The organism is Mesorhizobium sp. IMUNJ 23033 (assembly GCF_044778005.1).
GTDB classification, from domain to species: domain Bacteria; phylum Pseudomonadota; class Alphaproteobacteria; order Rhizobiales; family Rhizobiaceae; genus Mesorhizobium; species Mesorhizobium amorphae_A.
In genome coordinates this window covers 218,973-274,520 of sequence record NZ_JBJACT010000005.1, presented here as the reverse complement: position 1 = coordinate 274,520, position 55,548 = coordinate 218,973, and the positions used below count along the sequence as shown (strand labels likewise).

Below are 55,548 nucleotides of genomic sequence, written 5' to 3'. Positions count from 1 at the left end.
GAACAGCTTGAAACAGCAATGGCCGGACGGCGCCATTTTTATCTGACATTTGCGGCCGGGGCCTTTTCCGGAATAGGAGAATGTGATTCAACCGGGCAGCGCCGGTAGACCGGATTCACAAGCAGGGGGCACATGGCCAAGGAAACGCGCGGCGATTTCTATCCGGTACCTATCGTCGATCAGAACACGCGTCCGGGCGCCGTCACCCGGCTCATCATCTTCATTGCCGTCCTGACCGGCGCCGCGATCATCTTCGGGCTTTTCCGAGAGCGCCTTGGCGATCCCTTCCTGCTTGGAATGCTGGGCGTGCTGGCAATGATCGGCGTCGGCTTCCTGTTCGCCACCGCAATCGGCTTCGTTCAGGTCGCGCCCCGCTCGACCAGCGACGAGCTGTCGAAAGCCTTCGTCGATTCGATGTCGCAAGGCCTTCTGGTCACCGATACCAAAGGGCGTGTCGTCTACGCCAACCGCGCCTATGCCGACATGACGGGTGCTGCCTCGGCGACCGACCTCAAGACGGTCGAGGGGCTGCTTTCCGACGTTCCTGAGGCCTCGGTGACCATCTATCGTCTGGCATCGGGCCTGCGCGACGGCCAGCCTGGCGACGGCGAATTCCGGCTGGCGCAGTCAATCAAGCCCGGCGCCGAGCCAGGCGCGCGCTGGTACCGCGCCCGTGCCCGCACCTTCGCCGTGCCCGGCCAGCGCTTGCCCATGCTCGCTTGGCAACTCGCCGACATCTCGCAGGAGCGGGCCGAGCAGGAGCGCTTCTTCCTCGACCTGCAAAAGGCGATCGATCACCTCGACCATGCACCGGCCGGCTTCTTTTCGGCCGACCAGGAAGGCCGTGTCACCTATATCAACGCGACGCTCGCGGAATGGCTGGGCATCGACCTTGCCAGTTTCACGCCCGGCGCCGTCTCCCTGCCGGAGATCGTCGCCGGCGACGGCATGGCGCTGGTCCGCTCGGTCAAGGCCGATCCGGGCACCACACGCAACGCCGTCATCGATCTCGATCTGACGACGATGACCGGCGAGGCGCTGCCGGTGCGTTTCATGCACCGTGTTTCGGCGAGCCGCGAAGGCATCGGCAGTCCGACCCGCACCATCGTGCTGAACCGGACGCAAGGCGAGGATGCCTCCGCCGATCTTCGCGCCTCGGAGGTCCGCTTCACCCGGTTTTTCAATTCGACACCAATGGCGATCGCCGGCGTCGACGCCAGCGGCCGCATCCTGCGCACCAATGCGCCGTTCCTGTCGCTGTTTTCCTCCGTTGTCGACCGGGACGCTGTCGACCGCCGCGTGCGGCTCGACACGGTCATCCACGAGCGCGACCGGCCGGCATTTGCCGACGCCTTCGAAAAGGCGCGGCAACGACAGGCCGACATCGAGCCGATCGACACGTTGCTGCCCGGCAATGACGACCGCCACATCCGCTTCTACGTCAATGCGGTCGCCGACGGCACCGGCGGCGAGGGGGCCGAGGAATCGGCCATCGTCTATGCCGTCGAGACCACCGAGCAGAAGGCGCTCGAAGGCCAAATGGCGCAGAGCCAGAAGATGCAGGCAGTCGGCCAGCTCGCCGGCGGCATCGCGCACGACTTCAACAATGTGCTGACCGCCATCATCATGGCCTCCGACCTTCTGCTGACCAATCACCGGCCGTCGGATCCGTCCTTCCCCGACATCATGAACATCAAGCAGAACGCCAACCGCGCGGCGTCGCTGGTGCGGCAGCTTCTGGCCTTCTCGCGCAAGCAGACCTTGCGGCCGGAGGTGCTCAACCTCACCGACGTGCTTGCCGACCTCAGGATGTTGCTTGCCCGCCTGGTCGGCAACGACATCAAGCTGAAGGTCGACCATGGCCGCGACCTGTGGCCGGTCAAGGTCGATATCGGCCAGTTCGAACAGGTGGTGGTGAACCTCGCCGTCAACGCACGCGATGCGATGCCGGCCGGCGGCGACCTCACGGTGCGCACCCGCAACGTCACTGCGGAGGAATGCAAGACCTTCTCCTATCGCGAACTCACCCCGGCCGACTATGTGGTGGTCGAGGTCGAGGACACCGGCAGCGGCATCGCGCCCGATGTGCTGAAGAAGATATTCGAACCCTTCTTCACCACCAAGGAGGTCGGCAAGGGCACCGGTCTCGGCCTGTCGATGGTCTACGGCATTATCAAGCAGACCGGCGGCTTCATCTTCTGCGATTCAGAAGTCGGCAAGGGCTCAGTGTTCCGCATCTTCCTGCCGCGCCATATCGCCGAGGTCAGGACGGCAAGCGAGCCCGGCGAAGCGCCGGCGACCCCCGCCAAGGCGGCGGACACGGCCAAGGACTTGTCGGGTTCGGCCACCGTGCTGCTGGTCGAGGACGAGGATGCCGTGCGCATGGGCGGCATGCGGGCGCTGACGTCGCGCGGCTACACCGTCCACGAGGCCTCTTCGGGCGTCGAGGCGCTGGAGGTGTTCGAGGCGCTCGGCGGCAAGGTCGACATCGTCGTCTCCGACGTGGTGATGCCGGAAATGGACGGACCGACGCTGCTTGGCGAATTGCGCAAGCGCCAGCCGGACATCAAATTCGTCTTCGTCTCCGGCTATGCCGAGGACGCGTTCGCCAAAAACCTGCCGGCCGACGCGCATTTCGGCTTCCTGCCGAAGCCGTTCTCGCTCAAGCAACTGGCCACGATCGTCAAGGACGTGCTGGAATCCTAGAGCAATTCCAGGAAAAGTGCGAAGCGGTTTTCCATCCGGAATTGCGCAAAAAAATAGTCGCGTGCCCGCCCGAATGTGAACAAGCACACAGACGCCCGTTCCATGCCGTTTACAGGTGGCGGCGCCGGAGAACGAGCCGTCCGTTCATAACCAGTGAGGTCCGGCCACTGGAGCTTCGCAATAGGCGCTTGCGCATCGACGCCAGCCTGCCATGATTGCGGTGACAAACGCGGCGGGGAATTGGGGTAGATGCCGTGACGCCGCACAATGAGGCTGGCAGGGGCGATTATGCCGAAACGGTGCTGTTGCCGGGTGACCCGGAGCGCGCCGAATGGATGGCTGAGACTTTTCTGGAAGCGCCGCGCTGCGTCAACCGCCGCAGGGGCGCGCTTGGCTTCACCGGGCTGTTTCGAGGCAAGCCGGTCAGCATCCAGTCGACCGGCATCGGCGTCTCGTCTTTCCTGATCTACGCCCACGAGCTGCTGGATTTCCATGGTGTCAAAACGCTTATCCGCACCGGGACCTGCGGTGGCCTGAGCGAGGACGTGGCGCTGCGCAGCGTCGTCATTTCGAGTGCCGTCCACGCCGAGAGTGAGCGCAGCGGCCAGGTCTTCGAGCTGTACGAACGGGCAGGCCCCGATCCGGCGCTTCATGCGCTGGCGCTGCAAAGGGCCGCCTACCTCGGCATCGTCTGGAGCGCGGGGCTGACGGTCTGCAGCGACATATTCTATCACCCCGACGGGCGCGACCGCTTTGCCGAAGCACAGGCGCTTGGGGCAGTGGCGGTCGATATGGAAACCAGCGCGCTCTACCGCATTTCAGCCCATTTCGGCGCGCGTGCCCTGTCGCTGTTGAATGTGGTCGATCATGTCACCACCGGCGAGCAGACCGACTATTCCGAACGCCAGGCGCTTTTCACCGACATGACGCGGCTGGCGCTCGAGGTGGCGGTCGACAGCTAGGCGGCTTGCCGCTTCGGCGTCATCTGTTCTTCCGGCCGATGGCCTCGCAGATAAAGCGCGCAGGTGGTGCGCAGCTGAAGGACATCGAGACCTCGCCCTTCTTCCAGGCCGTATGCGGTGGCCTCGTCGTCAGCCTCTACAACCAGAAGGAGGTCTGGCCGATCTTCGGCTACGAGGGCGAATCCTATTCCAAGGGCGGCCACATCGCACGCGGTTTCGACGACATCGAGTGGCTCTGAGCCTCGTACGCCAGGCCGACTACATCGCCAACCAGATGTCGGAAAAAAGCATTTAGGCACTCGTCCCAATTGCCTGTTGGCGCGGAACATATCTGGCATGTTCCGCGCCTTTTTTTGACTGAGGCGGCAGGCCAGCGCCAGGCGTCGCCGCTCAGCTCTTGGTGCAGGTCGAAGCGGTGAAGGCGCCGTCGGGCTGCTTCATGATGATGTCGAAGGAAGGGCTGGTCTGGCCATCCAGGGTGGCTTGCGTCATCGAGATCGAATTGCCGCCGGTCGAGTAGCCACCGAGAGGGCCAAGCCAGCTGATCACGCCGTTGGCGTCCATCTGGTAATTGTAGGCTTGCGGCGCGGTCCCGAACGTCACAGGGCCGGTATAGACATTGCCCTTGATGGTGATGTCGCCGAGGTTGAGGAACAGGCCGAGCAGGTAGACCTCGCAATGATAGGTCCCGTCCGGCAGCTTGCCGTCGGTGAAGTCGGCGCGTGCGCTGCCCGAGCTGGCAGACAGAAGCAAGATGCTGAAAATACAAGTAATCCTGGATGCCATGGCGTCGCTCGCTTGAACGCCGACCTTGCCTCATTTCCATGCCGGGCCGCAACCGTCGATGCGCGTCGCCATGATGTCGCAGGCTCAAAATTTAGGCACTGGTCGAATTTGGGCAAAATCTAGGCACGTGTGCGCAATTTCTCCTCATTCGGGGTTTCGGTCGGTGCCATTCATGCTTGGCGTCTAATATAGTAACCGGCTGATAAGGCTGGGATATCCCGGCGTGACCGGCCTCGTTTCACAGTTTGGCATGGTGGTTGCATAGCTCTGTTGCGGTGCAATCAACCAGCTCGGGAGTGTGGAATATGAGGGGAAATTTCTCAAAAATAACAAAAATGTTTTCGGCAAGCGTGGTTGCTGCCGGCCTGTTGGCGTCGGCTCCCGCGAGGGCGGCGGACGACACGATCAAGGTCGGTATCCTGCATTCGCTGTCGGGGACTATGGCGATTTCGGAGACGACGCTGAAGGACGCCATGCTGATGCTCATCGAGGAGCAGAATGCCAAGGGCGGTCTGCTCGGCAAGAAACTCGAAGCGGTCGTCGTCGATCCGGCGTCCAACTGGCCGCTGTTCGCTGAAAAGGCGCGCGAGCTGATCTCCAAGGACAAGGTCGCCGCCGTGTTCGGCTGCTGGACCTCGGTGTCGCGCAAATCGGTCCTGCCGGTCTTCTCTGAACTCGACAACATCCTGTTCTATCCCGTCCAGTATGAGGGGGAGGAAAGCGAGCGCAACGTGTTTTACACGGGTGCCGCGCCCAACCAGCAGGCGATTCCCGCCGTCGACTACCTGATGAGCGAGGACGGCGGTTCGGTGAAGCGCTGGGTACTGGAAGGCACCGACTATGTCTATCCGCGCACCACCAACAAGATCCTCGAAGCCTATCTGAAGGCGAAGGGCGTCGCGGCGGAAGACATCATGGTCAACTACACGCCGTTCGGCTTCTCCGACTGGCAGACCGAGGTTTCGGCGATCAAGAAGTTTGGTTCCGCCGGCAAGAAGACCGCTGTCGTCTCCACCGTCAATGGCGACGCCAACGTGCCGTTCTACAAGGAGCTCGGCAACCAGGGCATCAAGGCCGAGGACATCCCGGTCATGGCCTTCTCGGTCGGCGAGGAAGAGCTTGCCGGTCTCGACACCGCGCCGCTGGTCGGCCATCTCGCCGCCTGGAACTACTTCGAAAGCGTCGACACACCGGAGAACAAGAAGTTCATCGCCGACTGGCACAAGTTCATCAAGAACGACAAGCGCACCACCAACGACCCGATGGAAGCCCACTATATCGGCTTCAACATGTGGGTGAAGGCGGTCGAAAAGGCCGGCACCACCGATCCGGACAAGGTCATCGACGCCATGATCGGCGTCTCCGTGCCGAACCTGACCGGCGGCTATTCGACCATGATGCCGAACCACCACATCACCAAGCCGGTGCTGATCGGCGAGATCCAGGCCGACGGCCAGTTCGAGACGGTGTCGCAGACCCCCGGCCTCGTGATGGGCGACGAATGGTCCGACTATCTGCCTGACTCCAAGGACCTGATCTCCGATTGGCGCGCGCCTTTGTCCTGCGGCAACTTCAACGTCGCCACCGGCAAGTGCGGCGGCAAGGGGACCAACTGATCCTCCCGGGTCTGACCGGTCGCGGATTCTTCCGCGACCCAGGCCGCGAAGCGTCCGGGCGAGCTTTCCTCCAGTCCGCCCGGACGCGTAATTCCAGATCACAGAAGAGTATCTGAACGGATGATCCTGTTGCGCGCTCTCGGTCTCACACTGTTGTTCCTGATGGCAAGCCTGTTGCCATCGAACGCGGCCGAAGCCGATCTGCGCGCCATCATCGCCAAATTCGCCACCGGCACCGGCTTTTCGGCCACCGAGGCAGTGGTGCGTGAGCTTGCAGCCACTGGCGACCCTCTGGTCGAACGCCCACTCGCGGCACTGGCCGAAGGCAATCTCTACATCCGCAAGGCCGATTCCGCGGTCTTCGTCGGCAACGAAAGCGGCGACAGCGTCGAACTGCTCGACCCGCTGAGCGGCCAAAAGTCCGCCGAGGCCGCCAAGGCCGACCTCACCAAGATCAAGGTCAACAACACGCTGCGCCGCGTCATCCGCGACGCGCTGGGCACGCTAACTCTACGCGCCAAGGATCCGGCCGTGCGCATCACCGCCGCCGACACCATGTTCAAGACCCCCGATGCCGCCAACATCGAACCGCTCGATGCGGCCATCGCCGCTGAAACCAACGCCAACGTCAAGGCGCTGTTCGAGCAGGCCCGGGCGGCGTCGGTTCTTGTTTCCGACAGACCCGAGGCCGACAAGCTCGCTGCCGTCGCCCTGATCGGCGCGCGCGGCGACCGCGACGCGCTCTCGCTGCTCACCTCGGTGGAGGCCAATTCGCAAGGCGCGGTCAAGGATGCGGCGACGGCTGAGATCGGGAGCATCAACTCGTCGCTGGCGCTCTGGGATGCCGGCCAGAATATCTGGTACGGCATCTCGCTGGGCTCGGTGCTGCTGCTGGCCGCCATTGGTCTTGCCATCACCTTCGGCGTCATGGGCGTCATCAACATGGCGCATGGCGAGATGGTCATGCTCGGCGCCTACACCACCTTCGTCGTCCAGCAGGTGATCCGCACCTCCTTTCCCGGCCTGTTCGACTGGTCGCTGGTCATCGCCCTGCCACTCGCCTTCCTCGTTGCGGCCCTTGTCGGGCTCATCATCGAGCGCGGTGTCATCCGCTTCCTCTACGGCCGGCCGCTGGAGACGCTTTTAGCGACCTGGGGCGTCTCGCTGATCCTGCAGCAGGCGGTGCGCTCGACTTTCGGGCCGACCAACCAGGAGGTCGGCAACCCGTCCTGGATGTCGGGATCGTTCGATGTCGGTCAGCTTGCAATCACCTGGAACCGGCTGTGGATCCTGGTCTTCGCGCTCGGCGTCTTCGCCGTGCTGCTCTATGTCATGAAGCGCACCCCCTGGGGCCTGCAGATGCGCGCCGTCACCGCCAACCGCCGCATGGCCGCCTCGATGGGCATCAGGACGCCTTGGGTCGACGCGCTGACCTTTGCGCTCGGCTCCGGCATTGCCGGCATTGCCGGCGTCGCGCTCAGCCAGATCGACAATGTTTCGCCCAATCTCGGCCGCGGCTACATCATCGACAGTTTCATGGTCGTCGTCTTCGGCGGCGTCGGCAATCTCTGGGGCACGCTGGTCGGCGCCTTCTCGCTCGGCATCGTCAACAAGTTCCTCGAGCCCTATGCCGGCGCCGTGCTCGGCAAGATCGTCGTTCTCGTCCTTATCATCCTGTTCATCCAGAAACGCCCGCGCGGCCTGTTCGCGCTCAAGGGCAGGGCGGTGGAAGCATGATCACCGGACGCTTCTTCGCCGCCGGTGCGGACCGCCGCATCGCCATCACGATTCTGATCCTGCTGGCGGCCGCGATCATCGTGCCGCTACTCAATCTCGCGGTGTCGCCGGCGAGCGCCTTCTACATCCCGTCCTATATCGTCGCGCTCACCGGCAAATATCTCTGCTACGCGCTGCTTGCTCTGGCGCTCGATCTGGTCTGGGGCTATTGCGGCATCCTCTCGCTCGGCCACGGTGCCTTCTTCGCACTCGGCGGCTATGCGATGGGCATGTATCTGATGCGCCAGATCGGCTCGCGCGGCGTCTACGGCAATCCTCTGTTGCCGGATTTCATGGTGTTCCTGAACTACAAGGAACTGCCTTGGTTCTGGTACGGTTTCGACCATTTCTGGTTCGCGGCGATCATGGTGCTAGCGGTGCCCGGCCTGCTCGCCTTCGTCTTCGGCTGGTTCGCCTTCCGCAGCCGCGTCACCGGCGTCTACCTGTCGATCATCACCCAGGCCATGACCTACGCGCTGCTGCTCGCCTTCTTCCGCAACGACATGGGCTTTGGCGGCAACAACGGCCTGACCGACTTCAAGGATATTCTGGGCTTCAACGTCCAGGCCGACGCGACGCGCTCGGCCCTGTTCGCGGCCAGTGCGATCACGCTTGCACTCGCCGTCTTCATCACCTGGGCGATCGTCGGCTCCAAATACGGCAAGCTCTTGATGGCGGTGCGCGATGCCGAGAGCCGCACGCGCTTCCTCGGCTGGCGGGCCGAGAACGTCAAACTGTTCGCCTTCACCGTGTCGGCGGTGATGGCCGGCATTGCCGGTGCGCTCTACGTACCGCAGGTCGGCATCATCAATCCCGGCGAGTTCGAGCCGTCCAACTCGATCGAGGTGGTGGTCTGGGCCGCCGTGGGCGGCCGCGGCACGATTGTCGGGCCGATCATCGGGGCTCTGCTGGTCAACGCCGGCAAATCCTGGTTCACCGGCGCGCTGCCGGAATTCTGGCTGTTCGCGCTTGGCGGACTGTTCGTCGCCGTCACGCTGTTCCTGCCCAAGGGCATCATCGGCATGTGGGACTCATGGCGCGGCAACGCCAAGGCGCAGCGCGCGGCCTCGCTCGCCGAGGAAGCCGGCACCGATCCCAAAGTTCCGCCGCCGCCGAAGGTCGTTCGCAGCGCGGCGACAAAGCCGGGCGACTGGTCCGCGCCAAGCCCCGAACCGCAGCCGGCGGAGTGAGCGACAATGAGCAAGTCGAACACAATCCTCTATCTCGACGGCGTCTCGGTTTCCTTTGATGGCTTTCGCGCCATCAACAATCTGTCGCTGGTGCTCGACAAGGGCGAGATGCGCGCCATCATCGGCCCCAATGGCGCCGGCAAGACCACGATGATGGACATCGTGACCGGCAAGACGCGGCCCGACGAGGGCGAGGTCTTCTTCGACGGCCAGGTCGATCTCACCAAGCACGACGAGGCCGAGATCGCCATGATGGGCATCGGCCGGAAATTCCAGAAGCCGACCGTCTTCGAGAGCCACAGCATCGAAGAAAATCTGATGCTGGCGCTCAAGGGACCACGCTCGATCTTCCCGGCACTGTTCCATCGCAGATCGTCGGCTGAGGCGCGACGGATCGACGACATCCTCGGCATTATCAGGCTCGGCGACAAGCGAGGCGAACTCGCCGCCAATCTGAGCCACGGGCAGAAGCAGTGGCTGGAGATCGGCATGCTCCTGGCGCAGGACCCGAAACTGCTTCTGGTCGACGAACCTGTCGCCGGCATGACCGACGCCGAGACCGAAGAGACCGCTCGTCTGCTCAAGGATATCGCGCGCGACCATTCGGTCGTCGTCGTTGAGCACGACATGCATTTCGTGCGCGAACTCGGCGTCAAGGTCACCTGCCTGCACGAGGGCTCAGTGTTGTCCGAAGGTACGCTCGACTTCGTCTCGGCCGACGAGCGCGTCGTCGAAGTCTATCTCGGGAGATGATTATGGTCTGGCGGTTTTCGTTCCATCGTTTCGACCTGTCGTTCTTCCGACGCTGGAGACGCTGACCATGCTCGAAGTCTCCAACGCCACGTTGCATTATGGCGCCGCCCAAGCGCTGCGCGGCGTCTCGCTCAAGGCCGGCGCCGGCAAGATCACTTGCGTGCTCGGCCGCAACGGCGTCGGCAAGACCAGTTTGATGAGATCGATCGTCGGCCACCACCGGCTGACGAGCGGAAGTGTTGCCTTCGAGGGGAAGGCGCTCGACCGGAGCGCGGCGTATGACCGCGCCCGGTCGGGCATCGCATTCGTACCGCAGGGCAGGGAGATCTTCCCGCTGCTGACGGTCAAGGAAAACCTGGAATCGGGCTTTGCACCACTGAAGCGCGCCGACCGCAACATTCCGGGCCACGTCTTCGAGCTGTTTCCGGTGTTGAAACAGATGCTGGGTCGCCGTGGCGGCGACCTGTCGGGCGGCCAGCAGCAGCAGCTCGCCATCGGCAGGGCCCTGGTGATGCGGCCGAAGCTGTTAGTGCTCGATGAACCGACCGAAGGCATCCAGCCGTCGATCATCAAGGATATCGGCCGCGCCATCCGCTATCTGCGCGACCAGGCCGGCATTGCCGTGCTGCTGGTCGAGCAATATCTCGACTTCTGCCGCGAACTGGCCGACGAGGTCAACATCATGGACCGTGGCCAGATCGTTCATACTGGCCCGGCGGAAGATCTCGACCGCGCGGATGTCAGGAAGTTTCTGACGGTGTAGACCGCTCGTCGGCCTTTCTTCTCAGGCGGCTCCAATCATCCTCCAATCATGCTGTCTGCAACTCTGGCGCGCCAAGACCTGCATGCTACTCTTTGCTTGGCTTTGGTGAGTCGGCCACTTTCCGTACCAGTCTGTTTTTGGGTCAGATCAAAGGGACGGCGCGGGCTCGGCGGCAAGTTCCACGCAAGCATGGCCTCCTATCCTCCTCCTGCGATCTGAGTTGTTCAACGCGTTTGGGCAATCTGGCTTGGGGAACGGCCAATGGAGCGTTTTGTCGAGGACTACCAGAAACGGCGGCTCACCGAGCGCGTCGACATCATCACCGCCATCAACATCCTGAGGTCGCAGGGCTACGATCCCGACGAACTGATTGGCGAGATCACCAAGGTCTTCTACGTCGACCTCGATGCCTACAACGAGATCGTCATGGCGTCATAGCGCCGGCGAAGCGGTTATCCGGCGCGCCGGAACGTGGAGGCCAGCACGCGATTGCGGCCGCCGTGCTTGGCGGCATAGAGCGCCTTGTCGGCGGCGCTGAGCACCTTGTCGAAACTCATGCCGTCCTTGCTGCCGAAGGCATAGCCCGCGCTGACCGTGCATGACAGCGGGCGCGCCTCGGTCTCGATCCGCCGCGCTGCAAAGGACGCACGGATGCGTTCGGCGGCAAATTCCGCCTTCTCGGGCAAGGTGCGCTTCATGACCAGCGCGAATTCCTCGCCGCCCATGCGCGCAGCGGAATCGGTCGGCAGCAGATTGCCGGTAAGCTCCTCGGCGAACACTCTCAACACTTCATCGCCGGTAGCATGGCCGAACTCGTCGTTGATGGCCTTGAAGCCGTCGAGGTCGAACACGACCACGGCCGTGAAGGCGCCGACCGGCGCATTGCCATGCAGGTCGAACAGCGCGCGGCGGTTGAGCAGGCCGGTCAGCGGATCGGTCAGCGCATTGCGGCGATGATGCTGCGCCAGGCGCCCCTGGTTTAGCGCCAGCGACAGCGCGCCGATGCCGGTCATGCAGGCGATGACGATGACCAGGCTGAGATCCTCGGCCCAGTTGCTCGGCGCATGGCCGAGCACGAGCTTGCCGTCCCGCGCCAGAACCGTGGCGCATAGCAGGAAAGATACGGCGGTGATCGAATAGAGCGTGGCGACACCGATGATCGGGACGGCGGATTCGCTGCGCCCCTTCCAGTATTCGAGAGCGGTGGCGAACAAAAGCAGCGCGGCGAACGAATTCTCCAGCATGAAACCCAGCCCATCATAACCGAGCGCCATTGGTGGCAGGGCCGCGGCCAACGAGATGCCGGCGCCAAGAGCGATATGCGGCAGCGGCGAGCGGCCTGTCGTGAACTGGTGGGCCGCACCCAGCATGGTCGAGAAGCCGAGCAGCAGCAGGGCGAGCGTGGCGACGCCGAGCATTGGCCCAGGCTTGTCGATATAGGCCTTGTAGGCAAAGACGTCGCCGACAACCAGCAGCACGCTGACAGCCCAGGTCAGCAGGAATTTCTCTGAACGCGCGGTGAGCCAGATGCCAAACAACGTCAGGCTCAGGCAGGCGGCGGAAAAGCCGACCGCGAGCAGCAATGAGTTGTAGTCGAGCGCCATGCCTCGTCCTTGCCCGCGCTGGTGCAGCTCAGCGCCCGGTTGGATTCATGCAGCAAGGAGGTATCGATAAGGTTACGATATCGGTGAAGATGTCGAGATTCCACTGGGTTAGAGGATCGCCACCGACAAAAGCAGAATGAGGCCGACCCCCACCATCAGCAGTCCCGGCCAATTCTGTGAAAGGCCGAGGAAACCGAGCCCGCGCCGGCTTGGCTCAAGCGTTGGCCCCGGGGTTGCGAGATTTGGCATCGGCCGATCCGAGGCTGCAGGCGCCGGACCGCTAAGCCGCCCCCGCCTGAGGGCTGCGCCCGCCATGTAGACAACGCCAGCGACAGTCAACAACGCCCCAATGAGGATGACAGCCATCTTCCTCGCCTCTATCCAATCGCATCTGCGGGCGACCACCCGGTTGCCCGCAAAGGCAAACGATCAAGATGCCCTGCAGGTTCCGACAGGGCAGCCGGGCACAGTAAAAGGCTCGCTGCTTATTCCGCGACCCGCTTCATCAGCGCCATGGCGCCGAAGGGCGCGCGGACTTTGCCCTCGGTGATAAAGTAGGCGAACACGTCGCGCGGCTTCACCGGCGCTTCGATCGAAGGGTCGGCGCGTGGCAGATCGGCAGGCACCTTGCCTTCCGCCCAGGTCTTTACCCGCGCCGCCCACTCTTCGAGGCCTTTCGGTGTGTAGCAGTCGGGATTGTCGTCGCTGCCGGTCTGCAGCCGCGCATAGATGAAATCGCCGGTGACGTCGGCAATCCCAGGATATTTGGCATGGTCGGCATAGACGATCGCCACCTTGTATTTGCGCGCAAGTGCCGCGAATTCCGGCACGACGAAACTGTCGTTGCGCACCTCGACCGCATGGCGCAGCGCGACGCCGTCCTGCTTTTCAGGCAGGAGCCTCAGAAAAGCTTCGAAATCGTCCGGATCGAATTTCTTGGTCGGCGCGAACTGCCACAGGATCGGCCCGAGCTTGTCGCCGAGCGCCGCCACACCGGAACCGAGGAAACGCGTCATCGATTCACCGGCCTCGCCGAGCACGCGCCGGTTGGTGACGAAGCGGTTGCCCTTCAGCGAATAGACAAAACCGTCCGGCGCCTCGCTGGCCCATTTGACGAAGGTCGGTTCCTTGAAGCTGGAATAATAGGTGCCGTTGACCTCGATGCTCGGCACCTGACGGCTGGCGTATTGCAGCTGCTTCGCCTTGGAAAGCTTGTCCGGATAGAAGGACGTGTCCCACGGCTCGAAGGTCCAGCCGCCCATGCCGGCGCGGATTTTTCCCTGGCTGCTCATCGTCGTCCTCCCAATGCTCGAAAATCAGACGCTACGGCGCCGTCGACGGGCTTGGCCATGTCGACGACTGTCCATCCTGGCCGGTAGGGATTGGGCCGTCGACCCGTTTCCTGGAAACCATAGGCCACGTAGAGCGCAATGTTCCGCTCCATGCGCGAATTGGTGTAAAGCCGCACCTCCGGCAAGCCCCACAGCCGCGTCTGCTCCTCGGCGAAATCGAGCAGCCTATTGCCGAGTTTCTTGCCCTGAAAGGCAGGTGAGACCGCGACGCTGAAGATCATCGCATGATCGGGATGCCGCTCGAGAACGATCAGTCCGGCCAATTCGGAGCCGCTCTCCAGCAGCCAGACCTCGCCGCGTTCGATCCGCGGCGCATAGTCCTCGGTGACCGGGATCGGCGGCGCGCCCAACAAGGCGGTGTAGGGTGCGTAAGCGGCCTCGGTCAGCGAGAGGACAGTTTGCAGGTCACCGGCAAGCGCTTGTCTGATGGTCATTCAAAAACTCTCCAGACACTGCCCCTGTCCGCTCACTCCGCCGCTTCGCGCTTGCCTCCGGGGCGCCGCTCCAGCAGCTCCTTGAGGAACTGGCCGGTGTAGCTGCGTTTCTCGCGCACGACCGCTTCGGGCGTTCCTGAGGCGACCAGCTCACCGCCGCCATCGCCGCCCTCGGGGCCGAGGTCGAGCACCCAGTCGGCGGTCTTGATTACTTCGAGATTGTGCTCGATGACCACCACCGTGTTGCCTTGGTCGACCAGTTCGTGCAGCACCTCCAAAAGCTTGGCGACGTCGTGGAAATGCAGGCCGGTGGTCGGCTCGTCGAGGATGTAGAGCGTCTTGCCGGTCGCTTTGCGCGACAGTTCCTTGGCGAGCTTGATGCGCTGCGCCTCGCCGCCCGACAGCGTCGTCGCCTGCTGGCCGATATGGATGTAGCCGAGGCCGACCTGCTTCAGCGTCTCCAGCTTGTCGCGCACGCCGGGCACGGCGGCGAAGAAGTCGACGCCTTCCTCGACCGTCATGTCCAAAACGTCGGCGATCGACTTGCCCTTGAACAAGACATCCAGCGTCTCGCGGTTGTAGCGCTTGCCGTGACAAACGTCGCAGGTGACATAGACGTCGGGCAGGAAGTGCATCTCGATCTTGATGACGCCGTCGCCCTGGCAGGCCTCGCAGCGGCCGCCCTTGACGTTGAAGGAAAACCGCCCCGGCTGATAGCCGCGCGCCTTGGCCTCCGGCAGCCCCGCGAACCAGTCGCGGATCGGCGTGAAGGCGCCGGTATAGGTGGCCGGGTTGGAGCGTGGGGTCCGTCCAATGGGCGACTGGTCGATGTCGATGACCTTGTCGAGGAATTCGAGACCCTCGATGCGATCGTGATCGGCCGGATGCTCGCGCGAGCCCATGATGCGGCGCGAGGCCGCCTTGAACAGCGTCTCGATCAGGAAGGTCGACTTGCCGCCACCCGACACGCCCGTGACAGCGGTGAAGGTGCCGAGCGGGATTTCGGCGGTCACGTTCTTCAGATTGTTGCCGCGCGCGCCGACGATCTTCAGCCGCCGGTTCTTCTTCGCCTCGCGCCGCACCGCCGGCGTCGCCACTTCGAGCTCGCCCGACAGATATTTGCCGGTGATCGAGGCAGGCGTCGCCATGATCTGCTGCGGTGTTCCCTGGGCGATGATCTCGCCGCCATGGATGCCGGCGGCCGGGCCGATGTCGACGACATAGTCGGCATGCAGGATGGCATCCTCGTCATGCTCGACGACGATGACCGTGTTGCCGATGTCGCGCAGATGCTTCAGCGTGTCGAGCAGGCGCGCATTGTCGCGCTGGTGCAGGCCGATCGAAGGCTCGTCCAGCACATAGAGCACGCCGGTGAGGCCGGAGCCGATCTGCGAGGCCAGCCGGATGCGCTGGCTCTCGCCGCCCGACAGTGTGCCTGAATTGCGCGACAGCGTCAGATAGTCGAGCCCGACATCGTTGAGGAAGCGCAGCCGCTCGCGGATTTCCTTCAGCACCCGCACCGCGATCTCGTTCTGCTTGTCGTTGAGCTGCGCCGGCAGCTCGGTGAACCACTGGTCTGCCTTGCGGATCGATTGCTCGGTCACCTCGCCGATATGCTTTCCCGCGATCTTCACCGCCAGCGCTTCCGGCTTCAGCCGGTAGCCTCTGCAGACGGGGCAGGGCGTCGCCGACATGAAGCGCTCGATTTCCTCGCGCATCCAGGCGGATTCGGTCTCCTTCCAGCGCCGCTCGAGATTGGGGATGACGCCTTCGAAAGTCTTGGTCGTCTTGTAGGAGCGCAGGCCGTCATCATACTGGAAGGTGATCTCGCGCTCGCCCGTGCCGCGCAGGATCGCCTCCTGGGCCTCAGTGGTCAGATCCTTGAACTTGTCGCCAAGCTTGAAGCCATAGGCCTTGCCCAAAGCTTCCAGAGTCTGCGCGTAATAGGGCGAGGTCGACTTGGCCCATGGGCTGACGGCGCCGTCGCGCAGCGAGACGTTCTCGTCCGGCACGACCAGATTGCCGTCGATGGCACGCTGGCTGCCGAGACCGTCGCAGGTCGGACAGGCGCCGAACGGGTTGTTGAAGGAGAACAGCCTGGGCTCGATCTCCGGAATGGTGAAACCGGACACCGGGCAGGCGAACTTCTCCGAGAACAGGATGCGCTCATGCGTCTCGTTCTTCGACTTGTTGACGGAATCCTCGCCGGTCTGGCTGGCGTCGAGCGGCCGGTCGGCGAACTCGGCCACCGCCAGCCCTTCGGCGAGCTTCAGCGCCGTCTCGATGGAATCGGCAAGTCGCGTCGCCAGATCGCCGCGCACCACGATGCGGTCGACGACAACGTCGATGTCATGCTTGTATTTCTTATCCAGCGCCGGCACGTCGGCGATCTCGTAGAAGACGCCATCGACCTTGACGCGCTGAAAGCCCTTCTTTTGCAACTCCAGCAGTTCCTTGCGATACTCGCCTTTGCGGCCGCGCACGATCGGCGCCAGCAGGAACAGGCGTGTGCCTTCCTCGACGGCCAGCACGCGGTCGACCATCTGCGACACCGTCTGGCTTTCGATCGGCAGGCCGGTGGCCGGCGAATAGGGAATGCCGACGCGCGCGAACAGAAGCCGCATGTAGTCATAGATCTCGGTGACGGTGCCGACCGTCGAGCGCGGGTTCTTCGACGTGGTCTTCTGTTCGATTGAGATGGCAGGCGACAGGCCGTCGATCTGGTCGACGTCGGGCTTCTGCATCATTTCGAGGAATTGCCGCGCATAGGCCGACAGGCTCTCGACATAGCGGCGCTGGCCTTCGGCATAGATGGTGTCGAAGGCAAGCGACGACTTGCCGGACCCCGACAGGCCGGTCATGACGATCAGGCTGTCACGCGGCAGGTCGAGATCGACATTTTTCAGATTGTGTTCGCGCGCCCCGCGAATGGAAAGGTATTTATGGTCGGCCATCGCCGGTCGCCGCCTCAGGTCTGGAATTCGTGGGATCGGCGGGTTTTCCCGGCCATCCCCTATGTAGGTATTTTCGCCGCCACGTCGAGAGACACCACAAATCTCGACAGAAGCCTTTAACCGTCTTTCGCGCGAGGGGGCAAGCGGAAAGAACAAAGGCCGAACACGCTCCTGACAAAGTGCTGTGAAGAACCGGGACGGTGGGCACTCCGTTGAGCAGTTCCGGCATGTCGCCCTTACCCGCACGTAACCTCCCGGCGATCACATTTTCCGTAACCGCCTATTCAAAGGTTGACGCTGCCGACTCGGGGGCGCAGTGTCCACTGGTCAACGGAGCCGGCCGTCTTTCGATGGCCTCGCCGCCCTAGGCGGCTTGCGAGACGCCGCAGGCTTTTGCGATTTGCGCTTCGGACGACATGTCGCAACGGACAGAGGAGTGGAGCATGACGCCACCGGACAGTCCCTTGAGGCTCCAGATATGGCTGGAGCCCCGGCAGGCATAAGTGCCTGGGTCGGCGTGAGCGTCGGCCCGACAAACCGTGCCCTGCCGATCCCCTGACAATTAGAGACCACTGGTCGGATCGTCGGCTGAATGCCGCGAAGCATCCGAAATCAAAGTCGGTATAACACTACCGACAGATTGGATTATAGATCCATAAAAAGCCCCGTCCGTTTGCGGAAGCAACGGCGGGGCTGTTCGTTTGAGGGTGTGCAAAGCCGACTGATGCTGCCGTGAGCGAGAGCTACCGGTTGGATGGCGTGAACGCGCCGGCGCCAACATCGACCGTGATGCTGCCGGAAATCCTGACGTCGGTGTCGCCGATCTTGAACTGGCCGTTGCCGCTGGCAGGCAGCGCGTCGTCGGGTTCGGGTTCCGGGGCCGGCTTGGCGATGCGATAGTCGCCGGTCACGCCGGGAAGGGCGCCTTTCTGGGTCGAGCTGTCGTCGGCAAAGGCGGCTCCGGCCAGCATGCTGGCGCCGGCGAAGGCGGCGGTGACGGTGCAAACAAGTCTGGAAAGGCGGATGTCGGTCATCCCCGAACTATAGTGTCGCGCCGCTGGCGAGGCCAGACCGACGCGATCAAATTGCCGCGCGCCCGCTGCTCCTCAAGCAGCCTTCTTGCGGGTGTCGAAAACATGGTCGACGAGACCCCACGCCTTCGCCTCTTCGGCGGTCATGAAATAATCGCGGTCGAGCGTGCGCTCGACCTCCTCGTAAGTACGCCCGCAATGATGCGCATAAAGCTCGGTCATCCGCCGCTTGGTGCGCAATATGCCCTCGGCGTGGCGCTGGATGTCGGAAGCCTGGCCCTGGAAGCCGCCCAGCGGCTGATGCAGCACGATGCTGGTGTTGGGCAGGGCAATGCGCCGCCCCGGCGTGCCGGCCATCAGCAGGAACGAAGCCATCGAGGCGGCAAAGCCCATGCACACGGTCGACACCGGGCAGGAGATGTATTGCATCGTGTCGTAGATGGCGAAGCCGCTGGTCACCACGCCGCCCGGCGAGTTGATGTAGAGCGAGATTTCCTTGTCGGGATTGTCCGATTCCAGCGACAGAAGCTGGGCGCAGACCAGCGCCGATACGCCGTCATTGATCTCTCCGTTGATGAAGACGATGCGCTCTCGCAGCAGCCGCGAAAAAATGTCGAAAGCGCGTTCGCCGCGGCTCGATTGCTCGATCACCATCGGCACCAGATTGGCAAGGCCGCTCATCTTTTTTCTCCGATTTCCCTGTTCAGGCCGCGCGCAGCTGCATGTACGGCGCATTCGCAGCGACAGGCAGTTTGGATTGGGGTGCATCGAGCGACAGCCGGCAGCCGGCGCCTGCCATGGCGAGCACAGGCGTTGCTGCCCGGGCGAACCCGTCATGGACAATACGCAGATGCGTGCCGCCCGAAATCGTACGGTCGAGGGTAAACGTGACGATGCTGTCGAGCGCTTGGCTGGCATCGTCCGGCTCCGGCCGTTCGCGCCAGGAATAGCGCAGCAGCCTGCCGGGCTCGGCATCGAGGACTTCGCAATCGATCGGCGCGTCCGGCCTGGCAAAGGCAAAGCGGCGGCCGATCTCGGGCTTGATGTCGTTGGGCATCATCCAGGCCGCCAGCAGCTTGGGCTCGGTCAGCGCGCGCCACACTTTCTCCGGCGGTTCCGGCAGCTCGCATTCGAATTCGAGCGAGTTCGCAGCACTTTTCGCATGCTTTGTCATGGGTCCATGTCCTTCAAAACAGCCTTCAGCTTTTCGATGCGCTCCGGCCAGAACGCACGGTAGCGCTCGATCCAGCCGAGCAGCGGGTCGAGTCCTTGCGGGTCGGCGCGGTAGTATGCGTTGCGGCCGGCCCGCCGCTCGGTGACCAGGCCGGCGCCGCGCAACACCGCCAGATGCTGCGAGACCGCCGGCTGCGATACGGTCATGCCGGTGCGCAGTTCCGACACCGTCATCTCGCTGGCGGCAAGCCGCTCATAGACGGCGCGCCGCGTCGGGTCGGCAAGGGCGCGAAAAATCTCTGCTTCGATCATGGCCAAAGCATAAGTGGATACTTATTGGTTTGGCAAGTGCTGTTTTATGGCGCCGCCGGAAGCCAGCGTCTCACCGGCTCGGCAGATCCGTCAAAAATTGCCTCGAAGATCGGGGATGCCAGCACGGCATGGATGTGAAGCGTCTCGGTGCCGACGTTTCGAAAACCGTGCTTCCTCTCCGCGGGCACAAGAAGCGACTGTCCCGCCGTCAGCGTCATGCGGTCGTCATCGATCCACATTTCGGCAGTTCCGGTGATGACGGTAAGCACTTCCTCGACCGAGTGCCAATGGGTCGGAGCCCCGACACCCGGCTGAACCCATTGTTCAAACAGGCAAAGCTGGCTGGCACCGTTGCTGGCGGAAGCCTGCATCCGGGTTTCCACGCCCGCCCGCCATTGCTCTCGCGGGTGATCCATATGTGCGATGACTCTCATTCGCAGCCGCCGCCCTTTCGATCCCGACATATTCGCAATTTCAAACAGGCACCCTACCTCTTGCTGACATTCCTTGACAGCTGGGAGTGACCAGAATAGAACAAAAAAAGAACAAAAACCTTGTGGGAAAAGGCAGCCACAGCAGGCGGGGATTGACCGTTGCCTGTAAGGTGCGGTCGGCAAAAATTTGTTTCGGATGAGCGCGGAGAAGTATGATGGCGGGTAGCATCAACAAGGTCATTCTGGTGGGCAATCTCGGGGCGGACCCTGAAATCCGTCGCCTGAACTCGGGTGAGCCGGTCGTCAACATCCGCATCGCCACGTCGGAAAGCTGGCGCGACAAGAATTCCGGCGAGCGCAAGGAAAAGACCGAGTGGCACAACGTCGTCATCTTCAACGACCAGATCGCCAAGGTGGCCGAGCAGTATCTGAAGAAGGGCATGAAAGTCTATGTCGAGGGCCAGTTGCAGACGCGCAAGTGGCAGGACCAGACCGGTAATGACCGCTACACGACCGAAATCGTGCTGCAGAAATTCCGTGGCGAGCTGCAGATGCTCGACGCGCGCGGCGAGGGCGGCGCCCAGGTCGGCAACTATGCCGGCGGCGGCAACAGCAGCCGCGGTTCCGATTTCGGCCAGTCCGGCCCGAACGAAGGTTTCAGCCGCGGCGGCGGTGGCGCCAAGGGCGGTGGCGGCGGTTCGTCGCGAGAGCTGGACGACGAAATCCCGTTCTGAGGCCAATCGACTGCAGGAGAGGGCGCCATGTCGCTGGGACCGCTGCTTACCGCGCCCCGTCCAATTCCCTGGCATGCCTTCGCTGCCTTTGCTGCGTTGGTGACTGGCGCCACGCAGCTGGCGCTGCCCAAGGGCACGACGCGCCATCGCGTCGTCGGCTATGTCTGGGCGGCGCTGATGCTTGTCATAGCCATCTCGAGTTTCTGGATCCGAGAGATACGCCTTGTCGGCCCTTTCAGCCCGATCCATCTGCTGTCGATCCTGGTGCTGGTCACCGTGCCGCTGGCGGTGTGGTACGCGCACAGCCATAAGGTCACCGCGCATCGTGGCGCCATGATCAAGCTTTATGTTTTCGCGCTGATCGGCGCCGGCATCTTCACGCTGCTGCCCGGCCGCATCATGCACGCGGTCGTGTTCGGCCAGTAGTCAGCGCGATGCGCTTACAGGGAAGAATCCAGTGAAAGCACGGGTAAAGTGGGTCGAGGAACGCACCTTTGTCGGCGAGTCCGGCAGCGGTCATAAAGTCGTGCTGGGCACCGCTTTCGGCCCGGAAGGCAAGACACCGGGTCCGAGCCCGATGGAGCTGGTGCTGATCGGCACCGGCGGCTGCTCGGCCTATGACGTCGTCCATATCCTGGAAAAGGGCCGCGAGGCGGTCGAGGACTGCGTCGTCGAGCTCGATGCCGAGCGAGCCGAGACCGAGCCAAGAGTATTCACCCGCATCCACATGCATTTCATTGTCAAGGGCCGCGCGCTCTCGCACGACAAGGTGAAGCGGGCGATTGATCTCTCGATCGAGAAATACTGCTCGGCGACCGCGATGATGGCCAAGACGGCTGAAGTCACGCACGATTTCGAGGTGGTCGACACCTAGCGCTGGCGGTTTGCCACGTGAGGTGAAGCCGCGTCCTGGAACCCTTCGACTTCATGGGACATCCGGAATTGCCATACGGGTTAGTCGCAACGAGTGATGCCGCCAGGAACGGCGTGACTTCAGACGCTACGGGCTAATGCCCCAGGGGTTCCATCGTTGCTTCCTGCGCCGCGGGCTTCACCCGACTTGGCGTCTATTACTGCGTTTCAGAAGATGGGATGCTGGGTCGCTGACGCCGACTATGCACCATGGAGGCGCACAATGGAGCCCGACGAGAAGGCCAAAAACGACACCACGGTTGGTGACCACTCGGACGAGAATGGGGCCGCCGAAGTCACCGCATCCGACGAAGAACGCGACATCTCCGAACGTAAGGCCGCGGATCCACGTGACGTCGATATCGGCGTGAACCAGGACTCGGAGGCTGGCGACGATGTCGATATGGCGGTGTCGATCATCGGTTCGAGCCCCGCCATCGTCAAACTCGATGCAGAGGTCGATCAGAAGGGCGAAATGGACCAGGACGCGGAGATCGCGAGCGAGACGGGCGATCCCGGCGGTCGGGAAATCGACATCGCGGCCGAACAGAGGCCCGAGGTCGATCAGAGAATCGAAGTCGATGTCGAAGTCAGCGAAGATGACGGGATCATCATTGTCGAGATCGATGCGGAGGTGGAAGACGATGTCGAAATCGAGAGCGATCTGGATGTCGACGTGGACGATGATGATGAAGACAGCCTCGAAGCCGAGATCGACCAGGAAACCGAAACTGACGGAAACGTCGATGTCGATGTGGAAATCCGCGATGACCTCGACGCCGAGGTCGATGTAGACATCGCCGCCCTCATCAAGACCGCCTTGCTTGGCGCCGTCGATGTCGCGGAGAAGAATGACGCGACCGACATCGATGTCGCCTTGTATGAGAATGCTGCCGCCGATGGAGATGTCGGGGTCATCGTCGACTTGAGCGACATCGACGCCTGAGGTTTTCATGGCCTGAGCAATTCCAGGAAAGTGCGTAGCGGTTTCCGTTCGGAATTGCGTAAAAACAAATACTTAAGAGCAGATCAGCTTCCATCAAAAGCTGAACCGCTCTATGGGGGAGAAAGCCGGGGTTCGCCCCGGCTTTCTCCGTGCTTTCGGCTCGCACGGCAGCAACGCTTCGACTTTGGGCTACCCGGAGCGGTCCACCTGTTTGGGTCGTCCATCATCCATAAGGACGAGCCAACTTGCATTGGGAATTGCCGTTTGGGCCGAATGCTCATTGGTAACTATTTTCCGCAGCGCGAAACAGGGATGCTTGCTGCATCGGCGGGGTTTCAGGATCCAGATGGATCGTCGCCGTCGGTCCGCTCCGCAAGCAAGCGCTCGCCAGGGCGGCTGTCCTCGAACAGGGAGGGTGAACCCTTGTCTAAGAAAGCTTACGGCAAATTTGATCCGACCCAATTCAACATCGACGTTGATGCCGACATCGATCAGAAGCTCGATCAGGACCAGGATCAGGACGTGGACGTCGATACCGACCAGGACTCCGACGTCGATATCGACAACGAAAATTATGCGGACATCGACAACAAGACCGACCAGGACGCAGACACCGACAACGACGCCAAGGCTGATGCCGATGCCGACGCCGACGACAAAAGCGATGCGGACGCCAAGGCCGACGCTGACGCCGACGGCGACGCCGATAACGACAACGACACCGACATCAAGGTCGATCAGGACAACGACAACGACGTGGATGTCGACCAGAAACAGCACGTCGACGTCGATGTCGACCAGGATCAATACGCTGAACAGGACGCCGACATAGACGTACACTTCGACTTCGACTTCGCCTGATAAGTCTTGCTCGCAAGGGGCGCCCGGATCTCATCCGGGCGCTTCCCGAGGCTGCCTGCAGCGAGCGCTGGCCGGGGAGCGCGGCCTCGGGCTGGTCCCGTCTGCCGGCGCCAGGCCGCCACTTTGACGCCCTCGCGGAGACATGTCAGCCCATGAGTTTCTCCAACGCCTTTGCAACGACCGACGTCGAGCGCGCATTCCATCATTGCAAGGTCTCGCTGCTCCTGGTTTTCGTGCTCAGCTTCTTCGTCAACCTGCTCGCTCTGACGGTCCCTCTCTATCTCCTGCATGTCTATGATCATGTCCTGTCGAGCCACAGTCTCGACACGCTGGTCATGCTGACCGGGATCGTGATCGTGGCGCTGGCGGTGCACGCAACGCTCGAAGCCCTGCGCCGCGCGATCCTCGCCCGGATCGGCGTCTGGCTCGACGACCGGCTTCAGACCTCCGTTCTTGTCGCGGCTGTCCAGTCGGCCTTGCGTAGCGATCCGGCCGCGGCGGCGCAGGCCTGGCGTGATATCGGTGGCCTGCGCTCCTTCTTCGGCGGCAGCGCCTGCACCTCTCTGTTCGATCTGCCCTGGACGCCGATCTTCATTCTGGCAATGATCATAGTGCATCCACTTCTCGGCCTGATCGGCCTTGTCGCGTCGGTTGTCCTGTTCGGGCTAGCGCTGCTCAACGAGATAGCGACTCGCAAGCCGTTCGCCCGCTCCAGTGCCGCCTGGGCGGAGAGCCAGCACCGGTTCGAGGCGCTCCTGCGCAATGTCGAGGTCATCAGCGCTATGGGCATGCTACCGGGGGTGGCCCGCCTGCTGAATGACGATCAGTCACAGGCGAAAGAGGCCCAGCTCTCCGCCGCCGCACGCGCCAACGTCATCCAGTCCCTCGCTCGCTTCGTGCGGCTACTCGCCCAGGTCATCGTCATGGCCTGTGCAGCCTGGCTCGTGATCCTGCAGGATGTCAGCCCGGCGGCGATCTTTGCGACGTCGATCCTGCTCGGGCGGTCCCTGGCGCCGGTTGAGGCCGCCATCGGCACCTGGAAGGCGGTTTCGAGCGTGCGCCTGGGCTACGGCCGTCTCAGGAAGATCATGGCGGCTGCGCCACAGCCGCGAAAAGCCATGGAACTGCCACGCCCCAATGGGCAGTTGTCCGTTGAACAGGTGACCTTCCTGCCGCCAGGCGCGAACACGGCGGCGTTGCGCCGGCTGAGCTTTGTGGTCAACCCGGGGGAGATCCTGGGAGTGATCGGTCCGTCCGGAGCCGGAAAGTCGACCCTTGGACGTCTTATCTCCGGTACGATCGCTCCGACTGCCGGGCATGTGCGCCTTGACAGCGCGGACATGGGAATCTGGCTGGCCGCCGGCGGTCACCGGCACTTCGGATACCTTCCGCAAGACATCGAAATCTTCGGCGGCACTGTTCGGGAGAACATAGCCCGCCTGCAGGATGCGTCGGCCGATGAGGTGATCGCAGCCGCTGCCATGGTGGGATTTCACGACACGATCATGCGGCTCCCGCTGGGCTATGAGACCGACATCGGCGAGGGCGGCATGAGGCTGTCCGGCGGGCAGCGGCAGAGGCTTGGCCTTGCGAGGGCATTCTTCGGACATCCCCGCGTCATCGTGCTGGACGAACCGAACGCCAGCCTCGATTTCGAAGGCGAAGAGGCCTTGCGGCAGGCGATCCAGGAGATGCGTCGGCGGGGATCGACGATCATCATCATTGCCCAACGTCTTCGCGTGCTGAACATGTCCGACAAGGTTCTGGTGCTCGACAATGGCATGATGAACGCCTTCGGGAACCGCCGGGACGTCGCCGGCAAGATCAAGAACGTGCGCGCCGCCGTTCCGACCGGGCAACAACAGATCATCACGACCCGCAGCAGCGTCAGGCAACTGGGCCGTGAGGGCGTCCCGGAGCCTGCACGGCACAAGGCAGCGAAGAGGTCCGTTTCAGGGGAGCAATCCGGCGTGTCGTGAAACACTCAAAGCACATAGTCGAGTTTTACCTTGCGTCCCTCCTCTCGCAGTGGTCGGGGACGATGCGCCGTGCGCGCCTGATCGGCGCGACGGTCCTGGCGGACGTCGGCATTTTCATGGTCGACTTCGGCGCCGCCTTCTTTCGATGGCTGGAATCGACGCAGGAGTCCATCAAACCAAGGGTGTCATCAGCAAGAACCGCTTTGGCCGGGATCATCCCGAATTTTCCTTCGATCGTGCCGGTTGGTGACCGGTTACGCGCAGGCTGGACGGCATTCGGCGCGGCGATGACCAGGCTCCGAGCAGTCCTGCGAGCAGCCAGCGCCCGGAACGGAGAAAGGAGGCGCTTCAGCAAAGCGCTTCGGGAGGAGCGCGCCGCGATCGGTTGGAACCGCCCCGTCACGAATGCGCTTGCTTCTATCCCGACGCCGCCGGCGACACCGTTCCATCGCCTGCGTCTGCTTTTCGCCAGCACCTTTGCGGTCGTCGGCGTGTTCATAATCGGCTTCAGCGTCTGGGCGGCCTATGCCCCGCTGGAAAGTGCTGCAATCGCGGCGGGTGCCGTCGAAGCCGAGTCGAGCCGCAAGACCATCCAGCATCTGGAGGGCGGGATCGTCGGACGCATTCTGGTGAACGATGGCGATGAGGTGACCGCCGGCCAATCCCTCATCGGCCTTGACGACACGAAGGCCCGCGCCACCGTCCAGATGCTGCAGATGCAGCTCTGGGATGCGCAGGCCTTGGAGGCACGCCTGGTGGCGGAGCGCGACGACCGGGAGCGCATCCAGTTTCCGCAGGACATCGTGGCGGCGGCCCGGCAGTATCCTGCCGCGGCGGGAATAGTCGCTGGCCAGATCCGGATTTTCGACACCCGACGCAGGCTCAATTCATCGCGGATCGACATGATTCAGCGGCGCATAGCCCAGACCGAGCAGGAAATCGCCGGGCTGCGTTTTCAGGCCAATGCGGCCACGTCGCGTGCGGCGATCATCAAGGGAGAGATTGCCGACGTCGCCCCCCTGGTCGCCAAGCGGCTTCTGACGCGCTCGCGTTTGCGGCAGCTGGAACGCGAACAGGCGGAGATCGATGGACGAATCGGCGAGGCAACGTCCCAGATATCACGTGCGGAGCAGGCGGTCGGAGAATCGCAGGCGATGATCTTCAAACTCGAGAGCGACCATCAGAGCGAAGTCGCGCAGAGCCTGCGCGATACCCAGGCCCAGATCCTGCAGTTCGTTGAACGCATTCAGGCGGCAAGCGACGTGCTCGCCCGAACGATAGTTCGCGCGCCCGAGGCTGGCACCATCACCGATCTGCGCATCCATACGACCGGAGGGGTCATCGCCCCCGGCGAGCCGTTGGTAGACCTCGTTCCGAGTGATGACCGCCTTATCGTGCTGGTCCAGGTCAAACCGGAAGATATCGACCTGGTTCGTCCGGGTCTCCCAGCCCGCGTCCGGCTGCTGTCCTACAAGCATCGCCGCGTGCCGCCCGTGGAAGGCGTGCTCACCTATGTCTCCGCAGACCGTTTGGTCGATAGTCAAACGAGGCGGCCCTACTACACCGCCCGTGTCCGGATCACCGAGGCGTCCCTGCGCGCATTGCCGGAGGTCGATATCATGCCTGGAATGCCTGTCGAAGTGCTGATCAAGACCGGACAGTTCACGGTAGCCCACTACGCGCTGCGTCCGGTTCTCGACGCCTTCGATCGTGCCTTTCGGGAGGATTGACGATGCATCGCGTCGACCATGGCATTCGGCATCTCCCGCCCGCCATCGTATCCGATTCGGATGAAATCGTCGGACCGGAGATGGCGTTCGCCGGGAGCTTTGCCGACGCTCCCGCGTTGCCGCCCGCAGCCGCCGTACCGGCGACACAACCGGCAGTCGATTTGCCGCCTGTCGCGCAAGACGCCGATTGGGAACCCTCATCGATGCCGATAAAAGGGCCGGCGTCGTCCACCGTCTCCCATGGCGCGCAGGCAGTTGGCGGAGACGCCGAGTGGCCCCATTTCATGCCAATTATGGTGGCCGAGAGCTTCGCGCCGCCAAAACCCCCGGTGGTTGCCCATCGGGACGCGGCCAGCGAATCTGCCCACCCCGAGGAAGGGCAGGAAAGGCTGCCCGAGTTTGAAAGCGATGACGCTCGTCGGCCGCACGACGCCGATGGCGTGCTTTCCCTAGACGACGTCGACAGCATCGACGTCACGCAAGTCGCGCTGGCTGACCAAGACGCCAGCATCATCGTCAACGGCTATGCGGGTGACGTGGTGACGCGCCTGCTGATCGACCAAGACCTGATGATGGACCAGGACGCAGACATTAACGTCACCATCGACGGCGACGGACATTTCGTCGTTCTGCTCGATCAGGACATGAGCATAGACCAGGATGTCCAGATCGACGTCGACATTTTCGACGTCGACGGTGTGCTCTATGTGGATCTTTTCCTGCGTGACACGATCGAGATTGAACAAGACACGGCTGTCGACGCGCGCATCACCGACGGACCTCCTGGCGGCACGATCGAGGTGAACCAAAGCATCGAGATGGATCAAGATGTGGACATAGACATCGACATCGAGGACGAGCTGGAAGAGCGCTATGTCGTGGATGTGGATGTCCTGGTCAGGCAGACGATCGACGCCGATCAAGATGCCGTCGTGGACATCAAGGACCGGAATGGGGAGATCGACTTGGATCTGGACGCCATCCAAGCGGCGACCGTCGAGCAGCAAACCATCGTGCAGGCCGATCTTGTTCTGATCTAGCCCAATCGACATTCATCGAGCTGGCCGCAAACTGCTTGGGTCCGAGGCTCTGCCCGCAATTCAAACGCATTTGAATCAAATGCGCTCATTCTTAACCATATCGCGAACTATCGGTAGATTAGCGCCAGCTAACACGGTTAGATGCCTTGGGGCGGCAATGACGGGGAAGCAATTGACTCTCTCGTTTTCGGCCGAGCAGAACGGCTCAGCGCATGACCGCCTTTCCATTGTCGTTATCGACCACCATCCGCTATGGCGAAGTTGTCTGGCCCGGATTCTTCGCGCCGAGTTCCAGGAATTCGCCATCCTCGAGATCGAGACCGCGCACCATTGGGATTCCATCGTCGGCAAAGACATCAGCCTCGTGGCTCTCAACACAGGGAGCTCGATCGTTACGGACGAGCGGGTGCTGGAGAACCTCGCCTACCTTCGTCGATCGCTGCGCGAGGGATATCTCGTGCTCCTTACGGAGATCGACGAGTCGGCGATAACCGACGCGATGATCTTCGAACTCAGCAAATATGGCGTCAGAGGCTACATTGCGGCTTCCGCCTCCGTCGAGATCGCGCTCGCGGCATTTCGGCTTGTGATGGCAGGCGGGATCTATTTTCCACGATCGGTGAGCATGGACTGTTCCGATTGGACGCCGGTTTCACCGGAAAACATCGTCGCCCTGCAACCGGCGGCCACCATGATTGGAATGGCGCCCGAGACGCCTGCCATCGTCAACAAGGCCAGCGCTATATTCACGGAACGCGAGCGACAGGTCATGGCATCCTTGTTGCGCGGCCTGTCGAACAAGGTCATCGCCAGTGAGCTGAACCTGTCGCAGAATACGGTCAAGTCGCATATCTCGCACATCATGCGCAAACTGCATGCGACCAACCGGACCGAAGCGGTCGTTCTCTCCCAGCACGTCGGACCCCATACAAACGGAGGATTGCAGGGGAGCATCTCAGAGGCCTAGCCTCATCTGAACTGCCGAAAACAGCGGCTTTGCAATCGGTCGCCAAGCTTTAGGCGCGTCCTCGGCTTCGGCTATTGAACTGGATCGGACGGCGCCGGAGTTTGATTTTACCCCGCCATCAGCGCCTTGATGCCGTCCGCCACGAACTGCACCGCCAGCGCTGCCAGGATGACGCCGAGCAGCCGGGTCAGGATCGAGCGGCCAGTCTGGCCAAGGATGCGGTCGATGCGCTCGGCCAGCACGAACACCAGATAGGTGATGGCGAGACAGACGAAGATGATGCCGACCAGGGCCGCCTGTGCGCCAAAGCCCTGGAACGAGCCTGACAAAAGCACGGTCGCCGAGATCGCGCCGGGACCGGCGATCAGCGGGATCGCCAGCGGGAAGGCGGCGATGTTGTGGATCATGTCCTTGGTGATGGCGACGTCGCCGATCTTCTCCTTGCGGTCCTGCCGCCGCTCGAACACCATTTCGAAGGCGATGAAGAACAGCAGAAAACCGCCGGCGACGCGGAAAGCCGGCAGCGTGATGCCGAACACCGACAGGATCGAGGCGCCGGCAACGGCAAACAGCGCCATCACCAGAAAGCCGATGGTCGAGGCGCGCACGGAAACCTGCTGGCGCTCCTCGCGGTTCATGCCGCGTGTCACGGCGAGAAAGAGCGGCGCCAGCCCCGGCGGGTCGATGGTCACCAGGATGGTGACGAAGGCGTTGAACAGGCTGTCGAAGCTCGGCATCTTTCACCCCTCCCGCCGGGCAACGCCCGAACCCCTCAATTGGTAGAGCAAAGCAGGGGCGCTGGAAACAGCGCGGGAGGAGGATTTGAGCCGGCTAGCCGGCAACGCTGCAGTAGGCTTCGATGCGGTAGCCATCCGGGTCGATGACGAAGGCGGCATAGTAGTTCTCGCCATAGTCGGCGCGCAGGCCGGGTGCACCATTGTCGCGGCCGCCTTCGCTGAGCGCCGCCGCGTGAAACGCATCAACGCTGGCGCGCGTCGGCGCGCCGAAGCAGAAATGCAGGCCGGACTTCGCATCTGCCGTCACCGGCCGCGGCGCTTCGTTCACCCATAGCGCCACTGTTTCCCTGCCATAGCCAAGCGAGCCGGGTGACTGGCTGAGGCATGTGTAGCCGAGCGGTTTCAGCGCGGCGTCGTAAAAGTGTTTCGCGGCACCGGCGTCGCGGACGCCGATCGAGACATGGTCAAGCATAGTTTTCTCCATGTTTGCAAATGGTTGGTTGATCAGGCTGGAGTCACGCGGCGCGCCAGGAATTCGACCTCGAGGCGCCAGTCCTCGCTGCCGTCATGCGAACACTCGCCCAGCCAGCGGAACGAGTTTTCCGTGATCCGGAAAAAGCTCCAGCGCACGGAGGAACCGCGGGCGTCGACACCTTTCTGGACGATCGTGTCGCCTTCGGCACGGCCAAGCTGGCGACTGAAATACTGGTTGCGCGGGTCGCTCCAGAAAATGTGCCAGGCATCGACGCCAGGATCGTAGACGCGCAATGTGGTGCCGTAGAACGTCCATGTGCCGAGGGACGGTGAGGGACCGGCATCGCGCGCGGGCAGAATCCATACATCCTGGATTGCCTTGCCTTCCAGAACCCAGCCGAAATGCACCTCGCCACGCCCGGTAAGGACCGTGCCGTCTTCGAGGTGGCGTGTGGCATCGAAGGTCCAGGCGCCGACGAAGCGGCCGTAGAGCTTCAGCTTTTCAGCCAGGTCGGGGTTGGGTCCGTCGCTATGCAGGGCTTCGGTAAAGGGATCGATCATGGTTGCTGCCTCGTTTGTCAGGAGACCGCGACCAATAGAGGCATGGCTGGGTTCAGCGCTTGGGAAAAATTGCTATCTTTCAAGCCATGACGACGAGCGAGCAAAACCTTGCATCGGGACAGGGCTGGCACGTGTCCGACGTGGTGTGCACGGCCGGCGCCGGCGACAGCCCGTTCGAGGAAGAGCACCGGACCTTTTGCGTCGCCGCGGTGACTCAAGGCACCTTCCGCTACCGCACGCGGCAGGGCATGGCGATGCTGGCGCCAGGCGCCATCCTGCTCGGCAATCCTGGCGCCTGCTATGAATGCGGCCACGAGCATGGCGCCGGCGACCGCTGCCTCTCCTTCCATTTTGCTCCGGCCTATATGGAAGCCATCGTCGCCGAGGTGCCTGGCGCGAGGCGACTGGGCTTCGGTGCGCCGCGCCTGCCGCCCTTGCCGGCACTGGCGCCGCTGCTGGCGGAAGCAGAGGCCGCGCGCGAGACGGCCGACAGCGATGCATTCGAGGAACTTGGTCTGCGCATTGCCGCAGCGGCAGTAGCCGTTGCTACCGGTGCCGCGCATGTCGGCCGTGCACCGAGCCGCCGCGACCAGAAACGCGTCGCGGAAGCAGTGCGGCGGATCGAGATCGATGGCGACAAACCGCTGTCGCTCGCTGAACTCGCCGACGGCACGGCGACCAGTCCCTATCATTTCCTGCGCACCTTCCGGCACGTCGCCGGAATGACGCCTTACCAGTTCCTGCTGAAAACCCGGCTGCACCGAGCCGCGGTGCGGCTGCGCACGTCGGACGAGGCGATCTCTGCCATCGCCTTCGAGGCCGGCTTCAACGACCTGTCGACCTTCAACCGCCGCTTCCGGCGTGAAATGGGGCAGGCGCCTGGCGCCTATCGCGCCCGCCGGCGGATCGTCTAGCGTTCACCGCTTTGCCCCGGCGGCGGCGAAAAGCGCTTTGGCCATATCGTCGCAATCGACGGTATCCTTTTGAAATCGCCGCCGAAATTGTCTCTGGAAAAGCCGTCGCCGACATTGGAGTTTCGGCCGCGCTTCCTATATAAGCAGCCAGTGATTCCTGACTGGATTGTGACCTGATTTGACCGACCAGAAGACACCGCGCGGCGCCGATGGCGGCCCGACCGGCATCGAGCCGATATCCATCATCGAGGAGATGCAGCGCTCCTATCTCGATTACGCCATGAGCGTGATCGTCAGCCGTGCGCTGCCGGACGTGCGTGACGGCCTGAAGCCGGTGCATCGCCGCATTCTCTATGCCTCGCATGAGAGCAGCTACCACTGGAACCGCAAATATGTGAAGTCGGCCCGCCCGGTCGCCGACGTGATGGGTAAATACCATCCGCATGGCGACGCCTCGATCTATGACGCCCTGGTGCGCATGGCGCAGGACTGGTCGCTGCGCGTGCCGCTGATCGACGGACAGGGCAATTTCGGCTCGATCGACGGCGATCCTCCGGCGGCGATGCGCTACACCGAGTCGCGCCTGACCAAGCTCGCGCACGAATTGCTCGAGGATATCGACAAGGAAACCGTCGATTTCCAGGACACTTACGATGCGTCGGGCAGCGAGCCGAAGGTGCTGCCGGCGCGCTTTCCGAACCTTCTGGTCAACGGCTCCGGCGGCATCGCCGTCGGCATGGCCACCAACATCCCGCCGCACAATCTCGGCGAAGTCTGCAACGGCGCCATCGCCATCATCGACAACCCGGCGATCGACCTGCCGGCGCTGATGGAAATCATCCCCGGGCCGGATTTCCCGACCGGCGGCATCGTGCTCGGCCGGTCCGGCATCTACAGCGCCTATTCGACCGGCCGCGGCTCCATCGTCATGCGCGGCAAGGTCAACATCGAACAGCGCGGCAACGACCGCGAGTCGATCATCATCACCGAGGTTCCCTATCAGGTGAACAAATCGTCGATGATCGAGAAGATGGCCGAACTGGTGCGCGACAAGCGCATCGAGGGCATTTCCGACATCCGCGACGAGAGCGACCGGCAGGGTTACCGCGTCGTCATCGAACTGAAGCGCGACGCCGTCGCCGACGTCATCCTCAACCAGCTTTACCGCTTCACGCCGCTGCAGACCTCGTTCGGCGCCAACATGGTGGCGCTGAATGGCGGCAAGCCGGAACTTCTGACGCTGACCGATATGCTGAAGGCCTTTGTGGCTTTCCGCGAGGAGGTGATCACCCGGCGCACCAAATTCCTGCTGCGCAAGGCGCGCGATCGCGCCCATGTGCTGGTCGGTCTCGCCATCGCCGTCGCCAATATCGACGAGGTGATCAAGCTGATCCGCAGCGCGCCGGACCCGCAGACCGCGCGCGAGCAGTTGATGGAGCGGCGCTGGCCGTCCGGAGACGTCGAATCGCTAATCCTGCTGATCGACGATCCGCGCCACCGCATCAACGAGGACGGCACCTACAATCTGTCCGAGGAGCAGGCGCGCGCCATCCTCGAGCTGCGTCTGCAGCGCCTGACCGCGCTCGGCCGCGACGAGATCGCCGACGAATTGAACACGATCGGCGCCGAAATCATCGACTATCTCGACATCCTGTCGTCCCGCGCTCGCGTCCAGCAGATCGTCAAGGACGAGCTTGCCGCCGTGCGCGACGAGTTCGGCACGCCGCGCCGCACCGAGCTCTCCGAGGGCGGGGCGGACATGGAAGACGAGGATCTGATCCAGCGCGAGGACATGGTCGTCACGGTCAGCCATTCCGGCTACATCAAGCGCGTGCCGCTGTCGCTCTACCGGGCGCAACGCCGTGGCGGCAAGGGTCGCTCCGGCATGTCGACCAAGGAAGAGGATTTCGTCACCCGGCTGTTCGTTGCCAACACGCACACGCCGGTGCTGTTCTTCTCCTCGCGCGGCATCGTCTACAAGGAAAAGGTGTGGCGCCTGCCGATCGGCAACCCGCAGTCGCGCGGCAAGGCGCTGATCAACATGCTGCCGCTCGAGCAGGGCGAGCGCATCACCACCATCATGCCGCTGCCCGAGGACGAGACCAGCTGGGGCGAACTCGACGTGATGTTCGCCACCACGCGCGGCACCGTGCGCCGTAATAAGCTGTCCGACTTCGTCCAGGTCAACCGCAACGGCAAGATCGCCATGAAGCTGGAGGAGGAAGGCGACGAGATCCTCGGCGTCGAGACCTGCACCGACAATGACGACGTGCTTTTGACCGCAAGCTCCGGCCAGTGCATCCGCTTTTCGGTCGGCGACGTGCGTGTCTTCCAGAGCCGAAACTCGGTCGGCGTGCGGGGCATTGCCATGGCCGAGACCGACAGGGTGATTTCCATGGCGGTGATCGAGAATGTCGATGCTCCGCCGGCTGAACGCGCTGCCTATCTCAAGCGAGCGGCGGCCGAACGGCGGCTCGCCGCCGGCATTGCCGCCGGTGAAGAGGAAGAGATCGCGCTGACCAATGAGGAGATCGGCGAGGAGACGGAACTTTCCGACGAGCGCTACGAATTCCTCAAGGCGCATGAGCAGTACGTGCTGACGGTGACCGAATATGGCTACGGCAAGCGCTCGTCGTCCTATGATTTCCGCCTGACCGGGCGCGGCGGCAAGGGCATCCGGGCCACAGACGTTTCGAAAGTGGCCGAGATCGGCCGGCTGGTTGCGACCTTCCCGGTCGGTAATGACGATCAGATCATGCTGGTCTCGGATGGTGGCACGGTCATCCGCGTGCCGGTCGGGGGCATCCGTTTCGCCAGCCGCGCAACCAAGGGCGTGACCATCTTCAACACCGCCGAAGGCGAGAAGGTGGTCTCGGTCGAGCGGATTTCGGAGCCGCAATCGGACGAGGAAGAGAGCGTCGAGGGTGAGGCGGAGAGCGCAGGCGGCGACGCCGGTCCGGACAACGCCGAATAGGCCTTGGAAACAGCGACGCCGGCCCGATGGGCCGGCGCGGTCGAAAACTCTTCGGCGAAATTCAGAAGTTGCGGTGCGGCTTGCGGGGGCCAAAACCTTCGAAGCGCTTTGTGGTGACCTTGGCGCGAACGCGCTCAGCTTCCTGATGCAGCCCGAATACAGTGGCGATCAGCATGGCGACGGTCATTGCGGTGGCTAGCATGTAGATCAGCATGTGCGTGTTCTCCTGCGCCTAATAACGGTTAGATGGGGATTTGGTTTCATCATCTGAAGTGGCTACCTAGTGAACGCTGCGTGAAGCCTTCGTGATCAACGCATTCATCTGTCGTTCATGTCTGCGAAAAGGTTCAGGGACATGATCTCGATCGGATTTGCCTTCCGCCCGCGCGCCCGCTAGAAGCACCAGCCATGACCGAACGCATCGCCCTCTATGCCGGCTCCTTCGACCCGCTGACCAACGGCCATCTCGACGTGCTGAAGGCCTCGCTGGCCGTCGCCGACATCGTCTATGCGGCGATCGGCATCCATCCCGGCAAGAAGCCGCTGTTTTCCTTCGAGGAACGGGTCAAGCTGATCGAGACCGCAACCAAAGCCGAATTCGGCAGTGGCGGCGCCCGCATCAGGGTCGTCGCCTTCGACGGGCTGGTCATCGACGCCGCCAGGAAAGAGGGTGCCTCGATCATGATCCGCGGCCTGCGCGACGGCACCGACCTCGACTACGAGATGCAGATGGCCGGCATGAACGAGACCATGGCGCCGGAACTGCAGACGGTTTTTCTGCCCGCCAGCCCTTCGGTCAGAACCATTACCGCCACACTTGTCCGCCAGATAGCTTCGATGGGAGGCGACATCCGCCCCTTCGTGCCGGCGGCGGTTGCCAGTGCGCTCACCGCCAAATTCGCAAAATAGGTTACTCGGAGAAGACCATGCAGCTGAAAAAGCTCGCCTCGTTCCTCGTCGTGCTTGCCGGTCTCGTGACCGCATCCGTTTCGGCCTTCGCCGCCGATGCGGAAAATACGATGATCATCACACTGAAGGACGGTGACGTCACCATCGCGCTGCGTCCCGACCTCGCGCCCAAGCATGTCGCGCAGATCAAGAAGCTGGTGCGCGAAGGCGCCTACGACAATGTCGCCTTCCATCGTGTCATCGACGGCTTCATGGCGCAGACCGGCGACGTCAAGTTCGGCAACATTAAGAAGGGCTTCAACTCCCAGGCTGTCGGCACCGGCGGTTCCGATCTTCCTGACTTGCCGGCCGAGTTCTCGCAGAGCGAACACTACAAGCGCGGCGTGGTCGGCATGGCCCGCTCGCAGGATCCGAACTCGGCCAACTCGCAGTTCTTCATCATGTTCGCGCCGGCGCCGCCGCTCGATGGCCAGTACACCATCGTCGGCAATGTCGTCAGCGGCATGGAACTGGTCGACAACATCAAGAAGGGCGACGAGGCCGACAACGGTACGGTCACCGACCCCGACCGGATGATCAAAGTGCGCATTGCCGCCGACAAATAAATATGCTTTTTCAAAAGGATATCTGACATGGCTGAGATCAAGGACCGCGAGAACGCGCTCATCATGGAAACGACCAAGGGCCAGGTCGTCATCGAACTTTTGCCCGATCTGGCGCCCGGACACGTCGCCCGCATCAAGGAACTGACACGCGAAGGCGCCTATGACGGCGTGGTCTTCCATCGCGTCATCGACGGCTTCATGGCGCAGACCGGCGACGTCAAGTTCGGCAATTCCTCGAAGCCGACTTTTGCGCCGTCCCGCGCCGGCATGGGCGGCTCCGACAAGCCGGACCTGAAGGCCGAGTTCTCCAACGCCAACCATGCCCGCGGCACCTGCTCGATGGCCCGGGCCCAGAACCCGAATTCGGCCAACTCGCAGTTCTTCATCTGCTTCGACGACGCCGCCTTCCTCAATCGTCAGTACACGGTCTGGGGCCAGGTCATCGAAGGCATGGACAATGTCGACAAGATCAAGCGCGGCGAGCCGGTGCAGGATCCCGACAAGATCGTGTCGCTGAAGGTCGCGGCCGACATCAAGTAAGGCAAAACGACGATGATGGGCGCTGTCTGGTCCCTGCTTGGCATACTGTCCGGCGCCTTCATCGCCGTACAGGCGCCCATCAATTCGCAGCTGGCGCGCGGCCTGGGTCTCCCAGTTGCCGCGGCCGCATTCTCCTTCCTGTCCGGCGCCATCGTGCTCGGCATTATCGCCGTCGCGGTGGTGAAGCTGCAGGGCATCTCGCTCGACTGGAAGGCGCCGGCGCCCTGGTTGTTCGTTGCCGGCGGCATGCTTGGCGGCTTCTACGTCACGCTTTCGACCATCCTGACGCCGCGCATCGGCGCCGCCGCCCTGATGGCGTTCCTGGTCGCCGGGCAGTTGCTGGCCGGCATGCTCATCGACCGCGCCGGCTTCCTTGGCGTCGCAGTGCGCGAGATTTCGCTCGGCCGTGTCGCCGGTGCGGTTCTGCTGCTGGCCGGAGCGCTGCTTATCCGGCTTTACTGATGCGCGTCGATCTCTTCGATTTTGAATTACCGGAGGAGCGTATCGCGCTGCGACCAGCCGAGCCGCGCCACAGCGCGCGCATGCTGGTGGTCAGGCCCGTCGAGGGGCTCGATGACCGGACGGTGCGTGACCTGCCATCGTTTGTCGAAGCCGGCGATGTGCTGGTCTTCAACGACACCAAGGTCATTCCGGCGCAGCTGAAAGGCATCCGGCGGCGCGGCGAAGCTCAGGCGCAGGTCGAGGCCACGCTGCACATGCGCGTGGCACCGGACCGCTGGCAGGCCTTCATGCGGCCGGGCAAGCGCATCGCCGCCGGCGACCGCATCCATTTCGGCCATGACGGCAACTCCTGCTTCCTCGGCCAGCTCGACGCCACGGTGATCGAGAAGGGCGAGGCCGGCGAAGTGCTGCTCGGCTTCGATTTGTCCGGGGCCTTCCTAGACGAGGCGCTGCACGCCGTCGGCCATATCCCGCTGCCGCCTTACATCGCCTCCAAGCGCGACGACGACGAGCGCGACCGCAGCGACTACCAGACCATCTATGCCAGGGAGGAGGGTGCGGTCGCAGCACCCACCGCCGGCCTGCATTTTACGCCGGAGCTGTTCGCCGCACTCGACGCGAAGGGCATCGAGCGCCGCTTCGTCACCTTGCATGTCGGCGCCGGCACGTTCCTGCCGGTCAAGGCCGACGACACCGCCGACCATAAGATGCATGCCGAAACCGGCTCGGTCGGCCACGAGACCGCCGAAGCTCTGAACGCCGCAAAGGCGCGGGGCAGGCGCATCATCGCCGTCGGCACGACCTCGCTGCGCCTGCTGGAGAGTGCTGCGCGTGCGGACGGCACGCTGGCCGCATGGTCAGGACCGACCGACATCTTCATCACGCCTGGCTACCGCTTCAGGACGGCCGATCTGCTGATGACGAATTTCCATCTGCCGCGCTCGACGCTGTTCATGCTGGTTTCGGCCTTTTCCGGCCTCGAAACGATGCGCGCGGCCTATGCGCATGCCATCGAGAGCCGTTACAGATTCTACTCCTACGGAGATGCAAGCCTGCTTTACCGAGCGGAGACGAGCGATGGACGATGACCTCGACGTTTTGGATCGCGACGCCCTGATCGCGGAAGTGAAGAGATTGCGCGCCGGCATTCGTGCGCACCGCGACGCCACGGGACATGATCTGTGCTGGCATCATCCGGATCTCTGGGATCTTTTGCCGGAAAAGACCGAACCGGCGATCGCGGTGCCGCCCTGGCCGAAATTCATGCGCGGCTGCATCCGCTACCGGCAGTCGTTGGACGAACAGGCTCCGGGCGCACCGGTGCACGACAAGGAATTCAATGGCTGACGCATTCTCCTTCAAGGTGCTGGCGACAGACGGCAAGGCGCGGCGCGGCGTGATCGACATGCCGCGCGGCGAGATCCGCACGCCGGCCTTCATGCCGGTCGGCACCGGCGGCACCGTCAAGACCATGTATATGGACCAGGTGCGCGGCCTCGGCGCCGACATCATCCTCGGCAATACCTATCACCTTATGCTGCGGCCCGGCGCCGAGCGCGTGGCGCGGCTCGGCGGCCTGCACGAATTTGCCCGCTGGCCGCATCCGATCCTGACCGACAGTGGCGGTTTCCAGGTGATGTCGCTGTCGAAGCTGAGGAAGCTCACCGAAAAGGGCGTCACCTTCCGCTCGCATATCGACGGCGCCGCCTATGAGATGTCGCCAGAGCGCTCGATCGAGATCCAGGGGTTGCTCGATTCCGACATCCAGATGCAGCTCGACGAATGCACGGCGCTGCCGGCCAAGGTGAAAGAGATCGAGCGCGCCATGGAATTGTCGCTGCGCTGGGCCGAGCGCTGCAAGACGGCGTTCGGCGACCAGCCGGGCAAGGCGATGTTCGGCATCGTCCAGGGCGGTGACGTGCCATCTCTGCGCGTGCGCTCGGCGCAGGCGCTGAAGGCGATGGAGCTGAAGGGCTATGCCGTCGGCGGCCTGGCCGTCGGTGAGCCGCAAGCGGTGATGCTCGACATGCTCGACATCACCTGCGCTGAACTGCCTGAAGACAAGCCGCGCTATCTGATGGGCGTCGGCACGCCGGACGACATCATCAAGTCGGTTGCACGCGGCATCGACATGTTCGATTGCGTAATGCCGACCCGGGCCGGCCGCCACGGCCTCGCCTATACGCGCCGCGGCAAGGTCAATCTGCGCAATGCCCGCCATGCTGACGATCCGCGCCCGCTCGACGAGGAGAGCGACTGCCCGGCCGCGCGCGACTATTCACGCGCCTATTTGCACCATCTGGTGCGCTCGCAGGAGGCGCTCGGCGCTATGCTGCTGACCTGGAACAACCTTTCCTATTACCAGAAGCTGATGCAGGACATCCGCGCCGCGATTGGGGCCGGCGCCTTCGAGGCGCGGGCAGCTGAGATTTCAGAGGGCTGGGCGCGGGGCGATATTCCGGCGAACTGAGCAGGGCTCAGGTGCTGACTGAGGTCGACGCGCGCAGACTGCAGCCGGTGATCCGAAAACTGCCGTCGGGCTGCTGTTCCAGCGTGTAGACTGCCTCGTAGTCCTTGCCGTCCGGCCCGACGATCAGCACTTGCTGGACGATCGAGGTCGGACCCGTCTGCTGCACCTTGCCGAAGGAATAGTTCTGTGGCTGGCGCACCGGCGCGTAGCCATTGGTCACCATGTTCATGAACGTGTCGACGGTCGGGAATATCCGCTTCACATTCGGCGCAGCGTAGCTGTAGGCGGTGGCGCCGTCATTGGCGATGAAGGCTTTCAGCTGGCTGTCGATGACCGTTTGCGCAGCCTTGATCTCGGCATCGCCGCCAAATGCCGAAGACACTAGAAGGAACGGAACTACTGCGAATGCCAGTAAGGTGCGGCGCATGGCCTGCCTCCGGTGTCCCCAGGGAAATCGCTGTTCGAAGGCGACACTATACCATACGCATTGCAGCGCTCCGCGGTTTCAACAAGGGCGGAACAATCGCAACGATACGCCAGCGGCGGCAGCCTGAGCGCCCAAATGCTTGAAAGCCGGGCGGCAGTCTGCCACAAGGGCCGCTTATTCGCGCAGAGACTAAGCAGGACCGGGCAATGAAGGCGTTTTTCGTGCAGATAAAGTGCGACCTGGGCAAGGCCTATGAGGTTGCCAGCGCGCTCGCCGATGCCGAGATCGCCTCGGAAATCTACTCGACCGCCGGAAACTACGATCTGCTCGCCAAATTCTATGTCGAGGATGAAGAGGACATCGGCCACTTCGTCAACGAGAAGGTGCAGATTCTGCCTGGCATCAAGGACACCTTCACGGTCGTCACCTTCCGCGCTTTCTAGTCGCCACCAGGGGCTTGCCCGGGCTCAAGGCAGAGCCTGACCCGGTCCTGTCGGCGTTGCCTTAATCTTAGGCAGTTCTGACATACTGACCGCCGCTTTGCCCCAAATCACCGATTGCGCTTGATTTTCTCCGGCGACGCCAGTGAAATGGCGTCACAGGGGAGTATGCGATTGGCAGCGTTCGACGAAATGCTTCCGGAAGTTTCCGGATTGAGAAAACCGTATTCGGCTTACGACCGCTGGCTGAAGGAGCAGGATCCGGCCAGACTTACCGAGAAAATGCAGGATGCCGAGCGCGTCTTCCGCAAGACCGGCATCACCTTCGCCGTCTACGGCGAACAGGAAGCCTCCGAGCGGCTGATCCCCTTCGACATCGTTCCGCGCATCATATCAGGCAATGAATGGCGCCGGCTGACGCAAGGCATCGAGCAGCGCGTGCAGGCGCTCAACGCCTTCCTCGACGATATCTATCACCGCCAGGAAATCCTGCGCGCCGGCCGAGTGCCCCGGGAGTTGGTCGCCAAGAACGAGGCCTTCCTGCCGGAGATGATCGGGGTCAGGCCGCCGGCCGGCGTCTACACTCACATTATCGGCGTCGACATCGTCCGCATCTCGGAGAACGAATTCTACGTGCTGGAGGACAATGCCCGCACGCCCTCCGGCGTCTCCTACATGCTGGAAAACCGCGAGACGATGATGCAGCTCTTCCCCGAGCTGTTCCAGCAGATCAAGGTGCGGCCAGTGGAAAACTATCCGCAGCTGCTGCGCCAGTCTCTGGCGGCGGTGCGACCGCAGAGCACCAAGGGCACGCCGACCATCGCGGTGCTGACGCCGGGCAGTTTCAATTCCGCCTATTTCGAACATGCCTTCCTGGCCGACCAGATGGGCGTGCAGCTTGTCGAAGGCCAGGATCTGCGCGTCGTCGACGGCCATGTCGCGATGCGCACCACCGAAGGCTACAAGCAGATCGACGTGCTCTACCGCAGGGTGGACGATTCTTTCCTCGACCCGCTGACTTTCCGTCCCGACTCGGCCCTTGGCGTGCCCGGCATCATGGACGTCTACCGGGCCGGCAACATCACCATCGCCAATGCGCCGGGGACCGGCATCGCTGACGACAAGGCGATCTATTCCTACATGCCCGAGATCGTCGAATTCTATACCGGCCGCAAGGCGATCCTCGGAAACATCCCGACCTGGCGCTGCTCCGAGCCGGACAGCCTGAAATATGTGCTCGAGCACATCGATGAGCTGGTGATCAAGGAAGTGCACGGCTCCGGCGGCTACGGCATGCTGGTCGGACCGGCGGCGACCAAGAAGGAATGCCAGGATTTCGCCAAGAAACTCCAGGCCAAGCCGTCCAACTACATCGCCCAGCCGACGCTGGCGTTGTCGACCTGCCCGATCCTGACCGAAAAGGGCCTGTCGCCGCGCCATGTCGACCTCAGGCCCTATGTGCTGGTCTCCGACCGCATCCAGATCGTGCCCGGCGGATTGACCCGTGTGGCGCTGAAGGAAGGTTCGCTGGTCGTGAATTCCTCGCAAGGCGGTGGGACGAAGGATACGTGGGTGCTGGATGATTGAGATGAGTGAGCAGGGAATAGTGAGTAGTCAGTAGGCAGTAGTCAGTAGGCAGTAGTAGAGGGACAGCGCAATGCCATATTCCATCGATATTCAAGCACTTACTATTTACTATTCACTACTCACTAGCCCGAAGGGCCTCTCCCCATGCTTCTAGGCCGCACCGCCAACGGGCTCTACTGGATGAACCGCTACATCGAGCGGGCGGAAAACATGGCGCGCCTAGTCGATGCCGGCCTGCGCATGGCGCTGACGCGCACACAGAATGCCTCGGAAGAGTGGAATTCGGTGCTGCTCAGTGCCGGCGCGGACGTTGCCTTCACCCAAAAATACCAGGACTACACGGCAGCCAATGTCTCCGATTTCCTTTTGCGCGACACGTCGAACCCGTCGAGCGCGATGTCGGCGATCGAGACGGCGCGCAACAATGCCCGCATGGTGCGCACGGCGCTGACCCGCGAAACCTGGGAAAGCATCAACGAAGCCTGGATGTCGCTAAAGCGCATGCTGGCCAAGCCGATCGACGAGCGCGACCTGCCGAGCGTGCTCGATGCCATCAAGCGCGAGACGGCGCTGATCCGCGGCTCGTTCTACGGCACCATGCTGCGCAACGAGATCTTTGATTTCTCGCAGCTCGGCACCTATGTCGAACGCGCCGACAACACGGCGCGCATCCTCGACGTGAAATACTACGTGCTGTTGCCCTCGATCTCGTGGGTCGGTTCGACGCTCGACAATTACCAATGGGAATCGATCCTGCGCTCGGTGTCGGCGCACCGCTCCTATCGCTGGGTCTACGAAGCCGACTACAAGCCGACCAACATCGCCGACTATCTGATCCTCAATGTCCGCATGCCGCGCTCGCTGACCTTCTGCTACCGCTTCCTCGCGGAGCATCTGAAGTTCCTCGGCGACGACTATGGCGAACGCCATGCCTGCCATGCGACGGCCGACAAGACCCAGGCAATGCTGAGGGCGGGCTCGATCAAGGACATATTCGACGCCGGCCTGCATGAATTCCTGGCCAATTTCATTCGCGACAACACCAGGCTCGGCGACGAGATCGCGCAGGATTACAAATTCTACTGAGCACGAACCCGCAAGATCATGCTCGCAAATGGAAAATGACGCCCATGCGGCTCAAGATCACCCACCGAACCGAATACCGTTACGATGCGCCGGTTCAGTATCTGCTGCAGCGCCTGCGCTTGCTTCCGCTCAGCGGGCACACGCAAACTGTGCTGTCGTGGGAACTGAGGATCGACGGCGCGCGCGAGGAAGTGCGCTTCACCGACCATTTCGGCAATGACACGCGGCTGCTGAGCGTCGAGGGCGAGCAGCATGCCATCACCATCGAAGCGTCGGGCGAAGTGGTGACGCGCGACACCACGGGTGTTTCGGGGCCGCATCAGGGTTTTGCGCCGCTCTGGCTGTTCGGTCAGGAAACGCCGCTCACTGCCGCCGGCGAGGGCATTCGCGAACTTGCCGCTTCAGTGGGCAAGGGCACCGACATCGAGCGATTGCACAGGCTGATGGCCATCATCGGCGAGCGCGTTGCTTATACGCCGGGCTCCACCAATGCGACGACGTCGGCCGAGGAGGCACTGGCGCTCAAGACCGGTGTCTGCCAGGACCACAGCCATATCTTCGCAGCGGCCGCGCGCGCCATGGGCTTTCCGGCCCGCTATATCAGCGGATATCTGATGATGGACGCGATGGTCCAACAGGCGGCCAGCCATGCCTGGGCCGAAGCGCATGTTTCGGGCCTGGGTTGGGTCGCCTTCGATGCCGCCAACGGTATTTCTCCCGACGAGCGCTATGTGAGAGTGGCAACAGGCCGGGATTATCGCGATGCCTCGCCGGTTTCGGGGATCAGGCTGGGACAAGCGCAAGAACAGCTTGCCGTCACCGTCACGGTAGAGCAGTAATTCCAGCGGAATCGCTGCTAAAAGAGAATCGATGACCTATTGCGTCGGCCTGAAGATTGATCGCGGACTCGTGTTCATGTCGGACACCCGCACCAATGCCGGCATGGATTCGATCTCGACCTTCAAGAAAATGCATGTCTGGGAGGAGCCGGGCGAGCGCGTCATCGTGCTGATGTCGGCCGGCAACCTGGCGACGACGCAGGCCGTCGTCAGCCTGCTCGACGAGCGCACCAAGGCGGTGGCGGATCGCCATGCGACGCTCTTGGAAACGCCGTCCATGTACCAGACGGTGCGGCTGGTTGGCGACACGGTCAAGGAAGTCATCGCCCATTCCTCGCCGGCGGGCGAGAAGGCGGATTCCTATTTCAATGCCTCCTTCATCCTCGGCGGCCAGATCAAGGGCAGCGCGCCGCGCCTGTTCATGATCTATCCAGAAGGCAATTTCATCGAATCGACTGACGACACGCCGTTCTTCCAGATCGGCGAGACCAAATACGGCAAGCCGATCATCATCCGCGCCTATGAAAAGACAATGAGCCTGGCCGAGACCGTCAAGCTGCTTTTGGTCTCGTTCGATTCGACGCTGAAGTCGAACCTGTCGGTCGGTCTGCCGCTTGACCTGCTGTTCTACGAGAAGGACGCCTTCAAGATCAGCCTGAAGAAGCGGATTGGCCAGGACGATCAATATTACCGCACCATATCGGATGGGTGGTCGAGCGCGCTGAAAGCGGCCTTTGCCAGCCTGCCTGACTTTCCCGGGTAGGGCGCTTTCGGCTTTGCGGCTGGGGTTGCATTATACTTAACGTGTTAATTAATGCGGCAGAAGATGCTGGTTGGGAGCCGGCCACGATGCGTTTCGGGAGGATGCGATGAACAACGATGAGTTCCGTGCGTGGTCGAGGCGCGCCGCCGATTGGGGCGCCGACTATCGCGACACATTGCGCGAAAGGCCGGTTCGGCCGGAGCTTTCGCCAGGTGCAATTTTCCGCAGCATCGAAGCCTCGCCGCCGGAAACGGCGGAGCCGATGGACAGGATCTTTGCCGATTTCGAGCAGAAGATCGTACCCGGCATGACGCATTGGCAGCATCCGCGCTTCTTTGCCTATTTCCCGGCCAATGCGGCGCCTGTCTCGGTGGTGGCCGAATATCTGGTCTCGGCGATGGCCGCGCAATGCATGCTGTGGCAGACCTCGCCGGCAGCGACCGAACTCGAGACGCGCACCGTCGACTGGATGCGCCAGGCACTCGGCCTGCCCGACGGGTTCTCCGGTGTCATCCAGGACTCGGCCTCATCGGCAACGCTGGCGGCCGTGCTGACCATGCGCGAGCGCGCGCTCGACTGGCAGGGCAACAGAAGAGGCTTGGCCGGGCAGGCGAGGGTGCGCGTCTATTCCTCCGACCAGGTCCATACCTCGATCGACCGCGCGATCTGGGTCGCCGGTATTGGCGAGGAGAACCTCGTCCGCATTCCCGTTGCCGGCCGGTTTCGCGCCATGGATACGGCAGCACTTGAATCGGCCATCATCGCCGACCGCAAGGCCGGCATGCTGCCCGCCGGTATCATCGCCTGCGTCGGCGGCACCAGCACCGGCGGCACCGACGACATTGCCGCCGTCGCCGCGGTTGCCAAGCGGCACGGGCTTTATCTGCATGTCGACGCCGCCTGGGCCGGATCGGCGATGATCTGCCCGGAATACCGGCATTTCTGGAGCGGCGTCGAAGAGGCGGATTCCGTTGTCTTCAACCCGCACAAATGGCTGGGCGCGCAATTCGACTGCTCGATCCAGTTCATTCGTCAGCCCGAGGACCTGGTCCGCACGCTGGCGATCAAACCCGAGTTCCTGAAGACCCATGGCCATGACGGTATCATCAACTATTCCGAATGGACCGTACCGCTCGGCCGGCGCTTCCGGGCGCTGAAACTCTGGTTCCTGTTGCGCGCCCATGGCCTGGAAGGCCTGCGCACCATGATCCGCAACCATGTCACCTGGAGCGAGGGCCTCGCCGCGCGCCTGGCAAGGGAGGCGGATTTCGAGATCGTCACCGAACCGATGCTGTCGCTGTTTTCGTTCCGGCATCGGGCGGGCGCCGACCCCGACGAACACAACCTTCGCCTGGTCAACGCCATCAATGATGATGGTCGCATCTATCTCACTCAGACACGCGTGGATGGCCGCGTCGCGATCCGCTTCCAGGCCGGCCAGTTCGAGGCGACGGCGGCCGATGTCGATGCGGCATTCGACGTCGTGACGGAAATCGCACGCGGGCTTGCTTGAAGCGACGCCGGCAGCCGCGCGCGGGTTTGCCTTTGCAATCGGATCATTTTCATTAGCCGGCTTATGCCTTTTCATCGCTTTCGTTTTCAGGTATAGACAAGAAAAACGAAAACGGGAGGCTTTTGATGTATCTGTCGCCGCGCCACGCCGAAATCATCCAGATGGCCAAGGACCAGGGCCGCGTCCTGGTCGACGATCTGGCGACGCATTTCAACGTGACGCCACAGACCATCCGCAAGGACCTCAACGATCTCTGCGATCAGCGGCTGCTTTCGCGCATCCATGGCGGCGCGCTTTTCCCGTCCGGCATCGAGAACATGGAGTATGAGGCGCGGCGCAAGATCGCTGCCGACGAGAAGGAGGCGATCGGCCGTGCGGCGGCCAGGCTGATCCCCGACAATGCCTCGCTGTTCATCAACATCGGCACCACGACCGAGTCGGTCAGCAAGGCGCTTTTGGATCACAACGGCCTCATGGTCATCACCAATAACATAAATGTTGCCAATAGGATGCGCGTGTATCCTTCGATCGAGGTGGTGATTGCCGGCGGTGTCGTCCGCGGCTCCGACGGCGGCGTGGTCGGTGAGGCGGCGGTCGATTTCATCCGGCAGTTCAAGGTCGACTACGCGGTCATCGGCGCCTCGGCCATCGACCATGACGGCGCGTTGCTCGATTTCGATTTTCGCGAAGTGAAAGTAGCGCAAGCCATCATCGCCAATGCCAGGCACGTCATCCTGGTCTCCGACCAGACCAAGTTCGAACGCACCGCGCCCGTTCGCATCGGTCATCTGTCGCAGGTCAACACCTTCATCACCGACCGTTGCGACATCCCTTCGGTACGCAAAATCTGCCAGGAGGCGGAGGTTCAGTTGATCGAGACGGCGCTCGGCTAGGCGGCTTTTGGGGCCGCATCACAGGCCTCTCACATGTCTGTGATATTTCGTTTGACATTCGTTCCTATTTCGAAATAATCCCGCAACGGTTTCGCAAAAGACCAAAAATGCTGCAATGCGAAATCGCTGGAGGACTTCTTGGACGCATCTCCGATCCATGACATTTTCGTCATCGGCGGCGGCATCAACGGCTGCGGCATCGCCCGCGACGCTGCCGGGCGTGGCTTTTCGGTATATCTCGCCGAGATGAACGATCTGGCCAGCGGAACGTCGTCCGGCTCGACCAAGCTGATCCATGGCGGCCTGCGCTATCTCGAATTCTATGAATTCCGCCTGGTGCGCGAAGCGCTGATGGAGCGCGAGGTGCTCTGGAAGAACGCGCCGCACATTATCTGGCCGATGCGCTTCGTGCTGCCTTACGCCAAGGGGCTGCGCCCGGCCTGGCTGATCCGGCTCGGCCTGTTCCTCTACGACCATATTGGCGGTCGCAAATTGCTGCCGGCGACGAAGACGCTGGACATGGCGAAGGACCCGGCCGGCAAGCCGCTGAAGCCGCTGTTTCGCAAGGCTTTCGAATATTCCGACGGTTGGGTCAACGATGCCAGGCTGGTGGCGCTCAACGCACGCGACGCCGCCGACCGCGGTGCAACCATCCGAACTCGAACGAAGGTGGTCAGTGCACGCCGCGAGGGCGATCTCTGGGCGATAAGGCTGGAAGACGTCCACACCGGGCAGGCCGAAGAGGTCAAGGCGCGGCTTCTGGTCAATGCCGCCGGCCCTTGGGTCGATCAGGTGCTGTCGGCGACGGTCGGCCTGAACGACGTGCACAATGTCCGCCTAGTGCAGGGCAGTCATATCGTCATCAACAAGAAGTTCGACGATCCGCGCGCCTATTTCTTCCAGAACAAGGACGGGCGCATCATCTTCGCCATCCCTTATGAGGAAGAGTTCACGCTGATCGGCACCACCGACCGGGATTATCCGGGCGATCCGCACGAGGTGAAGATCAGCGACACCGAGATCGACTATCTGTGCGCGGCAGCGAGCGAATATTTCGCGCAAGGCGTCAAGCGTTCGGACATCGTCTGGACCTATTCCGCGGTGCGCCCGCTCTATGACGATGGCGCCTCGAAGGCACAGGAAGCGACCCGCGACTATGTGCTCAAGGCCGACGGCGGCGAGGGCGCGGCCCCGATCGTCAACGCCTTTGGCGGCAAGATCACCACCTATCGCCGACTGTCGGAATCGATGCTGGAAAAGATTGAGGCTTTCCTCGGCAAGCGCGGCAAGCCGTGGACCGCCAACGCTCCTTTGCCCGGCGGCGATTTCCCGGCCACCGGTTTCGACGTCGAAGTGGCGAAGCTGAAGACCGCCTATCCGTTTCTCGATGTGCGCCTGGCCCGCCGGCTGACCCGCCTCTACGGCACCCGCGCTCGCACGCTGCTCGGCCTCGCCAGGTCGAATGCCGATCTCGGCCGAAATTTCGGCGCCGACCTCTACGAGGCCGAGGTGCGCTATCTCGTTCAGAACGAGTGGGCGATAACGGCGGAAGATGTATTGTGGCGCCGGACCAAGCGCGGCCTGCAGTTGAGCCGCGAGCAGGCGGGTGCACTGGACGAATTCATGCGCGGAATAAGCCGGCGCCATGTCGCGGCGGCAGAATAAGGATGGCTGGCTGATGCAGAAAGCCTGGGAGGAGGCATCATGCTGGAACTGAGAAACGTCACCAAGATGGTCGGCGCCGCGGAGCATATAAGCGACGTGTCGCTGACGCTTCAGCACGGCTCGCTCAACGTGCTGCTTGGACCGACGCTGTCCGGCAAGACCAGCCTGATGCGGCTGATGGCGGGCCTCGACGTGCCGACCTCGGGCTCGGTCTGGTTCGACGGCAAGGACGTCACCGGAATGCCGGTGCAGAAGCGCAACGTCGCCATGGTCTACCAGCAGTTCATCAACTACCCGGCGATGACCGTCTACGAGAACATAGCCTCGCCGTTGCGCGTCGCCGGCACCGACCAGGCAAAGATCGACAAGGAAGTGCGCAACGCAGCAGCACTTCTGAAGCTGACGCCCTATCTCGACCGCACGCCGCTCAGCCTGTCCGGCGGCCAGCAGCAGCGCACGGCTCTTGCCCGCGCCATCGTCAAGAATGCCAGCCTGGTGCTGCTCGACGAGCCGCTCGCCAATCTCGACTACAAGCTGCGCGAGGAACTGCGCGCCGAACTGCCGAAGATCTTCGCCGCTGCCGGCACCATCTTCGTCTACGCCACGACGGAGCCGCATGAAGCGCTTCTGCTCGGCGGCAACACGGCGACGCTTTCGCAGGGCCGCATCACCCAGTTCGGACCGACCATCGATGTGTTCCGCAAGCCGGTCGACCTGGTGACGGCAAAGACCTTTGCCGACCCGCCGCTCAACACCATCGTGCTGGCTAAGAAGGGTCCGGATTTCCTGCTCGAGGGTGGCGTCAAATTGCCGGTGCCGGCCGATCTCGCCGGCATTGCCGATGCCAACTATACGATCGGCTTCCAGCCGCACCATCTGTCGCTCGAGCGGCCAAACGCCGCCGCCGTGCCGGTGCGGGCAAAGGTCACCATCACCGAGATCACCGGCTCGGAAAGCTTTATCCATCTCGACTTTGCCGACGCGCGCTGGGTCATGCTGACCCACGGCATCCGCGATTTCGAACCCGACGCAGAGGTCGAGGTGTTCATCGATCCGCGCCACATCATGGTCTTCGACGAGCACGGCCGCGCCGTAGCCGCGCCGAAGCTGGCGGCATAGGGAGGCAAGCGATGGCGCGCATCGACGTCAACCATATCAGGCACTCCTATCTGCCGAACCCGCAGAAGGACGCCGATTTCGCCCTGAAGGAAGTGCACCACACTTTCGAGGATGGCGGCGCCTATGCGCTGCTCGGCCCGTCGGGCTGCGGCAAGACCACGCTGCTCAACATCATCTCGGGATTGCTGCACCCCTCGCACGGCCAACTGCTGTTCAACGGCAAGGACGTGACCCGGCTGTCGACGCAGGAGCGCAACATCGCCCAGGTGTTCCAGTTCCCGGTCATCTACGACACCATGACCGTCTACGACAATCTGGCCTTTCCGCTGCGCAACCGCGGCGTGCCGGAGGCCGACGTCGACCGCAAGGTGCGCGAGACGCTCGACATGATCGACCTCGCGGAACTTGCGAAGAAGAAGGCGCGCGGGCTGACCGCCGACCAGAAGCAGAAGATCTCGCTCGGCCGCGGGCTGGTGCGCTCGGACGTCAACGCCATCCTGTTCGACGAACCGCTGACCGTCATCGACCCGCATATGAAGTGGGTGCTGCGCTCGCAGTTGAAGCAGCTCCACCGCCGCTTCGGCTACACCATGGTCTATGTCACCCACGACCAGACTGAGGCACTGACCTTCGCTGACCGGGTCGTCGTCATGTATGACGGCGAGATCGTCCAGATCGGCACGCCGGCCGAACTGTTCGAGCGGCCGCGCCATACCTTCGTCGGTTATTTTATCGGCTCGCCCGGCATGAACGTTATGCCGGTGGCCATCGACGGCAAGACCGCGACGATCGGCAGCCAGCGCATCGAACTGCCCGGCGTGCCCAAGGCGGGCGCAGGCGCCATCGAGCTCGGTATCCGCCCGGAATATGTCAGGCTCGGCCGCGACGGCATGGCCGTGAAGATCAGCAAGGTCGAGGACGTCGGTCGCCACAAGGTGGTCCGCGCCAATCTCGAAGGCCGCGAGATCGCCGCGGTCATCGGCGAGGACGAAGACGTTCCTGCCGATCCGAAAGTGCGGTTCGACCCGGTCGGCATCAACATCTATGCCGATTCCTGGCGTGTCGAGATGGGGGCATAGATGGAAAAGACCTGGAACAACAAGGCCTGGTTCATGGTGCTGCCGGTGCTTCTGCTGGTGGCGTTCTCGGCGGTGATCCCCCTGATGACGGTGGTCAACTATTCGGTACAGGACACGTTCGGAAACAACGTCTTCTTCTGGAATGGCTCGGACTGGTACACCGAAATCCTGGGGTCGGATCGTTTCTGGCTGTCGATGGTCCGCAACCTGATCTTCTCCGCATTCATCCTCGTCATCGAGATTCCGCTCGGCATCTTCATCGCTCTCAACATGCCCAAGAAAGGCTGGGGCGTGCCGGTCTGCCTGGTGCTGATGGCCCTGCCGCTGCTCATCCCGTGGAACGTCGTCGGCACGATTTGGCAGGTGTTCGGCCGCATCGATATCGGCCTGCTCGGCTACACGCTTTCCGCACTCGGCATCGACTACAACTATGTCAACGACCCGACCGACGCCTGGGTGACGGTCATCCTGATGGACGTATGGCACTGGACGAGCCTCGTCGTTCTGCTCTGCTACGCTGGCCTCGTCTCCATACCGGATGCCTACTACCAAGCCGCCAAGATCGATGGCGCGTCGCGCTGGGCGATCTTCCGCTACATCCAGCTGCCGAAGATGAACCGCGTGCTTCTGATTGCCGTGCTGCTGCGCTTCATGGACAGTTTCATGATCTACACCGAGCCCTTCGTCGTCACCGGCGGTGGTCCCGGCAATTCGACGACATTCATGTCGATTGACCTGGTCAAGATTGCCGTCGGCCAGTTCGACCTCGGGCCGGCAGCCGCTATGTCGATCATCTACTTCCTGATCGTCCTGCTGCTGTCATGGGTGTTCTACACCGTCATGACCACCGTCGATGCGGAGCGTTGAGATGAGCGGCGCCAACGAAAGAACGACGAGGCAGGACCGGGTGAGTGAGACGACGGTTTCGGACGGGCTCGCCAGTACCCTGTCGCAGGACCAGATTGCGCGGCTGATGCGCCGGCGCGGCGAAGAATCCCGGTTCTGGTGGCTGGTGCCGACGATCTACATCATCGTTTTGATGCTGCCGATCTACTGGCTGGTCAATATGAGCTTCAAGACCAATCAGGAGATCCTGGGCGCCTTTTCGCTGTGGCCGAAGAACCCGACCATCGCCAACTACATGGTGATCTTCACCGACCCGTCCTGGTACAAGGGCTACATCAATTCGATCATCTATGTCGTCATGAACATGGTGATCTCGGTTTCAGTGGCGCTGCCTGCGGCCTACGCCTTCTCGCGCTACCGGTTCCTCGGTGACAAGCACCTCTTCTTCTGGCTGCTGACCAACCGCATGGCGCCGCCGGCGGTGTTCGCGCTGCCGTTCTTCCAGCTCTATTCGGCCTTCGGCCTGATCGACACGCACATCGCGGTGGCGCTGGCGCACTGCCTGTTCAACGTGCCGCTGGCGGTCTGGATCCTCGAAGGCTTCATGTCCGGCGTTCCGAAGGAGATCGACGAGACGGCCTATATCGACGGCTATTCCTTCCCGCGCTTCTTCCTGAAGATATTCATGCCGCTTATCGCCAGCGGCATCGGCGTGGCCTGCTTCTTCTGCTTCATGTTCTCATGGGTCGAGCTGCTGATCGCGCGCACTTTGACCACGACCGCCGCCAAGCCGATCGCGGCGATCATGACGCGCACGGTCTCGGCCTCCGGTCTCGACTGGGGCGTGCTCGCCGCCGCCGGCGTGCTCACCATCCTTCCAGGCGCGCTCGTGATCTGGTTCGTCCGCAACTACATCGCCAAGGGCTTTGCCCTGGGGAGGGTTTGACCATGAATCTCACCTGGATGGCATGGACGCTGCCGACGGCGCTGTTTTTCATCACGATCCTGGTGCTGCTGTGCGGCATGGCGGTCTGGGAATACGCCTCGCCGGGCGGCAATCCGCGCGTAGGCATCCTGCGCTTCGAGACGACGCGCGGCGACCGCCTCTTTGTTTCGCTGCTCGGCAGCGCCTTTATCCATCTCTCTTGGCTGGGTCTTGTCGGACCCAACCTGTGGTGGGCTCTCGCTCTCTCCGTAGTCTACGCCGTCGGCGTGTTCCGCTACGTATAGAGGGGGAAACTGTTGGAGCGGCCGCGTGCCGACGGCCGCTCCAGATCGCACTTGAAACCTGAAACTGTGGAGGAAACTAATGCGAAGGCAATTTTTAACATCAACGACTGCGCTTGTCCTGCTCTGGGGAGCGGGCCAGGCGTTCGCCGGAATGGACGAAGCCAAGACCTTCCTCGATACTGAAATCAAGGACCTGTCGACGCTCGATCGCGGCGCCCAGGAAGCCGAGATGCAATGGTTCATCGATGCCGCGAAGCCTTTCGCCGGCATGGACATCAAGGTGGTCTCCGAGACCATCGATACGCATAGCTATGAGTCTAAGGTCTTGGCGCCCGCCTTCACCGCGATCACCGGCATCAAGATCACCCACGACCTGATCGGCGAAGGCGACGTCGTCGAAAAGCTGCAGACCCAGATGCAGTCGGGCGAAAACATCTACGACGCCTACGTCAACGACTCCGACCTGATCGGCACGCACTGGCGCTACCAGCAGGCGCGCAGCCTGACCAAGTGGATGGCGAATGAGGGCAAGGACGTCACCAACCCCAACCTCGACCTCGCCGACTTCATCGGCACCAAGTTCACGACCGCTCCGGACGGCGACCTCTACCAGCTGCCCGACCAGCAGTTCGCGAACCTCTACTGGTTCCGCTACGACTGGTTCAACGACGAAAAGAACAAGGCCGATTTCAAGGCCAAGTACGGCTACGACCTTGGCGTTCCCGTCAACTGGTCGGCCTATGAGGACATCGCCGAATTCTTCACCGGCCGCGAGATCGACGGCAAGAAAGTCTATGGCCACATGGACTACGGCAAGAAGGACCCGTCGCTCGGCTGGCGGTTCACCGACGCATGGCTGTCGATGGCCGGCAATGGCGACAAGGGCCTGCCAAACGGTCTTCCGGTCGACGAATGGGGCATCAAGGTCAACGAGAAGTCGCAGCCTGTCGGCTCGTGCGTCGCGCGCGGCGGCGACACCAACGGCCCGGCTTCCGTGTATTCGATCCAGAAGTACCTGGATTGGCTGAAGGCCTATGCGCCGCCGGAAGCCCAGGGCATGACGTTCGGCGAATCCGGCCCCGTCCCGTCGCAGGGCACGGTCGCGCAGCAGATGTTCACCTACACTGCCTTCACCGCCTCCTTCGTCAAGGACGGGCTGCCGGTCGTGAACGCGGACGGCACCCCGAAATGGCGCTTTGCTCCGTCGCCGCATGGCGTCTACTGGAAGGATGGCATGAAGCTTGGCTACCAGGACGTCGGTTCGTGGACCCTGCTGAAGTCCACGCCCGACGATCGCGCCAAGGCCGCCTGGCTCTATGCGCAGTTCGTCGTGTCGAAGACGGTCGACGTGAAGAAGAGCCATGTCGGCTTGACGCTCATCCGCGAGTCGACGATCCAGGACAAGAGCTTCACGGAACGCGCTCCAAAGCTCGGCGGCTTGATCGAGTTCTACCGCTCGCCGGCCCGCGTCCAGTGGTCGCCGACGGGTACAAACGTGCCGGATTATCCGAAGCTGGCACAGCTCTGGTGGCAGGCGATCGGCGATGCCTCGTCGGGTGCCAAGACCGCGCAGGAGGCGATGGACTCGCTTTGCGCCGAGCAGGAAAAGGTCATGGAACGCCTGGAAAAGGCAGGCATCCAGGGCGACATCGGTCCGAAGATGGCCGAAGAGCATGACCTGGCCTACTGGAACGCCGACGCGGTCAAGAACGGCCATCTCGCGCCTCAGCTCAAGATCGAGAACGAGAAGGAAAAGCCGGTCACCATCAACTACGACGAACTGGTGAAGAGCTGGCAGAAGTAAGACTGTCTGATGCGGGCGTCAGCGCCCGCGCAGGACTTGCGGGGGAGGCGGCTTTTGCCGTCTCCCCTGTTGCATGATTAGCGGAGGAGCGGAAATGAGCGGCTTTGTGCTGGCCATCGACCAGGGCACGACATCGAGCAGGGCGATCCTGTTCGACGACAAGATGAAGGTTGCAGGCACAGGCCAGCAGGAATTCACCCAGCATTATCCGGCCTCCGGCTGGGTCGAGCACGACCCGGAGGAGATCTGGTCCAGCGTCGTCGCCACCGTGAAGGCGGCGCTGAAGAATGCCGGCAGCGCAGCTTCGGATGTCGCCGCGATCGGCATCACCAACCAGCGCGAGACCGTCGTCATCTGGGACAGGACGACCGGCAAGCCGATCCACAACGCGATCGTCTGGCAGGACCGGCGCACCGCGCCGCTGTGCCAGAAATTGAAGAAGCAGGGGCTGGAAAAGACATTCACCAAAAAGACCGGCCTGCTGCTCGATCCCTATTTTTCCGGCACCAAGATCGCCTGGATGCTGGACAAGGTGAAGGGCGCCAGGAAACGCGCCGAGAAGGGCGAGCTGCTCGCCGGCACCATCGACAGTTTCC

At 62.6% G+C, this 55,548-nt stretch carries 56 protein-coding genes and 1 pseudogene (1 of these 57 cut by a window edge); 42 read left to right on the top strand and 15 right to left on the bottom strand.

Translation table 11 applies throughout. From position 1 onward, the window contains the following. The first annotated feature begins 132 nt into the window (after positions 1–132). The 3 genes and pseudogenes from cckA to ACFX5Q_RS08550 form a co-directional block, all read left to right on the top strand. Positions 133–2,706, top strand: a complete 2,574-nt coding sequence (cckA, locus tag ACFX5Q_RS08560) for a cell cycle histidine kinase CckA (protein ID WP_404276985.1) — start codon at positions 133–135, stop codon at positions 2,704–2,706. Positions 2,707–2,960: 254 nt separating this feature from the next. Next, the gene (locus ACFX5Q_RS08555; RefSeq protein WP_404276983.1) at positions 2,961–3,668 is read left to right on the top strand and encodes a DeoD-type purine-nucleoside phosphorylase; all 708 of its coding nucleotides are present in this window, start codon (positions 2,961–2,963) and stop codon (positions 3,666–3,668) included. 68 nt (positions 3,669–3,736) lie between these two features. Further along, positions 3,737–3,907: pseudogene (locus tag ACFX5Q_RS08550) on the top strand (gluconate 2-dehydrogenase subunit 3 family protein); the annotation flags it as partial. A gap of 151 nt (positions 3,908–4,058) precedes the next feature. Here the strand turns inward: ACFX5Q_RS08550 and ACFX5Q_RS08545 are convergent. Continuing rightward, a complete protein-coding gene (locus ACFX5Q_RS08545) occupies positions 4,059–4,454 on the bottom strand; it encodes a hypothetical protein (RefSeq protein ID WP_404276981.1) in 396 nt (131 codons plus the stop codon). A gap of 305 nt (positions 4,455–4,759) precedes the next feature. On the opposite strand from ACFX5Q_RS08545, the gene urtA reads away from it, so the two are divergent. From urtA to ACFX5Q_RS08515, 6 genes are all read left to right on the top strand, one after another. Further along, positions 4,760–6,070, top strand: coding sequence for an urea ABC transporter substrate-binding protein (urtA, locus tag ACFX5Q_RS08540; protein WP_040582718.1), 1,311 nt, complete (start codon positions 4,760–4,762; stop codon positions 6,068–6,070). 120 nt (positions 6,071–6,190) lie between these two features. Then, the gene (gene urtB / locus ACFX5Q_RS08535; RefSeq protein WP_404276979.1) at positions 6,191–7,807 is read left to right on the top strand and encodes an urea ABC transporter permease subunit UrtB; all 1,617 of its coding nucleotides are present in this window, start codon (positions 6,191–6,193) and stop codon (positions 7,805–7,807) included. After that, entirely contained in the window at positions 7,804–9,036 is a 1,233-nt protein-coding gene (urtC, locus tag ACFX5Q_RS08530; RefSeq protein ID WP_404276977.1) for an urea ABC transporter permease subunit UrtC, read from the top strand. Before urtB ends, urtC begins: the two co-directional genes overlap by 4 nt. Positions 9,037–9,042: 6 nt before the next feature. Further along, the gene (gene urtD / locus ACFX5Q_RS08525) at positions 9,043–9,789 is read left to right on the top strand and encodes an urea ABC transporter ATP-binding protein UrtD (RefSeq protein ID WP_404276975.1); all 747 of its coding nucleotides are present in this window, start codon (positions 9,043–9,045) and stop codon (positions 9,787–9,789) included. A gap of 67 nt (positions 9,790–9,856) precedes the next feature. Continuing rightward, the gene (urtE, locus tag ACFX5Q_RS08520) at positions 9,857–10,552 is read left to right on the top strand and encodes an urea ABC transporter ATP-binding subunit UrtE (protein ID WP_404276973.1); all 696 of its coding nucleotides are present in this window, start codon (positions 9,857–9,859) and stop codon (positions 10,550–10,552) included. A gap of 261 nt (positions 10,553–10,813) precedes the next feature. Beyond that, the gene (locus tag ACFX5Q_RS08515) at positions 10,814–10,990 is read left to right on the top strand and encodes a hypothetical protein (RefSeq protein ID WP_006202039.1); all 177 of its coding nucleotides are present in this window, start codon (positions 10,814–10,816) and stop codon (positions 10,988–10,990) included. Between the two features lie 14 nt (positions 10,991–11,004). On the opposite strand, the gene ACFX5Q_RS08510 is transcribed toward ACFX5Q_RS08515, so the two are convergent. The 9 genes from ACFX5Q_RS08510 to ACFX5Q_RS08470 all read right to left on the bottom strand — a co-directional run bounded on the left by ACFX5Q_RS08510 (position 11,005) and on the right by ACFX5Q_RS08470 (position 19,876). Next, a complete protein-coding gene (locus ACFX5Q_RS08510) occupies positions 11,005–12,156 on the bottom strand; it encodes a GGDEF domain-containing protein (RefSeq protein ID WP_404276971.1) in 1,152 nt (383 codons plus the stop codon). Positions 12,157–12,641: 485 nt separating this feature from the next. Then, complete coding sequence (locus ACFX5Q_RS08505) at positions 12,642–13,448, bottom strand: DUF72 domain-containing protein (protein WP_404276969.1); 807 nt, start codon at positions 13,446–13,448, stop codon at positions 12,642–12,644. Next, positions 13,445–13,942, bottom strand: a complete 498-nt coding sequence (locus ACFX5Q_RS08500; RefSeq protein ID WP_404276967.1) for a GNAT family N-acetyltransferase — start codon at positions 13,940–13,942, stop codon at positions 13,445–13,447. The genes ACFX5Q_RS08505 and ACFX5Q_RS08500 overlap by 4 nt, the downstream gene beginning before the upstream one ends. Before the next feature lie 32 nt (positions 13,943–13,974). After that, a complete protein-coding gene (gene uvrA, locus ACFX5Q_RS08495) occupies positions 13,975–16,896 on the bottom strand; it encodes an excinuclease ABC subunit UvrA (protein WP_404276965.1) in 2,922 nt (973 codons plus the stop codon). Positions 16,897–17,639: 743 nt separating this feature from the next. Beyond that, positions 17,640–17,930 (bottom strand): hypothetical protein, encoded by a 291-nt coding sequence (locus ACFX5Q_RS08490; protein ID WP_404276963.1) that lies wholly within the window; start codon positions 17,928–17,930, stop codon positions 17,640–17,642. Positions 17,931–18,002: 72 nt separating this feature from the next. Then, positions 18,003–18,608 (bottom strand): ATP-dependent Clp protease proteolytic subunit, encoded by a 606-nt coding sequence (locus ACFX5Q_RS08485; protein WP_404276961.1) that lies wholly within the window; start codon positions 18,606–18,608, stop codon positions 18,003–18,005. Positions 18,609–18,630: 22 nt separating this feature from the next. Further along, positions 18,631–19,101 (bottom strand): SRPBCC domain-containing protein, encoded by a 471-nt coding sequence (locus ACFX5Q_RS08480; protein WP_404276959.1) that lies wholly within the window; start codon positions 19,099–19,101, stop codon positions 18,631–18,633. Next, a complete protein-coding gene (locus ACFX5Q_RS08475; RefSeq protein ID WP_404276957.1) occupies positions 19,098–19,412 on the bottom strand; it encodes an ArsR/SmtB family transcription factor in 315 nt (104 codons plus the stop codon). Before ACFX5Q_RS08475 ends, ACFX5Q_RS08480 begins: the two co-directional genes overlap by 4 nt. Before the next feature lie 44 nt (positions 19,413–19,456). Beyond that, entirely contained in the window at positions 19,457–19,876 is a 420-nt protein-coding gene (locus ACFX5Q_RS08470) for a cupin domain-containing protein (RefSeq protein ID WP_404276955.1), read from the bottom strand. 185 nt (positions 19,877–20,061) lie between these two features. On the opposite strand from ACFX5Q_RS08470, the gene ssb reads away from it, so the two are divergent. The 9 genes from ssb to ACFX5Q_RS08425 all read left to right on the top strand — a co-directional run bounded on the left by ssb (position 20,062) and on the right by ACFX5Q_RS08425 (position 29,015). Next, entirely contained in the window at positions 20,062–20,580 is a 519-nt protein-coding gene (ssb, locus tag ACFX5Q_RS08465) for a single-stranded DNA-binding protein (RefSeq protein WP_404276953.1), read from the top strand. A 27-nt stretch (positions 20,581–20,607) separates the two neighbouring features. Next, positions 20,608–21,006: a DUF2306 domain-containing protein gene (locus tag ACFX5Q_RS08460; protein WP_404276951.1), complete on the top strand. Its 399-nt coding sequence runs from the start codon at positions 20,608–20,610 to the stop codon at positions 21,004–21,006. A 31-nt stretch (positions 21,007–21,037) separates the two neighbouring features. Further along, the gene (locus tag ACFX5Q_RS08455; RefSeq protein ID WP_404276949.1) at positions 21,038–21,454 is read left to right on the top strand and encodes an OsmC family protein; all 417 of its coding nucleotides are present in this window, start codon (positions 21,038–21,040) and stop codon (positions 21,452–21,454) included. Between the two features lie 261 nt (positions 21,455–21,715). Then, positions 21,716–22,438 carry a hypothetical protein gene (locus tag ACFX5Q_RS08450; protein WP_404276947.1) on the top strand — a complete coding sequence of 241 codons (723 nt, stop codon included), beginning with the start codon at positions 21,716–21,718 and terminating at the stop codon, positions 22,436–22,438. Positions 22,439–22,750: 312 nt separating this feature from the next. Next, complete coding sequence (locus ACFX5Q_RS08445) at positions 22,751–23,299, top strand: hypothetical protein (RefSeq protein WP_404276945.1); 549 nt, start codon at positions 22,751–22,753, stop codon at positions 23,297–23,299. A 152-nt stretch (positions 23,300–23,451) separates the two neighbouring features. Continuing rightward, positions 23,452–25,278 carry a type I secretion system permease/ATPase gene (locus tag ACFX5Q_RS08440; protein WP_404276943.1) on the top strand — a complete coding sequence of 609 codons (1,827 nt, stop codon included), beginning with the start codon at positions 23,452–23,454 and terminating at the stop codon, positions 25,276–25,278. A gap of 62 nt (positions 25,279–25,340) precedes the next feature. After that, positions 25,341–27,008, top strand: coding sequence for an HlyD family type I secretion periplasmic adaptor subunit (locus tag ACFX5Q_RS08435; RefSeq protein WP_404276941.1), 1,668 nt, complete (start codon positions 25,341–25,343; stop codon positions 27,006–27,008). A 2-nt stretch (positions 27,009–27,010) separates the two neighbouring features. After that, entirely contained in the window at positions 27,011–28,048 is a 1,038-nt protein-coding gene (locus tag ACFX5Q_RS08430; RefSeq protein ID WP_404276939.1) for a hypothetical protein, read from the top strand. A gap of 79 nt (positions 28,049–28,127) precedes the next feature. Next, on the top strand, positions 28,128–29,015 hold the full coding sequence (locus ACFX5Q_RS08425; RefSeq protein ID WP_404277133.1) for a response regulator transcription factor: 888 nt from the start codon (positions 28,128–28,130) through the stop codon (positions 29,013–29,015). Positions 29,016–29,122: 107 nt separating this feature from the next. On the opposite strand, the gene ACFX5Q_RS08420 is transcribed toward ACFX5Q_RS08425, so the two are convergent. From ACFX5Q_RS08420 to ACFX5Q_RS08410, 3 genes are all read right to left on the bottom strand, one after another. Continuing rightward, a complete protein-coding gene (locus ACFX5Q_RS08420) occupies positions 29,123–29,752 on the bottom strand; it encodes a MarC family protein (RefSeq protein ID WP_120016114.1) in 630 nt (209 codons plus the stop codon). Between the two features lie 94 nt (positions 29,753–29,846). After that, positions 29,847–30,224 (bottom strand): VOC family protein, encoded by a 378-nt coding sequence (locus ACFX5Q_RS08415; RefSeq protein ID WP_404276936.1) that lies wholly within the window; start codon positions 30,222–30,224, stop codon positions 29,847–29,849. Between the two features lie 32 nt (positions 30,225–30,256). Then, a complete protein-coding gene (locus ACFX5Q_RS08410) occupies positions 30,257–30,787 on the bottom strand; it encodes a hypothetical protein (RefSeq protein WP_404276934.1) in 531 nt (176 codons plus the stop codon). 86 nt (positions 30,788–30,873) lie between these two features. Here ACFX5Q_RS08410 and ACFX5Q_RS08405 point away from each other — a divergent pair, with 86 nt between their 5' ends. Then, entirely contained in the window at positions 30,874–31,701 is an 828-nt protein-coding gene (locus ACFX5Q_RS08405) for a helix-turn-helix transcriptional regulator (RefSeq protein ID WP_404276932.1), read from the top strand. 178 nt (positions 31,702–31,879) lie between these two features. Beyond that, complete coding sequence (gene gyrA / locus ACFX5Q_RS08400) at positions 31,880–34,675, top strand: DNA gyrase subunit A (protein ID WP_404276930.1); 2,796 nt, start codon at positions 31,880–31,882, stop codon at positions 34,673–34,675. Positions 34,676–34,736: 61 nt separating this feature from the next. Here the strand turns inward: gyrA and ACFX5Q_RS08395 are convergent, their stop codons facing one another. Then, positions 34,737–34,889 carry a hypothetical protein gene (locus ACFX5Q_RS08395; RefSeq protein ID WP_404276928.1) on the bottom strand — a complete coding sequence of 51 codons (153 nt, stop codon included), beginning with the start codon at positions 34,887–34,889 and terminating at the stop codon, positions 34,737–34,739. A 194-nt stretch (positions 34,890–35,083) separates the two neighbouring features. Between ACFX5Q_RS08395 and coaD the strand changes: the two genes are divergently transcribed. The 7 genes from coaD (at position 35,084) to tgt (ending at position 39,661) form a co-directional block, all read left to right on the top strand. Further along, positions 35,084–35,584 (top strand): pantetheine-phosphate adenylyltransferase, encoded by a 501-nt coding sequence (gene coaD / locus ACFX5Q_RS08390; RefSeq protein WP_404276926.1) that lies wholly within the window; start codon positions 35,084–35,086, stop codon positions 35,582–35,584. 110 nt (positions 35,585–35,694) lie between these two features. After that, on the top strand, positions 35,695–36,189 hold the full coding sequence (locus tag ACFX5Q_RS08385; protein ID WP_404277131.1) for a peptidylprolyl isomerase: 495 nt from the start codon (positions 35,695–35,697) through the stop codon (positions 36,187–36,189). A 27-nt stretch (positions 36,190–36,216) separates the two neighbouring features. Continuing rightward, positions 36,217–36,729, top strand: coding sequence for a peptidylprolyl isomerase (locus ACFX5Q_RS08380; protein WP_404276924.1), 513 nt, complete (start codon positions 36,217–36,219; stop codon positions 36,727–36,729). A 12-nt stretch (positions 36,730–36,741) separates the two neighbouring features. Next, positions 36,742–37,191: a DMT family transporter gene (locus ACFX5Q_RS08375; RefSeq protein WP_404276922.1), complete on the top strand. Its 450-nt coding sequence runs from the start codon at positions 36,742–36,744 to the stop codon at positions 37,189–37,191. Continuing rightward, positions 37,191–38,279, top strand: a complete 1,089-nt coding sequence (gene queA / locus ACFX5Q_RS08370) for a tRNA preQ1(34) S-adenosylmethionine ribosyltransferase-isomerase QueA (protein ID WP_404276920.1) — start codon at positions 37,191–37,193, stop codon at positions 38,277–38,279. Before ACFX5Q_RS08375 ends, queA begins: the two co-directional genes overlap by 1 nt. After that, positions 38,269–38,538, top strand: a complete 270-nt coding sequence (locus tag ACFX5Q_RS08365) for a hypothetical protein (protein WP_404276918.1) — start codon at positions 38,269–38,271, stop codon at positions 38,536–38,538. Before queA ends, ACFX5Q_RS08365 begins: the two co-directional genes overlap by 11 nt. Then, the gene (tgt, locus tag ACFX5Q_RS08360; protein WP_404276916.1) at positions 38,531–39,661 is read left to right on the top strand and encodes a tRNA guanosine(34) transglycosylase Tgt; all 1,131 of its coding nucleotides are present in this window, start codon (positions 38,531–38,533) and stop codon (positions 39,659–39,661) included. Before ACFX5Q_RS08365 ends, tgt begins: the two co-directional genes overlap by 8 nt. Before the next feature lie 7 nt (positions 39,662–39,668). On the opposite strand, the gene ACFX5Q_RS08355 is transcribed toward tgt, so the two are convergent. Beyond that, positions 39,669–40,088 (bottom strand): DUF4864 domain-containing protein, encoded by a 420-nt coding sequence (locus tag ACFX5Q_RS08355; protein WP_404276914.1) that lies wholly within the window; start codon positions 40,086–40,088, stop codon positions 39,669–39,671. Between the two features lie 206 nt (positions 40,089–40,294). Between ACFX5Q_RS08355 and ACFX5Q_RS08350 the strand changes: the two genes are divergently transcribed. The 15 genes from ACFX5Q_RS08350 to glpK all read left to right on the top strand — a co-directional run. Further along, positions 40,295–40,531 carry an Lrp/AsnC family transcriptional regulator gene (locus tag ACFX5Q_RS08350; RefSeq protein ID WP_192178842.1) on the top strand — a complete coding sequence of 79 codons (237 nt, stop codon included), beginning with the start codon at positions 40,295–40,297 and terminating at the stop codon, positions 40,529–40,531. Positions 40,532–40,702: 171 nt separating this feature from the next. Continuing rightward, the gene (locus tag ACFX5Q_RS08345; RefSeq protein ID WP_404276912.1) at positions 40,703–42,115 is read left to right on the top strand and encodes a circularly permuted type 2 ATP-grasp protein; all 1,413 of its coding nucleotides are present in this window, start codon (positions 40,703–40,705) and stop codon (positions 42,113–42,115) included. Positions 42,116–42,259: 144 nt separating this feature from the next. Then, positions 42,260–43,201 carry an alpha-E domain-containing protein gene (locus ACFX5Q_RS08340; protein WP_404276910.1) on the top strand — a complete coding sequence of 314 codons (942 nt, stop codon included), beginning with the start codon at positions 42,260–42,262 and terminating at the stop codon, positions 43,199–43,201. A 44-nt stretch (positions 43,202–43,245) separates the two neighbouring features. Beyond that, a complete protein-coding gene (locus ACFX5Q_RS08335) occupies positions 43,246–44,040 on the top strand; it encodes a transglutaminase domain-containing protein (RefSeq protein WP_404276908.1) in 795 nt (264 codons plus the stop codon). A 31-nt stretch (positions 44,041–44,071) separates the two neighbouring features. Then, on the top strand, positions 44,072–44,803 hold the full coding sequence (locus tag ACFX5Q_RS08330; RefSeq protein WP_404276906.1) for a peptidase: 732 nt from the start codon (positions 44,072–44,074) through the stop codon (positions 44,801–44,803). Between the two features lie 106 nt (positions 44,804–44,909). Beyond that, positions 44,910–46,316 carry a pyridoxal phosphate-dependent decarboxylase family protein gene (locus ACFX5Q_RS08325; protein ID WP_404276904.1) on the top strand — a complete coding sequence of 469 codons (1,407 nt, stop codon included), beginning with the start codon at positions 44,910–44,912 and terminating at the stop codon, positions 46,314–46,316. Between the two features lie 125 nt (positions 46,317–46,441). Continuing rightward, positions 46,442–47,209 carry a DeoR/GlpR family DNA-binding transcription regulator gene (locus ACFX5Q_RS08320; protein ID WP_006202078.1) on the top strand — a complete coding sequence of 256 codons (768 nt, stop codon included), beginning with the start codon at positions 46,442–46,444 and terminating at the stop codon, positions 47,207–47,209. Positions 47,210–47,347: 138 nt separating this feature from the next. Then, positions 47,348–48,874 (top strand): glycerol-3-phosphate dehydrogenase, encoded by a 1,527-nt coding sequence (glpD, locus tag ACFX5Q_RS08315; protein ID WP_404276903.1) that lies wholly within the window; start codon positions 47,348–47,350, stop codon positions 48,872–48,874. A gap of 39 nt (positions 48,875–48,913) precedes the next feature. Next, positions 48,914–49,993, top strand: a complete 1,080-nt coding sequence (locus tag ACFX5Q_RS08310) for an ABC transporter ATP-binding protein (protein WP_404276901.1) — start codon at positions 48,914–48,916, stop codon at positions 49,991–49,993. Positions 49,994–50,004: 11 nt separating this feature from the next. Beyond that, entirely contained in the window at positions 50,005–51,072 is a 1,068-nt protein-coding gene (locus ACFX5Q_RS08305; RefSeq protein ID WP_404276899.1) for an ABC transporter ATP-binding protein, read from the top strand. Further along, positions 51,073–51,939, top strand: coding sequence for a carbohydrate ABC transporter permease (locus ACFX5Q_RS08300; protein WP_404276897.1), 867 nt, complete (start codon positions 51,073–51,075; stop codon positions 51,937–51,939). It begins immediately after the preceding gene. Between the two features lies 1 nt (position 51,940). Next, positions 51,941–52,864: a carbohydrate ABC transporter permease gene (locus tag ACFX5Q_RS08295; RefSeq protein ID WP_081482130.1), complete on the top strand. Its 924-nt coding sequence runs from the start codon at positions 51,941–51,943 to the stop codon at positions 52,862–52,864. A 2-nt stretch (positions 52,865–52,866) separates the two neighbouring features. Then, a complete protein-coding gene (locus ACFX5Q_RS08290) occupies positions 52,867–53,148 on the top strand; it encodes a DUF2160 domain-containing protein (protein ID WP_404276895.1) in 282 nt (93 codons plus the stop codon). A gap of 79 nt (positions 53,149–53,227) precedes the next feature. Beyond that, positions 53,228–54,952, top strand: coding sequence for an ABC transporter substrate-binding protein (locus ACFX5Q_RS08285; RefSeq protein ID WP_006202085.1), 1,725 nt, complete (start codon positions 53,228–53,230; stop codon positions 54,950–54,952). A gap of 94 nt (positions 54,953–55,046) precedes the next feature. Further along, on the top strand, positions 55,047–55,548 hold the beginning of the coding sequence (glpK, locus tag ACFX5Q_RS08280; RefSeq protein WP_404276892.1) for a glycerol kinase GlpK. 992 nt of this gene lie beyond the right edge of the window; the window shows 502 of its 1,494 coding nt (coding positions 1–502); it begins with the start codon at positions 55,047–55,049; the stop codon falls past the right edge of the window.

What these genes read in the sequence shown, in the direction of transcription:
- cckA (WP_404276985.1), top strand. Translation starts at nt 133, where the DNA reads ATGGCCAAGGAAACGCGCGGCGATTTCTATCCGGTACCTATCGTCGAT.
- ACFX5Q_RS08545 (WP_404276981.1), bottom strand. Translation starts at nt 4,454, where the DNA reads ATGGCATCCAGGATTACTTGTATTTTCAGCATCTTGCTTCTGTCTGCC.
- urtA (WP_040582718.1), top strand. Translation starts at nt 4,760, where the DNA reads ATGAGGGGAAATTTCTCAAAAATAACAAAAATGTTTTCGGCAAGCGTG.
- urtB (WP_404276979.1), top strand. Translation starts at nt 6,191, where the DNA reads ATGATCCTGTTGCGCGCTCTCGGTCTCACACTGTTGTTCCTGATGGCA.
- urtC (WP_404276977.1), top strand. Translation starts at nt 7,804, where the DNA reads ATGATCACCGGACGCTTCTTCGCCGCCGGTGCGGACCGCCGCATCGCC.
- urtD (WP_404276975.1), top strand. Translation starts at nt 9,043, where the DNA reads ATGAGCAAGTCGAACACAATCCTCTATCTCGACGGCGTCTCGGTTTCC.
- urtE (WP_404276973.1), top strand. Translation starts at nt 9,857, where the DNA reads ATGCTCGAAGTCTCCAACGCCACGTTGCATTATGGCGCCGCCCAAGCG.
- ACFX5Q_RS08515 (WP_006202039.1), top strand. Translation starts at nt 10,814, where the DNA reads ATGGAGCGTTTTGTCGAGGACTACCAGAAACGGCGGCTCACCGAGCGC.
- ACFX5Q_RS08510 (WP_404276971.1), bottom strand. Translation starts at nt 12,156, where the DNA reads ATGGCGCTCGACTACAACTCATTGCTGCTCGCGGTCGGCTTTTCCGCC.
- ACFX5Q_RS08505 (WP_404276969.1), bottom strand. Translation starts at nt 13,448, where the DNA reads ATGAGCAGCCAGGGAAAAATCCGCGCCGGCATGGGCGGCTGGACCTTC.
- ACFX5Q_RS08500 (WP_404276967.1), bottom strand. Translation starts at nt 13,942, where the DNA reads ATGACCATCAGACAAGCGCTTGCCGGTGACCTGCAAACTGTCCTCTCG.
- uvrA (WP_404276965.1), bottom strand. Translation starts at nt 16,896, where the DNA reads ATGGCCGACCATAAATACCTTTCCATTCGCGGGGCGCGCGAACACAAT.
- ACFX5Q_RS08490 (WP_404276963.1), bottom strand. Translation starts at nt 17,930, where the DNA reads ATGACCGACATCCGCCTTTCCAGACTTGTTTGCACCGTCACCGCCGCC.
- ACFX5Q_RS08485 (WP_404276961.1), bottom strand. Translation starts at nt 18,608, where the DNA reads ATGAGCGGCCTTGCCAATCTGGTGCCGATGGTGATCGAGCAATCGAGC.
- ACFX5Q_RS08480 (WP_404276959.1), bottom strand. Translation starts at nt 19,101, where the DNA reads ATGACAAAGCATGCGAAAAGTGCTGCGAACTCGCTCGAATTCGAATGC.
- ACFX5Q_RS08475 (WP_404276957.1), bottom strand. Translation starts at nt 19,412, where the DNA reads ATGATCGAAGCAGAGATTTTTCGCGCCCTTGCCGACCCGACGCGGCGC.
- ACFX5Q_RS08470 (WP_404276955.1), bottom strand. Translation starts at nt 19,876, where the DNA reads ATGTCGGGATCGAAAGGGCGGCGGCTGCGAATGAGAGTCATCGCACAT.
- ssb (WP_404276953.1), top strand. Translation starts at nt 20,062, where the DNA reads ATGGCGGGTAGCATCAACAAGGTCATTCTGGTGGGCAATCTCGGGGCG.
- ACFX5Q_RS08460 (WP_404276951.1), top strand. Translation starts at nt 20,608, where the DNA reads ATGTCGCTGGGACCGCTGCTTACCGCGCCCCGTCCAATTCCCTGGCAT.
- ACFX5Q_RS08450 (WP_404276947.1), top strand. Translation starts at nt 21,716, where the DNA reads ATGGAGCCCGACGAGAAGGCCAAAAACGACACCACGGTTGGTGACCAC.
- ACFX5Q_RS08445 (WP_404276945.1), top strand. Translation starts at nt 22,751, where the DNA reads ATGCTTGCTGCATCGGCGGGGTTTCAGGATCCAGATGGATCGTCGCCG.
- ACFX5Q_RS08440 (WP_404276943.1), top strand. Translation starts at nt 23,452, where the DNA reads ATGAGTTTCTCCAACGCCTTTGCAACGACCGACGTCGAGCGCGCATTC.
- ACFX5Q_RS08435 (WP_404276941.1), top strand. Translation starts at nt 25,341, where the DNA reads ATGCGCCGTGCGCGCCTGATCGGCGCGACGGTCCTGGCGGACGTCGGC.
- ACFX5Q_RS08430 (WP_404276939.1), top strand. Translation starts at nt 27,011, where the DNA reads ATGCATCGCGTCGACCATGGCATTCGGCATCTCCCGCCCGCCATCGTA.
- ACFX5Q_RS08425 (WP_404277133.1), top strand. Translation starts at nt 28,128, where the DNA reads ATGCGCTCATTCTTAACCATATCGCGAACTATCGGTAGATTAGCGCCA.
- ACFX5Q_RS08420 (WP_120016114.1), bottom strand. Translation starts at nt 29,752, where the DNA reads ATGCCGAGCTTCGACAGCCTGTTCAACGCCTTCGTCACCATCCTGGTG.
- ACFX5Q_RS08415 (WP_404276936.1), bottom strand. Translation starts at nt 30,224, where the DNA reads ATGCTTGACCATGTCTCGATCGGCGTCCGCGACGCCGGTGCCGCGAAA.
- ACFX5Q_RS08410 (WP_404276934.1), bottom strand. Translation starts at nt 30,787, where the DNA reads ATGATCGATCCCTTTACCGAAGCCCTGCATAGCGACGGACCCAACCCC.
- ACFX5Q_RS08405 (WP_404276932.1), top strand. Translation starts at nt 30,874, where the DNA reads ATGACGACGAGCGAGCAAAACCTTGCATCGGGACAGGGCTGGCACGTG.
- ACFX5Q_RS08395 (WP_404276928.1), bottom strand. Translation starts at nt 34,889, where the DNA reads ATGCTGATCTACATGCTAGCCACCGCAATGACCGTCGCCATGCTGATC.
- coaD (WP_404276926.1), top strand. Translation starts at nt 35,084, where the DNA reads ATGACCGAACGCATCGCCCTCTATGCCGGCTCCTTCGACCCGCTGACC.
- ACFX5Q_RS08385 (WP_404277131.1), top strand. Translation starts at nt 35,695, where the DNA reads ATGATCATCACACTGAAGGACGGTGACGTCACCATCGCGCTGCGTCCC.
- ACFX5Q_RS08380 (WP_404276924.1), top strand. Translation starts at nt 36,217, where the DNA reads ATGGCTGAGATCAAGGACCGCGAGAACGCGCTCATCATGGAAACGACC.
- ACFX5Q_RS08375 (WP_404276922.1), top strand. Translation starts at nt 36,742, where the DNA reads ATGATGGGCGCTGTCTGGTCCCTGCTTGGCATACTGTCCGGCGCCTTC.
- queA (WP_404276920.1), top strand. Translation starts at nt 37,191, where the DNA reads ATGCGCGTCGATCTCTTCGATTTTGAATTACCGGAGGAGCGTATCGCG.
- ACFX5Q_RS08365 (WP_404276918.1), top strand. Translation starts at nt 38,269, where the DNA reads ATGGACGATGACCTCGACGTTTTGGATCGCGACGCCCTGATCGCGGAA.
- tgt (WP_404276916.1), top strand. Translation starts at nt 38,531, where the DNA reads ATGGCTGACGCATTCTCCTTCAAGGTGCTGGCGACAGACGGCAAGGCG.
- ACFX5Q_RS08355 (WP_404276914.1), bottom strand. Translation starts at nt 40,088, where the DNA reads ATGCGCCGCACCTTACTGGCATTCGCAGTAGTTCCGTTCCTTCTAGTG.
- ACFX5Q_RS08350 (WP_192178842.1), top strand. Translation starts at nt 40,295, where the DNA reads ATGAAGGCGTTTTTCGTGCAGATAAAGTGCGACCTGGGCAAGGCCTAT.
- ACFX5Q_RS08340 (WP_404276910.1), top strand. Translation starts at nt 42,260, where the DNA reads ATGCTTCTAGGCCGCACCGCCAACGGGCTCTACTGGATGAACCGCTAC.
- ACFX5Q_RS08335 (WP_404276908.1), top strand. Translation starts at nt 43,246, where the DNA reads ATGCGGCTCAAGATCACCCACCGAACCGAATACCGTTACGATGCGCCG.
- ACFX5Q_RS08330 (WP_404276906.1), top strand. Translation starts at nt 44,072, where the DNA reads ATGACCTATTGCGTCGGCCTGAAGATTGATCGCGGACTCGTGTTCATG.
- ACFX5Q_RS08325 (WP_404276904.1), top strand. Translation starts at nt 44,910, where the DNA reads ATGAACAACGATGAGTTCCGTGCGTGGTCGAGGCGCGCCGCCGATTGG.
- ACFX5Q_RS08320 (WP_006202078.1), top strand. Translation starts at nt 46,442, where the DNA reads ATGTATCTGTCGCCGCGCCACGCCGAAATCATCCAGATGGCCAAGGAC.
- ACFX5Q_RS08310 (WP_404276901.1), top strand. Translation starts at nt 48,914, where the DNA reads ATGCTGGAACTGAGAAACGTCACCAAGATGGTCGGCGCCGCGGAGCAT.
- ACFX5Q_RS08305 (WP_404276899.1), top strand. Translation starts at nt 50,005, where the DNA reads ATGGCGCGCATCGACGTCAACCATATCAGGCACTCCTATCTGCCGAAC.
- ACFX5Q_RS08300 (WP_404276897.1), top strand. Translation starts at nt 51,073, where the DNA reads ATGGAAAAGACCTGGAACAACAAGGCCTGGTTCATGGTGCTGCCGGTG.
- ACFX5Q_RS08295 (WP_081482130.1), top strand. Translation starts at nt 51,941, where the DNA reads ATGAGCGGCGCCAACGAAAGAACGACGAGGCAGGACCGGGTGAGTGAG.
- ACFX5Q_RS08290 (WP_404276895.1), top strand. Translation starts at nt 52,867, where the DNA reads ATGAATCTCACCTGGATGGCATGGACGCTGCCGACGGCGCTGTTTTTC.
- ACFX5Q_RS08285 (WP_006202085.1), top strand. Translation starts at nt 53,228, where the DNA reads ATGCGAAGGCAATTTTTAACATCAACGACTGCGCTTGTCCTGCTCTGG.